The 54,681-nt window shown below is 65.7% G+C and carries 58 protein-coding genes (2 of these 58 running past the window's edge); 34 read left to right on the top strand and 24 right to left on the bottom strand.

Going from position 1 to position 54,681, the window contains the following annotated elements; translation table 11 throughout:
* Positions 1 to 645 carry the 3' portion of a hypothetical protein gene (locus tag GL300_RS03125; protein ID WP_155038100.1) on the top strand. It extends 114 nt beyond the left edge of the window, so the window shows 645 of its 759 coding nt (coding positions 115–759); its start codon lies off the left edge, out of view; it ends in the stop codon at positions 643 to 645.
* Complete coding sequence (locus tag GL300_RS03120) at positions 642 to 1,610, top strand: hypothetical protein (protein ID WP_155038099.1); 969 nt, start codon at positions 642 to 644, stop codon at positions 1,608 to 1,610. The genes GL300_RS03125 and GL300_RS03120 overlap by 4 nt, the downstream gene beginning before the upstream one ends.
* On the opposite strand, the gene GL300_RS03115 is transcribed toward GL300_RS03120, so the two are convergent.
* Positions 1,607 to 2,104, bottom strand: coding sequence for an Lrp/AsnC family transcriptional regulator (locus GL300_RS03115; protein WP_155038098.1), 498 nt, complete (start codon positions 2,102 to 2,104; stop codon positions 1,607 to 1,609). The two genes, GL300_RS03120 and GL300_RS03115, sit on opposite strands and share 4 nt — an antisense overlap.
* Before the next feature lie 165 nt (positions 2,105 to 2,269).
* On the opposite strand from GL300_RS03115, the gene trxB reads away from it, so the two are divergent.
* The 4 genes from trxB (at position 2,270) to GL300_RS03095 (ending at position 6,768) form a co-directional block, all read left to right on the top strand.
* Positions 2,270 to 3,283, top strand: a complete 1,014-nt coding sequence (trxB, locus tag GL300_RS03110) for a thioredoxin-disulfide reductase (RefSeq protein ID WP_155038097.1) — start codon at positions 2,270 to 2,272, stop codon at positions 3,281 to 3,283.
* Positions 3,284 to 3,408: 125 nt separating this feature from the next.
* Positions 3,409 to 5,118, top strand: coding sequence for a bifunctional sulfate adenylyltransferase/adenylylsulfate kinase (locus GL300_RS03105; RefSeq protein WP_155038548.1), 1,710 nt, complete (start codon positions 3,409 to 3,411; stop codon positions 5,116 to 5,118).
* Between the two features lie 64 nt (positions 5,119 to 5,182).
* Positions 5,183 to 5,962, top strand: a complete 780-nt coding sequence (locus GL300_RS03100) for a hypothetical protein (RefSeq protein ID WP_155038096.1) — start codon at positions 5,183 to 5,185, stop codon at positions 5,960 to 5,962.
* On the top strand, positions 5,959 to 6,768 hold the full coding sequence (locus tag GL300_RS03095) for a glycosyltransferase family 2 protein (protein WP_155038095.1): 810 nt from the start codon (positions 5,959 to 5,961) through the stop codon (positions 6,766 to 6,768). Before GL300_RS03100 ends, GL300_RS03095 begins: the two co-directional genes overlap by 4 nt.
* A 2-nt stretch (positions 6,769 to 6,770) precedes the next feature.
* Here GL300_RS03095 and GL300_RS03090 read toward each other — a convergent pair whose 3' ends face one another.
* Positions 6,771 to 6,977, bottom strand: a complete 207-nt coding sequence (locus GL300_RS03090) for a TOBE domain-containing protein (RefSeq protein ID WP_155038094.1) — start codon at positions 6,975 to 6,977, stop codon at positions 6,771 to 6,773.
* A 156-nt stretch (positions 6,978 to 7,133) separates the two neighbouring features.
* Between GL300_RS03090 and GL300_RS03085 the strand changes: the two genes are divergently transcribed.
* Positions 7,134 to 7,616 carry a hypothetical protein gene (locus GL300_RS03085; RefSeq protein ID WP_155038093.1) on the top strand — a complete coding sequence of 161 codons (483 nt, stop codon included), beginning with the start codon at positions 7,134 to 7,136 and terminating at the stop codon, positions 7,614 to 7,616.
* A 57-nt stretch (positions 7,617 to 7,673) separates the two neighbouring features.
* On the opposite strand, the gene GL300_RS03080 is transcribed toward GL300_RS03085, so the two are convergent.
* Both GL300_RS03080 and GL300_RS03075 read right to left on the bottom strand, forming a co-directional pair.
* A complete protein-coding gene (locus tag GL300_RS03080) occupies positions 7,674 to 7,901 on the bottom strand; it encodes a DUF1150 family protein (protein WP_155038092.1) in 228 nt (75 codons plus the stop codon).
* Between the two features lie 13 nt (positions 7,902 to 7,914).
* Positions 7,915 to 8,325, bottom strand: a complete 411-nt coding sequence (locus GL300_RS03075; protein ID WP_155038091.1) for an Hsp20 family protein — start codon at positions 8,323 to 8,325, stop codon at positions 7,915 to 7,917.
* Positions 8,326 to 8,493: 168 nt separating this feature from the next.
* Here GL300_RS03075 and GL300_RS03070 point away from each other — a divergent pair, with 168 nt between their 5' ends.
* The 8 genes from GL300_RS03070 (at position 8,494) to GL300_RS03035 (ending at position 14,429) form a co-directional block, all read left to right on the top strand.
* Positions 8,494 to 8,712, top strand: a complete 219-nt coding sequence (locus GL300_RS03070) for a YdcH family protein (RefSeq protein WP_155038090.1) — start codon at positions 8,494 to 8,496, stop codon at positions 8,710 to 8,712.
* 73 nt (positions 8,713 to 8,785) lie between these two features.
* A complete protein-coding gene (purE, locus tag GL300_RS03065; RefSeq protein ID WP_155038089.1) occupies positions 8,786 to 9,271 on the top strand; it encodes a 5-(carboxyamino)imidazole ribonucleotide mutase in 486 nt (161 codons plus the stop codon).
* On the top strand, positions 9,264 to 10,307 hold the full coding sequence (locus GL300_RS03060; protein WP_155038088.1) for a 5-(carboxyamino)imidazole ribonucleotide synthase: 1,044 nt from the start codon (positions 9,264 to 9,266) through the stop codon (positions 10,305 to 10,307). Before purE ends, GL300_RS03060 begins: the two co-directional genes overlap by 8 nt.
* Before the next feature lie 242 nt (positions 10,308 to 10,549).
* Positions 10,550 to 11,050: a type III secretion system chaperone family protein gene (locus GL300_RS03055; RefSeq protein ID WP_155038087.1), complete on the top strand. Its 501-nt coding sequence runs from the start codon at positions 10,550 to 10,552 to the stop codon at positions 11,048 to 11,050.
* 46 nt (positions 11,051 to 11,096) lie between these two features.
* Positions 11,097 to 11,903, top strand: coding sequence for a pyrroline-5-carboxylate reductase (proC, locus tag GL300_RS03050; protein WP_155038086.1), 807 nt, complete (start codon positions 11,097 to 11,099; stop codon positions 11,901 to 11,903).
* Positions 11,900 to 12,253, top strand: a complete 354-nt coding sequence (locus tag GL300_RS03045) for a tRNA-binding protein (protein WP_155038085.1) — start codon at positions 11,900 to 11,902, stop codon at positions 12,251 to 12,253. Before proC ends, GL300_RS03045 begins: the two co-directional genes overlap by 4 nt.
* Positions 12,253 to 13,203, top strand: a complete 951-nt coding sequence (locus GL300_RS03040) for a 2-hydroxyacid dehydrogenase (protein ID WP_155038084.1) — start codon at positions 12,253 to 12,255, stop codon at positions 13,201 to 13,203. Before GL300_RS03045 ends, GL300_RS03040 begins: the two co-directional genes overlap by 1 nt.
* A gap of 20 nt (positions 13,204 to 13,223) precedes the next feature.
* Complete coding sequence (locus GL300_RS03035; protein ID WP_343042887.1) at positions 13,224 to 14,429, top strand: glycerate kinase type-2 family protein; 1,206 nt, start codon at positions 13,224 to 13,226, stop codon at positions 14,427 to 14,429.
* Positions 14,430 to 14,432: 3 nt separating this feature from the next.
* On the opposite strand, the gene GL300_RS03030 is transcribed toward GL300_RS03035, so the two are convergent.
* Positions 14,433 to 15,545, bottom strand: coding sequence for an amidohydrolase family protein (locus GL300_RS03030; protein ID WP_155038082.1), 1,113 nt, complete (start codon positions 15,543 to 15,545; stop codon positions 14,433 to 14,435).
* Between the two features lie 66 nt (positions 15,546 to 15,611).
* Positions 15,612 to 16,292 (bottom strand): DUF1045 domain-containing protein, encoded by a 681-nt coding sequence (locus GL300_RS03025; protein ID WP_155038081.1) that lies wholly within the window; start codon positions 16,290 to 16,292, stop codon positions 15,612 to 15,614.
* A gap of 99 nt (positions 16,293 to 16,391) precedes the next feature.
* Here GL300_RS03025 and GL300_RS03020 point away from each other — a divergent pair, with 99 nt between their 5' ends.
* Positions 16,392 to 17,471, top strand: coding sequence for a DUF475 domain-containing protein (locus GL300_RS03020; RefSeq protein WP_155038080.1), 1,080 nt, complete (start codon positions 16,392 to 16,394; stop codon positions 17,469 to 17,471).
* Positions 17,472 to 17,569: 98 nt separating this feature from the next.
* Here the strand turns inward: GL300_RS03020 and GL300_RS03015 are convergent, their stop codons facing one another.
* The 4 genes from GL300_RS03015 to cobS all read right to left on the bottom strand — a co-directional run bounded on the left by GL300_RS03015 (position 17,570) and on the right by cobS (position 23,679).
* A complete protein-coding gene (locus GL300_RS03015) occupies positions 17,570 to 19,384 on the bottom strand; it encodes an aminopeptidase P family protein (RefSeq protein ID WP_155038079.1) in 1,815 nt (604 codons plus the stop codon).
* A 21-nt stretch (positions 19,385 to 19,405) separates the two neighbouring features.
* Positions 19,406 to 20,674: an exopolysaccharide biosynthesis GT4 family glycosyltransferase EpsE gene (epsE, locus tag GL300_RS03010; RefSeq protein WP_155038078.1), complete on the bottom strand. Its 1,269-nt coding sequence runs from the start codon at positions 20,672 to 20,674 to the stop codon at positions 19,406 to 19,408.
* Between the two features lie 88 nt (positions 20,675 to 20,762).
* Entirely contained in the window at positions 20,763 to 22,631 is a 1,869-nt protein-coding gene (gene cobT / locus GL300_RS03005) for a cobaltochelatase subunit CobT (RefSeq protein WP_155038077.1), read from the bottom strand.
* A 73-nt stretch (positions 22,632 to 22,704) separates the two neighbouring features.
* Positions 22,705 to 23,679 (bottom strand): cobaltochelatase subunit CobS, encoded by a 975-nt coding sequence (gene cobS, locus GL300_RS03000; RefSeq protein ID WP_155038076.1) that lies wholly within the window; start codon positions 23,677 to 23,679, stop codon positions 22,705 to 22,707.
* Between the two features lie 149 nt (positions 23,680 to 23,828).
* Here cobS and GL300_RS02995 point away from each other — a divergent pair, with 149 nt between their 5' ends.
* The 3 genes from GL300_RS02995 to GL300_RS02985 all read left to right on the top strand — a co-directional run bounded on the left by GL300_RS02995 (position 23,829) and on the right by GL300_RS02985 (position 25,800).
* A complete protein-coding gene (locus tag GL300_RS02995) occupies positions 23,829 to 24,359 on the top strand; it encodes a sigma-70 family RNA polymerase sigma factor (RefSeq protein ID WP_155038075.1) in 531 nt (176 codons plus the stop codon).
* Positions 24,356 to 24,718, top strand: a complete 363-nt coding sequence (locus tag GL300_RS02990) for a hypothetical protein (RefSeq protein ID WP_155038074.1) — start codon at positions 24,356 to 24,358, stop codon at positions 24,716 to 24,718. Before GL300_RS02995 ends, GL300_RS02990 begins: the two co-directional genes overlap by 4 nt.
* A 116-nt stretch (positions 24,719 to 24,834) precedes the next feature.
* Positions 24,835 to 25,800 (top strand): DUF808 domain-containing protein, encoded by a 966-nt coding sequence (locus GL300_RS02985; RefSeq protein ID WP_155038073.1) that lies wholly within the window; start codon positions 24,835 to 24,837, stop codon positions 25,798 to 25,800.
* Here the strand turns inward: GL300_RS02985 and GL300_RS02980 are convergent.
* Entirely contained in the window at positions 25,797 to 27,488 is a 1,692-nt protein-coding gene (locus GL300_RS02980) for a chloride channel protein (RefSeq protein ID WP_155038547.1), read from the bottom strand. The genes GL300_RS02985 and GL300_RS02980 overlap by 4 nt on opposite strands.
* Positions 27,489 to 27,623: 135 nt before the next feature.
* On the opposite strand from GL300_RS02980, the gene GL300_RS02975 reads away from it, so the two are divergent.
* From GL300_RS02975 to GL300_RS02945, 7 genes are all read left to right on the top strand, one after another.
* Positions 27,624 to 29,003, top strand: coding sequence for an FAD-binding oxidoreductase (locus tag GL300_RS02975; RefSeq protein ID WP_155038072.1), 1,380 nt, complete (start codon positions 27,624 to 27,626; stop codon positions 29,001 to 29,003).
* 112 nt (positions 29,004 to 29,115) lie between these two features.
* Positions 29,116 to 29,904, top strand: coding sequence for a glycoside hydrolase family 25 protein (locus GL300_RS02970; protein ID WP_155038071.1), 789 nt, complete (start codon positions 29,116 to 29,118; stop codon positions 29,902 to 29,904).
* Complete coding sequence (locus GL300_RS02965) at positions 29,871 to 30,536, top strand: CPBP family intramembrane glutamic endopeptidase (protein WP_155038070.1); 666 nt, start codon at positions 29,871 to 29,873, stop codon at positions 30,534 to 30,536. The genes GL300_RS02970 and GL300_RS02965 overlap by 34 nt, the downstream gene beginning before the upstream one ends.
* A 60-nt stretch (positions 30,537 to 30,596) precedes the next feature.
* Positions 30,597 to 32,372, top strand: a complete 1,776-nt coding sequence (gene aspS / locus GL300_RS02960; protein WP_155038069.1) for an aspartate--tRNA ligase — start codon at positions 30,597 to 30,599, stop codon at positions 32,370 to 32,372.
* 158 nt (positions 32,373 to 32,530) lie between these two features.
* Entirely contained in the window at positions 32,531 to 33,898 is a 1,368-nt protein-coding gene (locus GL300_RS02955) for a DUF1800 domain-containing protein (protein WP_155038068.1), read from the top strand.
* An 8-nt stretch (positions 33,899 to 33,906) separates the two neighbouring features.
* Positions 33,907 to 35,088, top strand: coding sequence for a DUF1501 domain-containing protein (locus tag GL300_RS02950; RefSeq protein ID WP_155038067.1), 1,182 nt, complete (start codon positions 33,907 to 33,909; stop codon positions 35,086 to 35,088).
* A 22-nt stretch (positions 35,089 to 35,110) separates the two neighbouring features.
* A complete protein-coding gene (locus GL300_RS02945) occupies positions 35,111 to 35,806 on the top strand; it encodes a GNAT family N-acetyltransferase (RefSeq protein ID WP_155038066.1) in 696 nt (231 codons plus the stop codon).
* Here the strand turns inward: GL300_RS02945 and GL300_RS02940 are convergent.
* The gene (locus GL300_RS02940; RefSeq protein WP_155038065.1) at positions 35,794 to 36,525 is read right to left on the bottom strand and encodes a response regulator; all 732 of its coding nucleotides are present in this window, start codon (positions 36,523 to 36,525) and stop codon (positions 35,794 to 35,796) included. The two genes, GL300_RS02945 and GL300_RS02940, sit on opposite strands and share 13 nt — an antisense overlap.
* Before the next feature lie 196 nt (positions 36,526 to 36,721).
* On the opposite strand from GL300_RS02940, the gene GL300_RS02935 reads away from it, so the two are divergent.
* Positions 36,722 to 36,982 (top strand): DUF1467 family protein, encoded by a 261-nt coding sequence (locus GL300_RS02935; protein ID WP_155038064.1) that lies wholly within the window; start codon positions 36,722 to 36,724, stop codon positions 36,980 to 36,982.
* Here the strand turns inward: GL300_RS02935 and GL300_RS02930 are convergent.
* Positions 36,979 to 37,662 (bottom strand): EI24 domain-containing protein, encoded by a 684-nt coding sequence (locus GL300_RS02930; protein WP_155038063.1) that lies wholly within the window; start codon positions 37,660 to 37,662, stop codon positions 36,979 to 36,981. The genes GL300_RS02935 and GL300_RS02930 overlap by 4 nt on opposite strands.
* A complete protein-coding gene (locus GL300_RS02925) occupies positions 37,662 to 38,228 on the bottom strand; it encodes a nitroreductase family protein (RefSeq protein WP_155038062.1) in 567 nt (188 codons plus the stop codon). The genes GL300_RS02930 and GL300_RS02925 overlap by 1 nt, the downstream gene beginning before the upstream one ends.
* Before the next feature lie 122 nt (positions 38,229 to 38,350).
* On the opposite strand from GL300_RS02925, the gene GL300_RS02920 reads away from it, so the two are divergent.
* Positions 38,351 to 38,599, top strand: a complete 249-nt coding sequence (locus GL300_RS02920) for a DUF167 domain-containing protein (protein WP_155038546.1) — start codon at positions 38,351 to 38,353, stop codon at positions 38,597 to 38,599.
* Here the strand turns inward: GL300_RS02920 and GL300_RS02915 are convergent.
* Positions 38,596 to 38,850, bottom strand: a complete 255-nt coding sequence (locus tag GL300_RS02915) for a hypothetical protein (protein WP_155038061.1) — start codon at positions 38,848 to 38,850, stop codon at positions 38,596 to 38,598. The two genes, GL300_RS02920 and GL300_RS02915, sit on opposite strands and share 4 nt — an antisense overlap.
* Before the next feature lie 145 nt (positions 38,851 to 38,995).
* Between GL300_RS02915 and GL300_RS02910 the strand changes: the two genes are divergently transcribed.
* Both GL300_RS02910 and GL300_RS02905 read left to right on the top strand, forming a co-directional pair.
* Positions 38,996 to 39,736 carry a M48 family metalloprotease gene (locus tag GL300_RS02910; protein WP_425495921.1) on the top strand — a complete coding sequence of 247 codons (741 nt, stop codon included), beginning with the start codon at positions 38,996 to 38,998 and terminating at the stop codon, positions 39,734 to 39,736.
* A gap of 253 nt (positions 39,737 to 39,989) precedes the next feature.
* Entirely contained in the window at positions 39,990 to 40,319 is a 330-nt protein-coding gene (locus GL300_RS02905; RefSeq protein ID WP_155038059.1) for a hypothetical protein, read from the top strand.
* A 3-nt stretch (positions 40,320 to 40,322) separates the two neighbouring features.
* Here the strand turns inward: GL300_RS02905 and ilvN are convergent, their stop codons facing one another.
* The 3 genes from ilvN to GL300_RS02890 form a co-directional block, all read right to left on the bottom strand.
* Complete coding sequence (ilvN, locus tag GL300_RS02900) at positions 40,323 to 40,883, bottom strand: acetolactate synthase small subunit (protein WP_155038058.1); 561 nt, start codon at positions 40,881 to 40,883, stop codon at positions 40,323 to 40,325.
* 25 nt (positions 40,884 to 40,908) lie between these two features.
* Positions 40,909 to 42,666: an acetolactate synthase 3 large subunit gene (locus GL300_RS02895; protein ID WP_155038057.1), complete on the bottom strand. Its 1,758-nt coding sequence runs from the start codon at positions 42,664 to 42,666 to the stop codon at positions 40,909 to 40,911.
* A 160-nt stretch (positions 42,667 to 42,826) separates the two neighbouring features.
* On the bottom strand, positions 42,827 to 43,660 hold the full coding sequence (locus tag GL300_RS02890) for an arginyltransferase (protein WP_155038056.1): 834 nt from the start codon (positions 43,658 to 43,660) through the stop codon (positions 42,827 to 42,829).
* A 273-nt stretch (positions 43,661 to 43,933) separates the two neighbouring features.
* Between GL300_RS02890 and GL300_RS02885 the strand changes: the two genes are divergently transcribed.
* The gene (locus tag GL300_RS02885) at positions 43,934 to 46,747 is read left to right on the top strand and encodes a bifunctional [glutamate--ammonia ligase]-adenylyl-L-tyrosine phosphorylase/[glutamate--ammonia-ligase] adenylyltransferase (protein ID WP_155038055.1); all 2,814 of its coding nucleotides are present in this window, start codon (positions 43,934 to 43,936) and stop codon (positions 46,745 to 46,747) included.
* On the opposite strand, the gene GL300_RS02880 is transcribed toward GL300_RS02885, so the two are convergent.
* Together GL300_RS02880 and carA are read right to left on the bottom strand one after the other, a co-directional pair.
* Positions 46,744 to 48,780, bottom strand: coding sequence for a glycosyltransferase (locus GL300_RS02880; protein WP_155038054.1), 2,037 nt, complete (start codon positions 48,778 to 48,780; stop codon positions 46,744 to 46,746). The two genes, GL300_RS02885 and GL300_RS02880, sit on opposite strands and share 4 nt — an antisense overlap.
* A 78-nt stretch (positions 48,781 to 48,858) precedes the next feature.
* Positions 48,859 to 50,004, bottom strand: coding sequence for a glutamine-hydrolyzing carbamoyl-phosphate synthase small subunit (gene carA, locus GL300_RS02875; protein WP_155038053.1), 1,146 nt, complete (start codon positions 50,002 to 50,004; stop codon positions 48,859 to 48,861).
* A gap of 162 nt (positions 50,005 to 50,166) precedes the next feature.
* Between carA and GL300_RS02870 the strand changes: the two genes are divergently transcribed.
* Complete coding sequence (locus GL300_RS02870; RefSeq protein ID WP_155038052.1) at positions 50,167 to 50,631, top strand: GatB/YqeY domain-containing protein; 465 nt, start codon at positions 50,167 to 50,169, stop codon at positions 50,629 to 50,631.
* 184 nt (positions 50,632 to 50,815) lie between these two features.
* Here the strand turns inward: GL300_RS02870 and GL300_RS02865 are convergent, their stop codons facing one another.
* From GL300_RS02865 to GL300_RS02850, 4 genes are all read right to left on the bottom strand, one after another.
* Positions 50,816 to 51,958 carry an alpha-D-ribose 1-methylphosphonate 5-triphosphate diphosphatase gene (locus GL300_RS02865; RefSeq protein ID WP_155038051.1) on the bottom strand — a complete coding sequence of 381 codons (1,143 nt, stop codon included), beginning with the start codon at positions 51,956 to 51,958 and terminating at the stop codon, positions 50,816 to 50,818.
* A gap of 80 nt (positions 51,959 to 52,038) precedes the next feature.
* The gene (locus tag GL300_RS02860; RefSeq protein WP_155038050.1) at positions 52,039 to 52,719 is read right to left on the bottom strand and encodes an NAD-dependent deacylase; all 681 of its coding nucleotides are present in this window, start codon (positions 52,717 to 52,719) and stop codon (positions 52,039 to 52,041) included.
* 7 nt (positions 52,720 to 52,726) lie between these two features.
* Positions 52,727 to 53,032 (bottom strand): hypothetical protein, encoded by a 306-nt coding sequence (locus tag GL300_RS02855; protein WP_155038049.1) that lies wholly within the window; start codon positions 53,030 to 53,032, stop codon positions 52,727 to 52,729.
* Positions 53,033 to 53,188: 156 nt separating this feature from the next.
* The gene (locus tag GL300_RS02850) at positions 53,189 to 53,422 is read right to left on the bottom strand and encodes a heavy-metal-associated domain-containing protein (protein ID WP_225612023.1); all 234 of its coding nucleotides are present in this window, start codon (positions 53,420 to 53,422) and stop codon (positions 53,189 to 53,191) included.
* Between the two features lie 33 nt (positions 53,423 to 53,455).
* Between GL300_RS02850 and GL300_RS02845 the strand changes: the two genes are divergently transcribed.
* Together GL300_RS02845 and lepA are read left to right on the top strand one after the other, a co-directional pair.
* Complete coding sequence (locus GL300_RS02845) at positions 53,456 to 54,364, top strand: DMT family transporter (RefSeq protein ID WP_155038048.1); 909 nt, start codon at positions 53,456 to 53,458, stop codon at positions 54,362 to 54,364.
* Between the two features lie 51 nt (positions 54,365 to 54,415).
* On the top strand, positions 54,416 to 54,681 hold the start of the coding sequence (lepA, locus tag GL300_RS02840) for a translation elongation factor 4 (protein ID WP_155038047.1). 1,534 nt of this gene lie beyond the right edge of the window; the window shows 266 of its 1,800 coding nt (coding positions 1–266); it begins with the start codon at positions 54,416 to 54,418; the stop codon falls past the right edge of the window.

Raw genomic sequence — 54,681 nt, 5'->3', positions numbered from 1 at the left:
TTGGGCGCGGCGATCTGGCTGGGGTTTTATCGCCCGCTTTTGGGCCGCAGACGGGCCGAACTTGCAGTGGCGATCCGGCCGGAATCGCGGCTGGGTTTCTGGCTGACCGGGCGGCTGGGGGCTGCGCTTGGCGCGACGGCCGGGGTGGTGATCGGGCTGCCGGTGCTGGCCTGGGCGGGGTTGCGCAGCCAAGGCCTGGTGCTGGGGCTGCTGCTGGCGCTATGCGTGTTGTCCGGGTTGCTGGCAATCATGGCCGAGCGGGGACTGGGCCGATCACTGACCGCGCCTTATGCGCGGGTGATGGGTCAGCGCATCGGCAGCGGCGCGGCGGCGATGATCGGGCTGATTCCTCTGGTCTGGCTGAACTGGGCGGTGATCCCGGTCCCGCATGGCATTACCGGCATGGGCCTGCCCGAGGCGGTCTCTGCCGTCATCGCGCAATTGCCGGCGCGGGGCACATGGCTGGATGAGGCGCTGGGCGGTTTCGCCGCGCTGGACACGGCGAAGCTTTGGCTGGCGGCGCAGTATCGCGGCGCGGCATGGGTCGGGCTGGTCTTCAGCCTTGATGCGGCGCTGGTCGCCTTTGTCACGGCGCGGTCCTTCGTCGCGGTGCTGGACTTCACCCGGCAGGACGGCGCGACATGAAGCGGGGCGGGCTGTTCATCCGCAGCTTCTGGGTGGCGATTTTGCTGATGGCGGCGCTGGTCATCGGGCTGTCGGTGATGGCCATGATGCGCGACCATCCGATTGTTGCCCGCATCCTGCCTCCGCCCGCGCCGGTGACGCATGAGATCCCGGAGACCCGGCTGGGCCAGATGATCCACGACGCCGGAGAGGCCGCCTATGCCGCGCAGACCTCGCGGCTGGACGGGCTGCTGGAGGCTGCCTTTGCGCCGGTCTATGCGGGCATCCCGGCCTATGCCGATTTCCATTACAGCGTGCTGGGCGAATACAGCGAACTGGGCGCCGCAGCCCTTGGCCAGATGGGCGAGGGGATGGAGACGCGGCTGTTTCCCCAGCTTGGCGCCGGGCTGGAGCGTGTCGCCGCCGATCTGGATCAGGGCTTTGTCGCGACCTTCCGCGACCATCTGGAGGGGCAGATCAGCGACGAACTGGCCGCATCAGGCGCGAAGGTCACCTTGGGCGAGATGACGCAGCATATCCAGCAGGACGCGGTGTCCCGCATCGCGGTGACCGCCCCGGTCGCGGTGGCGATCACCCTGACGGCGCAGCCTGCGGTCAAGGCGGCTGCCGCGCTGATGGCCAAGAAGATGGCCACGAAAATTGCCGGTAAAGCTGCCGCCAAGGGCGCGGTCAAGGCGACCGGCGTGGGCGGCGGCGCGGCCAGTGGTGCCGCGATCTGTTCGCCCGGCGGGCCGATTGCCAGCGTGCTGTGCGGTGCGGGGGCTGCGGCGGTGATCTGGTTCGGAACCGATGCGGCCATCGTCAATATCGACGAGTATTTCAACCGCGATGAATTCGAGGCCGACCTGCGCATGATGATCGACGAGAACCGGGCCGAGGTGAAGCAGGGCCTGCTGGCGGCGCTGAATGCGCGCCGCGAAGCGACCGAGGATTTCACCTTTCGCGAGGCGGCAGGCGCGGATTAGCCCGCGGCGGCGCGCAGTTCGACGATCTCGAAGGGGACGCCGGGTTCGTCCTTGGCGCAGCGGATCACAAGGCTGGTCTTGACCGAGGCGACATTGGGGGCCGAGGTCAGGCTTTCGGTCAGGAAGCGCTGGAAGGTCGGCAGATCCGGCGAGACGCATTTCAGGATGAAGTCGATCTCGCCGTTCAGCATGTGGCATTCGCGGACCAGCGGCAATTCGCGGGCCAGCGCTTCAAAGGCGGCAAGGTCGCGCTCGGACTGGCTGACAAGGCGGACCAGCGCAAAGACATGCACGTCGAAGCCCAGTTCCGACGGGTTGATGTCGGCGTGATAGCCACGGATGAAGCCGGCCTCCTCAAGCGCGCGGACCCGGCGCAGGCAGGGCGGCGCAGAGATGCCGACGCGCCGGGCCAGTTCCACATTGGTCATGCGGCCATCGGCTTGAAGCTCGGCAAGGATTTTCCGGTCGATCTCGTCCAGTCGGGCGGCGCTCATTCTTTTCCTCTTGGGCCTTTCATCGCCCGAAAATCTTGCCGGAAGCTATCTTGCCGGGCTGGGCTGCGCAATATTCTTTCCGCCCGCGGGCGGGCCCCTGCGGCGGATTGCATCGCGCGGCGGGGGTGACTACCTAGGGCGGGAAAAGCGAAAGGTCCAGTTGCCATGTCCCATGACGCCGCAGTTTCTGCCCCCGAAACCCTGCCCAAGCACACCCGTATCCTGATCGTCGGCTCGGGCCCGGCCGGCTATACCGCCGCCGTCTATGCCTCGCGCGCGATGCTCAATCCGGTGCTGATCCAGGGCATGCAGCCGGGCGGCCAGCTGACCATCACCACCGAAGTCGAGAACTGGCCGGGCGCGACCGAGATTCAGGGCCCCGAGCTGATGCTGAACATGGAAGCCCATGCCCGCGCCATGGGGGCGGCGATCTTCATCGACACCGTGACCAAGCTGGACCTGCAGGTGCGGCCTTTCGTCGCCCATCTGGATTCGGGGGCGCAGATCACCGCCGATGCCGTGATTCTGGCGACCGGCGCACAGGCCCGCTGGCTGGGGCTGGAATCGGAAGAGAAGTTCAAGGGCTTTGGCGTTTCCGCCTGCGCGACCTGTGACGGGTTCTTCTATCGCAACCGCGAGGTCGTGGTGCTGGGTGGCGGCAATACCGCCGTCGAGGAGGCCCTGTTCCTGACCAATTTCGCCAGCAAGGTGACCTTGGTTCACCGTCGCGACAGCCTGCGCGCCGAAAAGATCCTGCAGGACCGCCTGTTCAAGCATCCCAAGGTCGAAGTGCTGTGGGATCACGAACTGGCCGAGGTGCAGGGCACCGAAGCGCCGCTGGGCGTGACCGGCGTGCGCGTCCGCAACGTCAAGACCGGGGCCGAGCAGGTCATCGGCGCGGATGGCGTCTTTGTGGCGATCGGGCATGCCCCGGCCTCGGAACTGGTCAAGGATCAGTTGGAACTGCATCACGGCGGCTATGTGAAGGTCGAGCCGGGCACCACCCGCACCTCGATCCCCGGCGTCTTTGCGGCGGGCGACCTGACCGACCATGTCTACCGTCAGGCGGTGACCAGCGCGGGCATGGGCTGCATGGCGGCACTGGATGCCGAGAAATATCTGGCCGAGCATCACATGGCCGGCGCGCCGAACCCGGACGTGGCCGAAATCCCGGCCTGACCTGATGAGGGGCTGTCCGCAGGGGCAGCCCTTTTTCGCAAGCTGGCGCGATTTCCGACCTTCCGGCGATTGCGGGACGGCGGCGGATGGCCAAGATTGCGCCGGTGACCCAGCCGAGAGTGCCGATGACCCAGCCCAACCACGCCCCGATCCGCGAGCTTTACGTCAGCCCGGAAGCCGCCGAGACGCTGAAAGCCGATGCGGGCCGGATGCCCTCATGGGACCTGACGCCCCGGCAGGCCTGCGATCTGGAGCTGCTGATGAACGGCGGCTTCTTTCCGCTGCGGGGCTTCATGACGCAGGCCGATTACGACGGCGTGCTGGACGATATGCGGCTGTCGGCTGGCTATCTGTGGCCGATGCCGATCACGCTGGATGTCAGCCACGACTTTGCCGATGGTGTCGAGCCGGGGCAGGATATCGCGCTGCGCGATGCCGAGGGTGTCGTCCTTGCCATCATGTCGGTCACCGACAAGTTCAGCCCCGACAAATCGCGCGAGGCGGTGCAGGTCTATGGCGCGGATGATCAGGCGCATCCTTCGGTCCATTACCTGCATCATGTCGCGGGGCCGGTCTATCTGGGCGGCCCGATCAAGGGCATCCAGCCGCCGATGCATTACGATTTCCGCGGCAGGCGCGATTCCCCCAACGAATTGCGCGCGCATTTCCGCAAGATGGGCTGGCGGCGCGTCGTCGCCTTTCAGACCCGCAACCCGCTGCACCGCGCCCATCAGGAACTGACCTTCCGCGCCGCGCGAGAGGCGCAGGCGAACCTGCTGATCCATCCGGTGGTCGGCATGACCAAGCCCGGCGATGTCGACCATTTCACCCGCGTCCGCTGCTATGAGGCGGTCTTGGACAAATACCCCCATGCCACCACGCATCTGTCCTTGCTGAACCTTGCCATGCGCATGGCCGGCCCGCGCGAGGCGGTCTGGCATGGCATCATCCGCCGTAATCACGGGCTGACCCATATGATCGTCGGGCGCGACCATGCCGGGCCGGGCAAGAACAGCAAGGGGCAGGATTTCTACGGCCCCTACGAGGCGCAGGACCTGTTCCGCCAGCATCAGGATGAGATCGGCGTCGAGATGGTCGATTTCCAGCACATGGTCTATGTGCAGGAACGCGCCCAGTATCATCCCGAATCCGAGGTCTCGGCGGATGAGACGGTGCTGACCATTTCCGGCACCGAGTTGCGCCGCCGCCTGCGCGAGGGGTTGGACATTCCCGAATGGTTCAGCTTTCCCGAGGTGGTCGAACAGCTGCGCCGCACCTCTCCGGCCCGCTCGCGGCAGGGCTTTACGGTGTTCTTCACCGGGCTGTCGGGGTCGGGCAAGTCGACCATCGCCAATGCGCTGCTGGTCAAGCTGATGGAACTGGGCGGGCGGCCGGTCACGCTGCTGGACGGTGATGTGGTGCGCAAGCACCTGTCGAGCGAGCTGGGCTTTTCCAAGGAACATCGCGACATCAACATCAAGCGCATCGGCTATGTCGCGTCCGAGATCACCAAGAATGGTGGCATCGCCATCTGCGCCCCGATCGCGCCCTATGCCGCCACGCGCCGCGCCGTGCGCGACATGATCGAGGATCACGGAGCCTTTATCGAGGTGCATGTGGCGACCTCGGTCGAGGAATGCGAAAGGCGGGACCGCAAGGGGCTGTATGCCTTGGCGCGGGCGGGCAAGATCGCGGAATTCACCGGGATCTCGGACCCTTACGAAGTACCCGAAGCCCCGGAATTGCGCATCCAGACCGAAGGCTATGATGTCGATTACGCCGCCCAGCAGGTGCTGCTGAAGCTGGAACAGATGGGGCTGATCGGGGCTGATTAGGGTGCCGACGTTGACCGGGGCACGGGCTTCGCCTATCGCGGGGGAAAGAGCCAAAGGTGTGCAGATGACCGAACCCGTCCTGATCCTGACCATGAAATGGGGCACGATCTATGGCGCCGAGGATGTGAACCGCCTGTACCGGCAGGTGAAGCGTCATCTGGCCCGGCCGCATCGCTTCATCTGCTTCACCGACGACGCCAAAGGCATCGATCCGGGGGTCGAGGCGCTGGCCTTGCCCGAACTGGGCCTGCCGCCGGGGCATGGCGATACCCGCTGGAGGAAGCTCGCGCTGTTCCGCCATGATCTGGGCGGCTTCACCGGGATGACGGCGCTGTTTCTGGATCTGGATCTGGTGGTTGTCGATGACCTGCAGCCCTTCTTCGACCTGCCGGGCGAGTTCTTCATCATCCGCGACGACGACCTGTTCCGCTCGAAGCCGCTGCGCAAGATCAACCCGGAACGCGACCGCTTCCTGAATTCGGTCGGCAATTCCTCGGTCTTTCGCTACGAGATCGGCGCGCATTCCTACATTCTGGACGCCTATCTGGACGATCCCAAGGCCGCGACCGGCAATTATGAGATCAGCCAGCAGTTCCAATCCGCGCAGCTGGCCGAGCAGGAAAACCTGCATTACTGGCCCCGTGGCTGGTGCGTCAGCTTCAAGAACGATTGCGTGCCGTGGAACGTGCTAAGCTATTTCAGCGATCCGACCCTGCCCGAAGGGGCCAAGATCGTGCTGTTCGCGGGCGCGCCCAAGATGGAGGACGTCTTTGCCGGGCGCGGCCATAAATGGTACCGCCGCATCGGCAAGATCGACTGGCTGCGCAAGGCCTGGCAGGGATGATCGCCGACGCGTTCCGGCGCTGGAAGCAATCCCGCCGCATTCGTGCCGCCGAGGCCGAGATCGCCGCCCGCCAGATCACGCCACGCCCGCATGGGCTGGGGGCGGAACTGGTGGTCAGCCTGACCAGCTATCACGCGCGTTTCGCCAGCCTGCATCTGGTGCTGCAATCGCTGATGCGCCAGACGGTGCGCCCCGACCGGGTGATCCTGTGGCTGGATGAGGGCGATCAGCACCGCCTGACCCCGGAAATCCGTGCCTCGAGCGTCGAATGGCAGATTTGCCCGAACTGGCGCAGCTACAAGAAGATCGTGCCTGCGCTGCTGGAGGCACCGGGGGCCTATATCGTCACCGCCGATGACGATGTCTATTATCCCGCCGACTGGCTGGAAAAGCTGGTCGCTCATGCGGATGCGGGCGTCGTCTGCCACCGCGCGCATCGGGTGACGCTGGGGGCGGACGGCATGCCGCGCAGCTATGGCGACTGGCAAAGGAATATCGCAGCACCGGATGCATCCGCGCTGATCTTTCCGACCGGTGTCGGGGGCGTGCTCTATGCGCCGGGTGTGTTTCATCCAGATGTGACGAATGCGGCGCTGTTTCAGCAGCTTGCCCCCTCGGCCGATGATGTCTGGCTGTATTTCATGCACCGTCTGGCGGGATCGCAGCCCGCCAAGATCGGCGGGCGCTTCCGCATCACCGAATGGCCGGGCACGCAGGCGCAAAACCTGCGTGGCGGCAATCTGGTGGGCGACGGCAATGACCGGGCCGTGCAGGCGATGGTCGCCCGCTACGGTTTTCCCGGCTAGGTTTACTTCACCCCGATCATCACGTCCGAGGCCTTGATCACCGCCGAGGCCTTGCCGCCAACCTCCAGCCCCAGTTCGGCTGCGGATTCGTTGGTGATCGAGGCGGTGACGGTCTTGCCGCCGATATCCAGCTTGATGTGGCTGGTGACGGCGCCCTTGGTGATTTCGACGATGGTGCCGTCAAGGATATTGCGCGCGCTGATTTTCATGGGGTCCTCCGGGTACAACTTTGCGCAGTCTGGACGGGCCAATTGGTCGAAGCAAACGGATTTCCTCTGTTTTGATCACGCAATTGTCAACGTCACGGGAACCGCTTCCCCCTGCTGTCGTTGTCACGCAGCAACGTCATCGTCTGGGGGATGAAAATGCCGACCAAGATCTTCGATGGAATTGTTTCTTACCGCAGAATTTCGGCGCTGGGCGGGATTGTCGCCATCGCGCTGCTGGCGGGCTGCGCCTCGACCGAGGAAAAGACCGTCGCCAACCCTGACCACCTGACCGTGAACATCGCCGATGGCAACCTGACCGGCGTCTACAACCCGGCCAGCTTCAACGCCGAGACCGTCAAGCAGTCGCTGGGTCTGAATTGCAACGGGGGCAAGGTCGCGACATATAGCGAGGCACCGGGCGATGACGGGCTGATGGCCTTTACCGCGACCTGCGACGGCGGGACCAAGCAGGCGACCGGGACCGTCACCTATCAGCGCAAGGCGACCACGCCTGCGACGCCGACCGAGGCGGCCTCGGCCGAAGTCGCAGCGGCTGCGGCCGCGACGGACCGGGCCGGGACCACGCCGATGACGCTGCTGGAAATGCGCCGCCCGGAAGGCGGTCGCTCGCTGCCATAAAGCGAAACGCGCCGCCCTTCGGTCGGAAGGACGGCGCGCTATTGCAGGGGCTGAGGGTCAGTGGACGCTGACCGGCTCCAACTCATTCTGGCGGGCCAGCATGAAGGCCATGCTGCGATCCTTGACCAGTGCCAGACGTTCCCCGTCGACGCCATGGACGGCATAAAGCGCCTCGACGCCCTCAACCTGTTCGCGCACCTCGTCGGGCAGGGAGGCCAGCTCGACACGGCGGATGTAGACGGTGTTGCCCGAACTATCCGGGCCGAAATCGAATTTCTCGTTCATTGGCGATCCCCTTTCATTTGCGGCTGATCGGAATGCTTTGCACGATGCTGTCGGGAACCGAGCGGCGCAGGTCGATGTTCAGAAGGCCGTTTTCCAGACCCGCAGACATCACCTCGACCCCGTCGGCCAGCACGAAACTGCGCTGGAAGGCACGGGCGGCGATGCCGCGATGCAGGAAGACGCGGCCCTCGTCGGGTTCCGCCTGTCGTCCGCGAATCACCAGCTGGCGGTCCTCAAGCGTGATGGCCAGATCGTCGTCCGAAAACCCAGCCACGGCCAGAGTGATACGAAAGCCGTTCGGGCCCTGATGTTCGATATTATAGGGCGGATAGCCTTCGGCACCCTTGGCGGCACGCTCGGCCAGACGTTCAAGCTGATCGAATCCCAGCAGGAACGGATGAGCGGCCAGACTGATCTTGGTCATGTTCCCAAGCCCTTTGCATCAAAGCGACTGTCGGCCGGACCCCAGGATGGCGATCCGGCAAGCCTCAATATGTGGGTCGGGTTGCGGCTGTGCAAGGGCGGCCCGCTTGCCCATTAACACTGCGGTTGCGCTGGGTTATAACGGGCGCAGTCCAGCCCGAGGCCCGAAATGAACGCCCAGCACGAGATGTCCCACGAAGAAATCGCCCGCACGCGGCTGGCCGTGCTGAAGCGCGAGCATAGGGACCTGGACGAGGCGATTGCGGCGCTGTCGGATCAGGTGCTGACCCATTCGCTGACGCTCCAGCGGCTGAAAAAGCAGAAGCTGTCGCTGAAGGATCGGATCGCCCGGCTGGAAGATGAGCTGCTGCCCGACATCATCGCCTGACATCATCGTCTGATTGCATCCGGGCCGCGCCCGCATTAGGGCGTGGGAAACGCGCGCGAAAGGGGGCAAGCCTATGGAAAAACCCGTCGGAATCATCATGGGCAGCCAGTCCGACTGGCCCACCATGCGCGAGGCCGCGACCATTCTGGATGAGCTGGGGATTGGCTACGAGACCAAGATCGTCAGCGCCCATCGCACGCCGGACCGGCTGTGGGATTATGGCAAGACCGCCGTGTCGCGGGGCCTTCAGGTCATCATCGCGGGGGCGGGGGGCGCGGCCCATCTGCCCGGCATGATGGCGTCAAAGACCCGCGTGCCGGTGATCGGCGTGCCGGTCCAGACCAAGGCGCTGTCGGGCGTCGATTCGCTGTATTCCATCCTGCAGATGCCCAAGGGCTATCCGGTCGCCACCATGGCCATCGGTGCTGCCGGTGCGGCCAATGCCGGGCTGATGGCCGCGGGCATTCTGGCCATCAACGATCCCGAACTGGCCGCGCGTCTGGATGCGTGGCGTGAGGCGCTGTCGGCCTCGATCCCCGAGGAGCCGAAGGATGACTGAGCTGAAACCGGGTTCCACCATCGGCATTCTTGGCGGTGGGCAGTTGGGCCGGATGCTGTCCGTGGCCGCCAGCCGTCTGGGCTATCGCTGCCATGTCTATGAGCCGGGTGCCGCACCTGCCGCCGATGTCGCCCATGCCGTGACCAATGCCCCTTACGAGGATGAGGCCGCCCTGCGCGCCTTTGCCGAGTCGGTCGATGTCATCACCTATGAGTTTGAAAACGTGCCGACGGCGGCCTTGGACCTGCTGGAATCGATCCGGCCGATCCGTCCGAACCGCCGGGCGCTGGCCGTGTCGCAGGACCGGCTGACGGAAAAGGATTTCCTGTCGGGAATCGGGCTGCGCACCGCGCCCTATCGCAATGTGGAAACCGAAGCCGACCTGCCCGCCGCGCTGCAGGATCTGGGTGCGCCCGCGATCCTGAAGACCCGGCGCATGGGCTATGACGGCAAGGGCCAGATCCGCTTCAAGGATCAGGACCAGCGGGAATGGACCGGCGCGCCTTCGGTTCTGGAAGGGTTTGTCGAGTTTTCCGCCGAGATCAGCGTCATCGTCGCACGCGGCGCGGATGGTCAGGTCTCGGCCTTTGACCCCGGCCTGAATGTCCATCGCGAAGGCATCCTGCGCACTACGACCGTGCCTTGCGGTCTGTCGCAATCGCTGCTGACCGATGCGGTGCTGATCGCGGCGCGTATCGTCAATGCGCTGGATTATATCGGCGTCATGGGGGTCGAACTGTTCGTCACCCGCGAAGGGCTGTTCGTCAACGAAATCGCGCCTCGGGTCCATAATTCGGGCCATTGGACGCAGGCGGGCTGCGCCGTCGACCAGTTCGAGCAGCATATCCGCGCCGTGGTCGGCCTGCCGCTGGGCGACGGTCAGCGCTATGCCGATGTCGAGATGGAGAACCTGATCGGCGACGACATGGACCGTCTGCCCGCGCTGCTGTCGCAGGCCCGCACGCAGGTGCATCTGTACGGCAAGGGTGAGGCCCGGCCCGGCCGCAAGATGGGGCATGTGAACCGCGTCCTGTAACCAGGGGCGGGCATCCGGATTTTCTGGACGGCGCGGGGGAAACCTTGCGCCGTTTTTGCATCTGCACGGTGATTTTGCGCGACGATGCAGATGCAGCAAAACCGGGGCGGTAACCGAATTTTCGCTTTACACCCTCGTGGATTGGTAACACGATATCTGGTAGGCAGACCTTAGGGAAACGCCGGGTGTAGTTGCGGTCTCCAAAGGCTGGGGATTGGCCACTCTGGAAAGGCAGGGGGAAGATGGCGCAGGTAGACTTCATCCATAGTGACGAGATCCACCCGATCGACATCGTCGAATGTGTCGCCGCCCATCACGAATGGGATTTCGACCGGCTCGCCGAAGATCAGATCGCGATGTCCGTCGAAGGGTTGTGGCGCAATTATTCGGTGACCTTGGCATGGTCGCCCCGCGAAGAGGTGCTGCGCCTGATCTGCACCTTCGACATGGACCCTCCGGTGGACAAGCTGCCCTCGCTTTATGAGGTGCTGAACCTGACCAATGATCAGGTCTGGGATGGCGGCTTCACTTTCTGGGGGCCGCAGAAGCTGATGGTCTGGCGCTACGGTCTGGTGCTGTCGGGCGATGCCATCGCGGCACCCGAGCAGATCGACCAGATGATCCGCAACGCCATCGAATCCTGCGAGCGTTTCTATCCCTGCTTCCAGCTGGCCTGCTGGGGCGATGCCACGCCCGAAGCGGCTCTGGACATCGCCATGTCCGAGGCCTACGGACGGGCCTGAGAGCCGCCCCTGAAACCGGTTCGGGCGGCGAAGCAGGGGGAATGCAATGGATATCTCGGCGTTGAACGCCCGCGGGCTGGTGCTGATCGGTTGTGGCCGCATGGGCGGTGCGCTTCTGGACGGCTGGCTGAAGAACGGGCTGCTGGCCAGTGCGGTGCATGTGGTCGATCCCAATCCGCGTGCGGAACTGTCGGATCTGGGTATTTCAGTAAACGGTGAATTGCCGAAGTCGCCTGCGGTGCTGGTCATTGCCGTGAAGCCTCAGATGATGGCGGGGGTGCTGCCGCAGCTGGCGGGTTTCGGGGCGGATACGCTGGTGTTGTCGGTGGCCGCGGGCGTGACCATTGCCGCCTATGAGGCCGCTTTCCCGCAATCGCCGATCGTGCGGTCCATGCCCAATACGCCAGCCGCGATCGGGCAGGGGATTTCCGCGATCATCGGCAACTCCCGCGCAGGTGAGGCCGAGATGGGTCTGGCCGAGGCACTGCTGTCTGCCGTCGGTCGCGTCGTGCGACTGGACTCCGAGGATCAGATGGATGCGGTGACGGCGCTGTCCGGCTCGGGCCCGGCCTATGTGTTCCACATGATCGAAGCGATGACGGCGGCGGGTGTGGCCGAAGGGCTGGCGCCGGAACTGTCGCTGGCCTTGGCGCGGGCGACTGTCGCGGGGGCCGGAGCCTTGGCCGTGCATGAGGATGCCGATCCGGCGGTATTGCGCGAGAATGTCACCTCTCCCGGCGGGACGACGGCGGCGGGTCTGCGCGAGTTGATGGACGGGGAAACCGGGCTGCCGCCTTTGATGCGGCGCACGATTGCGGCGGCGGCGGCGCGGGGACGGGAGTTGGGCAAATGAGCAAGGCAGCAAGCACCGAGATTGCATGGGATGATTTCGCCGCCGTGGACATCCGCACCGGGCGGATCATCCGCGCCGAGCCTTTCCCCGAGGCGAAGAAGCCCGCGATCAAGCTGTGGCTGGATTTCGGCCCCGAGATCGGCGAGCGCAAATCCTCGGCCCAGATCACCCGGCATTACGACCCCGAGACTTTGATCGGCAAGCAGGTGCTGGCGGTGGTGAACTTCCCGCCGCGCCAGATCGGGCCGTTCCGGTCCGAGGTGCTGGTGCTGGGCCTGCCCGACGAGACCGGCGAGGTCGTCCTGATCACGCCGGACAAGCCGGTGCCGATCGGGGGAAGGATGTATTGATGCGGCTTCTGGTGACGCGCCGCATGACCGATGCGGCGGAACGCGCGCTGAGCGAGCGTTTCGAGGTGGTGTTCCTTGACCGCGAACAGGGGCTGACCCCGGATGAGGCCGGGCAAGCCATGCGCGATTTCGATGCGGTGATGCCGACCCTGGGCGACCGCTTTGCGGCCTCGGCCTTTGGTGCGGACCTGCGCTGCAAGCTGATCGCGAATTTCGGCGCGGGCTACAATCATATCGACGTGGCCGCGGCGGCGGATGCAGGGATCGCGGTGTCGAACACCCCCGATGCGGTGACCGAGGCCACGGCCGATATTGCCCTGACCCTGATCCTGATGACCGCGCGGCGTGCGGGCGAGGGGGAACGCCTGCTGCGCCGGGGCGAATGGCGCGGCTGGCAGCCGACGCAATTGCTGGGCCGCCATGTCACCGGCGCGACGGTCGGCATCATCGGCATGGGCCGGATCGGCAAGGCCATCGCCCGGCGCTGCCATTTCGGCTTTGGCATGGAGGTGCTGTTCCACAACCGCTCGCTGGTCTCGGCGCTGGATTTTCCGGCCCGGCAGGTCGAGGGGCTGGACGAGCTGCTGCGCGGCAGCGATTTCGTGGTGATCGCCGTGCCGGGCGGGGCGGGCACCCGCCACCTGATCGGGGCGCGGGAACTGGCGCTGATGGGGCCGGGCGCGACCCTGATCAATATCGCGCGCGGCGATGTCGTCGATGAGGCGGCACTGGTTGCTGCGCTTCAGCGCGGCACCATCGCGGGCGCGGGTCTGGACGTCTATGAGCGCGAACCGCAGGTCTCGCCCGAGCTTTGCGCGATGGAGAACGTGACCCTGCTGCCGCATCTGGGCACTGCCGCCGAGGAAGTGCGCACCGCCATGGCCATGCGGGCGCTGAACAATCTGGTCGCCCATGCCGAGGGGCGGCCCTTGCCCGACCGGGTCGGCTGATGCGACCCGCTGACCGGGCCATGGCACTGATCCAAGCGGGGATCAACGCCGCCGATCCCGCCGAGGCCGTGCGCCGCGGCATGGCCGAGGTGCTGGCCAATCCGCCGGAGCAGGGCGGGCGCTGGCAGATCATCGCCTTGGGCAAGGCTGCGCGCGCAATGGCCAAGGCGGCCTTGCAGGCGCTGCCGGGGGGCGATGCGCTGGTCGTCACCAATGCGGGCAATGACGCCGCCCTGCCGGGCGCACGGGTCATGCGGGCAGGCCATCCCCAGCCCGATGCCCAAGGCGCTGCCGCCGCCGATGAGGTCGAGCGGTTGTTGCAGTCAGTGGGTCCGAACGATCGGGTTCTGGCGCTGATCTCGGGTGGTGGCTCGGCCATGCTGCCCGCGCCCGCTGAGGGGATGACCTTGGCTGACAAGCAGGCGGTCAATGCGCTGCTGCTGGCCTCGGGCGCGGATATTGCGCAGGTGAACCTGATCCGTCAGGGCCTGTCACGGCTGAAGGGCGGCGGCTGGCTGCGGCTGTCGGCGGCACCAGTGGTGGCGCTGATCCTGTCGGATGTGCCGGGGGATGACCTGCGGGTGATCGCCTCGGGTCCGACGGTCGCGCCGGTCGGCACGCGGGCCGATGCGGTGGCGCTGGCCAAGCGGCTGGGCATCTGGGACCGGATGCCCGAGCCCGCCCGTGCCGCCTTGTCGCGCCCGGACGATCCGCGCCCGTTGCCGCAGGCGCGCAATATCCTCGTCGGGTCGAATGCGATTTCCGTGGCGGCGATGGTGACGGCGGGGGCCGATACGGCAGCGTTTCCGCTTGAAGGCGACGTGCAGGATTGCGCGCAAGCCATCTGGGCACTGGCCCGCGACCTTGCCCCCGGTCAGGCGCTGGCCTTCGGTGGTGAAACCACGGTGCGGCTGGTCGGTGATGGCATGGGCGGGCGCAATCAGGAACTGGCCCTGCGCCTTGCCCTGCTGGCCGAGGGCGATCCCGTGCCCTTCGACTGGGCCTTTGCCTCGGTTGGCAGCGACGGGCGCGACGGGCCGGGTGAGGCAGCGGGCGGGCTGGTTGGACCGGATACGGTGGCAAAGGTCCGCACGGCGGATGTCGATCCGGTCGCAGCGCTTTCCCGCAACGATTCGACCCCCGCATTGCTGGCGGGTGATGCGCTGGTGGTCACCGGGGCGACCGGCACCAATGTCGCCGATCTGGCGGTGCTGGTCCGGGCCTAGCGCCTATTCGGCGGCGATGGCCGGGCCTTCGCTGCCCGGCACGATCCCGGCATCGGCAAAGCGTTGCCTTGCCTCGCCCGAGAGATAGGCAAGGCGACCGGCGCAGATCGTCGCCTCGACCCGGCATGATCGGCGCGAGACCACGGTGACATCCGCGCGGCAACCGTGATCCAGCCGCCCACGGTCGGCCAGCCGCATGATCTCGGCGGGACGCGAGGAGAGCATGGCCCAGATGCGCGGCAACTCGGCCAGATCCGGCCCGGCCAGCGACAGGGCCAGGGGCACCAGACGGTCGGGTGCGCCGTCCGAGACGATCACATCGCCCAACCCCCCGCGCAGCAGGTCGCGCAACCGATCCTCATCGGCGGCGGAAAGCAGCACCGGATCGCCCATGGCGCGGGCGGCGGCGGCGGCGGAATGGGCGGCGGGGCAGGCGGCCAGCCCAGCCCCGATCATGGAATGGGTCTCTCGCATGGCGCCGCCGGTATCGCCGACGCTGCCATAGCGCAGGGCCATGTCGTCAAAGGCCTCGGCCAACCGGCACAGGTGGCGCGGCACCTCGCGCCGCCGCCCGGCGGCATCGTCCAGCATCCGCGACAGATCGGCATGGTCCATGCCCAGCCGCAGTGCCTCATGCGCATAGGCGGGGGTGTCGTGCTGGCGCAGGTCCTGCAACCGGGCAAAGCTGCTTTCGAACCAGGCCAGCTCCACCTTCAGGGTCCGGCACAGCTCGATCAGTTCCGCGGTGCTGTCGGTGCGGTGGCTTTCGATGCTGATCGCCGGATGCAGGTCGGGCAGTCCCGGCCCGATGGCGTCGCGCAGTGTCGCCTGATCCCGCCACGGCGCGTCATGCCCGGCCTGCCAGGACCAGCCGGGGGTTAGCCATGCGGTGGTGATGCCCGCGCTGACGGCGCGGCGGGCTGTCTCGGCCCGGACGGGCTGCGGGCGCAAAAGCAGGTCGATGATCCCCGGCAGGATCAGGTAGCCATCCAGATCGACCGCCGGCAACGGACCTTTGCTGATCCTGCCCCGCGCGATCGCGACCGAGCGCTGCCGCAACTCGCCATCGCGCAGGATGGTCGCACCGACAAGGCGTAGAGAAGGCAGAAGCGGCATGGCATGTCCCGGCCAGTTGGTCCTGCAAATCATGCCCTTTGGTTGTGAAATCCGCGTGACATGCGGCTAGCCGCGCAGCGGAAACTCGCGGATCATGCGCATCCGGCCGTCGCCTTCCTCGGCCAGCAGCGCCACCGAATGCACCTGCATCGGCTGTGCGATCAGCGGCGCAAAGGTCGGGGCCAGCGCGTCCCGCAGCGCCTCGGCCTCGGGTTTGGGCAGGCCGTTCGACAGGGTCAGGTGGTAGTTGAACTGGTCCAGAACAAAGGGATATCCCCAATGGTCCAGATGCGCGCGGGCGCGTTCCGGCAGCAGTTCGGGCTGCCTGCGGGCATATTCCGCCGGGGTAAGGGGCGCGCGCAGATCGTCCAGGCGGGTGACCAGCGCCTGCTCCAGCGCCTGCAGGGCGGGGGTCTGGACGCACGGGCGCAGCATCACGAAGCCCCAGTCGCAGCGCAGCTCCAGTTCCAGCGCAAAGGGCGCAAGCTGATCGCAGACCAGCGCGGTGCGCCGGGCCAGATCTTGCACGTCATGGCCTTCGCGCAGGCGGAACGGAGCCTTCAGCGTCGCGTGAAATCCATAGCGCATTGGAACCGAGGTCAGCGCCCCGGCATCACCCGCCACTTCGGCGACATCGGGCCGCGGCGGTGCCATCCCCTGACGCGCGTCCCAGCCCAGCCAGGCGCTTCCCATGTCGGCCAGGGGGCCGTCGGGCAGGTGATAGATCGCAAATCGGGCATGGCTCATCGGGGTTTTTCCTGCGCGGGCTCAGATACGGGACGGGGTTGATCGCTTTCGCGGGCAAGCTTATGGCTGCAAGGGCATGTCCACAATCGAGGACGCCGTATGAAATCCACGATCCGCTACATGACCTGGCCCTTCGTCGTGACGGCCATCGGACTGGCGCTTGCTGCATTGATCGGCTGGCAATATTCGGGCACCGGGACGGGAACGCTGTCCTTCTTCCTGATCGCGGCGGTGCTGGCGGTGCTGGAAATCTCGCTCAGCTTCGACAATGCGATCGTCAACGCCAACAAGCTCAAGCAGATGACGCCGAAATGGCAGCGCCGGTTCCTGACCTGGGGCATCATCATCGCGGTCTTCGGGATGCGGGTGATCTTTCCGCTGCTGGTCGTGGTCATCGCCGCCCGGCTGAACCCGTTCGAGGCGGTGCGCCTTGCCGCCACCCAGCCCGCCGAATATGCCCGCATCATCCACGAGGCGCATCTGCCCATCGCGGGCTTCGGCGGTGCCTTCCTGATGCTGGTGGCGCTGAACTACTTCTTTGACCAAAGCAAGGATGTGGACTGGATCGCCGGGGTGGAAGCCGGCCTGCGCAAGATCGGTGAGATCCGCGGCATGGAAGTCGGCCTCGTCCTCGTCTCGATGATGGTGGTCTTGCATTTCCTGCCGGCGGAGAAGGAACATACCTTCGTCATCGCGGCCATCTGGGGCGTCATCACCTATCTGCTGGTCGATGCGCTGGGGCATATCCTTGACCGATGGGGCGGCGGCTCGATCGGCACGGGCGACATGGCGCGCGGCGGCTTCGGCGCCTTCCTCTATCTTGAAGTGCTCGATGCCTCATTCAGCTTCGACGGGGTGATAGGGGCCTTTGCCCTGACCCAGAACCTGTTCCTGATCGCCATCGGTCTGGGGATCGGGGCGATGTATGTGCGCTCGATGACGGTGATGCTGGTCGAAAAGGGCACGCTGGCCCAGTTCCGCTACCTTGAACACGGGGCCTTCTGGTCGATCTTTGTGCTGTCGATCATCATGTTCGTCCAGACCCTGCGCCAGATCCCGGAACTGATCACCGGGCTGCTGGGGGCCTGCTTCATCGCGGTGGCCTTCGTGAACTCGCTGTCCTGGCGCCGCCGCCATCCCGACCGCTTCGAGGCCGAAGGCGAAGCCCGGACCGAATGACCAAGGCGCGGCCCTTTCGCGCCGCGCCTTCTCGGTTTCTTCGTTTCTCAAATACCCAGACAGCAAGGGCCGCCACCGTCGCGACGGCCCCGATCCGGTCAGGCCCGTGCCAGGGGCTGGGTGGCCGCTTCCAGCCAACCCAGCACCTCGGGTGCGACCAGCGGCCCGATCAGCTTGCGCACCTGCGCGTGATAGGCGTCCAGCCAGTCGATCTCGGCAGGTGACATCAGCGCCACATCGATCATCCGCCGGTCGATCGGACAGAAGGTCAGCGTCTCGAAGCCCAGCATGTCGCGCCCGTCCGGGCTCTCGGCCGGTTCGACCACGATCAGGTTCTCGATGCGGATGCCGTATTCGCCCTCGCGGTAATAGCCGGGCTCGTTCGACAGGATCATGCCGGGCCGCAGCGGAATGTCCGACACGCGAGAGATCCTGACCGGTCCCTCATGCACGGACAGACCCGCGCCGACGCCGTGGCCGGTGCCGTGGTCGTAATCCATGCCCTCGGCCCAAAGCGGCGCGCGTGCCAGCGCGTCGATATGCGCCCCCGCCAGCCCACGCGGGAAGCGCGCGCGGGAAATCGCGATCATGCCTTGCAGCACGCGGGTATAGGGACGGCGGATCGCCGGGTCGAAATCGCCCATCGGCAGGGTGCGGGTGATATCGGTCGTGCCGTCATTATACTGCCCGCCCGAATCGATCAGCACGACCTCTCCGGGAAGGATGCGGCGGTTGCTGTCCTCGCTCACATGGTAGTGGTTGATCGCGCCATTCGGCCCCGAGCCAAGGATGGTGTCGAAGCTGATATCGATGATGCCGCGCGGCATCCGCAATTCCTCAAGCTTGCGGCAGACGTCGATTTCGGTCAGCGGGTCGCTGTCCAGCGTCGCAGCGCGCCCGTCCAGCCAGCACAGCAACTCGGCCACGGCGGCGCCGTCGCGCAGATGGGCCGCACGCATGCCCGCGATCTCGGCGTCGTTCTTGCAAGCCTTGGGCAGGATCACCGGATCGGCGGCCTCAAGGATGTCGGTCCCCATGCTCTCGATCAGGCGGAAGACCTGATCGGGCGCGGTGCCCGGATCGACGATGACCGGCCCGCCGATATTGGTCAGCGCCGGCGTCAGCGAGACCAGCGGCAGCACCGTCACCTCATTGCCAAGCGCGGCACGGATTTCCGAGGGGAACTTGGCCGGATCGGTAAAGACCGCGACATGCCCGTCATCCTCGATGATGGCAAAGGACAGCACCACCGGGTTCTTGGGCACATCCGCGCCACGGACGTTCAGCAACCACGAGATCGAGTCGGGCAGGGTCAGCACCGCGGCCTGCGCCTTGACCTCGCGCAGATGGGCGCTGATCCGTTCGCGCTTCGCCGCAGCCGTTTCGCCGGCAATGTCGTCGGGCCACAGCCGCACCACACCGACCGGAGGCGCAGGCTGATCCTTCCAGATCGCGTCAAGCGGGTTCGTCTCCAGCGGATGCAGCGCGATGCCCGAGCCAGCCAGCCCCTTCTCGATCTCGCGGATCTCGCGGCGGCTTTGCAGCCAGGGGTCATAGCCGATGCGGCCACCCTCGGGCAGGGCCTCGCGCAGCCATTGCGCCGCCTTGATCTCGGGCCAGTGGACGGGGGTGAAATGCGCCAGATCGATCTCGGACTTGACCTGCACGCGGTAGCGCCCGTCGATGAAGACGCCCGCCTTTTCGGGCGTGACGATGGCGAAACCGGCACTGCCGGTAAAGCCGGTCAGCCAGCCAAGACGTGCGTCATGCGCGCTGACATATTCGCTTTGATGCGCGTCCGTGCGCGGAACAATGAAACCATCAAGCCCGCGCGCGGCCAGCTCGGCCCGCAGGGCGGCCAGTCGCGGCACATGCTGTGGGGGATTGGAATGGCTTTCGAAACTCTGGAACATGGGCACCTCTTGTTCTTGTTCTCAGGTGGTTTTCACCGGCAGCCGCAGTTTCGATGCGGCACCGGGAAGGGTATCGGCAAGGCCAAGCGCCACGGCCTCGGCGCTGCGGCGATGGTGGAAATCGGCGGCGACCCTTGCGCGCGAGGCATGGGCCAGTTCCAGCGCATGGGCGGGATCGCCCAACAGGTCCGCAATCGCGTCGGCCATCAGGTCGGGGCGTTCGGGCGGGACCAGCACAGCATCGCGCCCCGAGGTGATCAATTCGTGATTGCCGCCGACATCGGTGACGACGACCGGCATTTCCATCGCCATCGCCTCCATGATCGCGACGGAAATTCCCTCGTTCAGGCTGGCCAAGGCAAAAACATGGGCATTTTCCAGCCCCTCGCGCACCCGGTCCTCGCTGACCGCGCCCAGCAGGGTGACGGATTCGGCCAGCCCCTTGGCGTCGATCAGGGCCTGCAACTCACGGCGATAGCCGCTGCCGCCCTGTTCGTCCTCGCCCGCGATTTCCAGCTTTGCGTCGATGCCACGGGCATGCAGCAGGGCCACTGTCTCGATCAGTCGGTCATGGCCCTTGACCGCATTCAGGCGACCGCAGCTGAAGATGCGCAGCGCCTGACCCGGGGCCGGGGGCTGCCAGGGCGCGCTGCGGCGGATCTGCGACAGATCCACGCCCATCGGCGCGACCCGGATCACCGGCGGAAGGTCGTCCCCGATCTCGCGCCGGGCGACGCCTTCCAGAAGTCTTGAGATGATGGTGGCGAAGCGTGCATGCCGCCATTTCTGGCGCTGGTTCGGGCCATAGCCGTCCAGCGTCGGGCCATGCAGGGTCAGGCTGTAGCTGGGGCCGCCCAGACGTTCGGCCAGCATGGCGACATTGGCGCTGTCGGCGCAGGAATGGACGTGAATATGGTCCCAGCCCTGATCGCGCGCCATGCGTTTCAACCGCGCGCCCATCGCCAGCAGGCCCAGCATCCGCAAGCGCTGCTTCGCGCCGCCCTTGGTCTCGGCGCTCAGCGCCGCGCCGATCCCGCGGGCCAGCCCGGCGGGATTGCGCAGTGCCTCGAGTCCCGCGCCCAGCATGTCGCGCGGCGGCAGCGGCGTCAGGTAAAGCGTCTCGCGCTGTGCGCCCGCCGCCCAGGAATGCGAGGCGATGGCGCGCGGCGGCGGCCGGGTCGAAATCAGCCCGGCCTGAACGCCAAGCTCGGCCAGCGCCTGCCGCTCTCGCCACAGGAAGATATGGGTCTGGCCCGGAAATTCGGGAATGAAGAAACCAATTCGCAGCAAATCATGCCTCCACCGGCCCGGAATGCCCCGCCCGCCAGCCTTGGTCGCATGAGGCGCGCGCGCAAATCAAGCCGGTCGCGGCACGCCCTCAGGCGCGACGCGCGGCGCTCATGCCAAGGACGCGGGCGCGCTTGCGCGGATCGGCCTCGAACAAAGCGGCCAGTTGTTCGGTGATCGCGCCCGCCAGTTGCTCGGCATCGGTGATGGTGACGGCGCGCTGGTAATAGCGGGTCACGTCATGGCCGATGCCGATGGCCAGCAGTTCGACCTGCCGGCGCTTCTCGATCATGGCGATCACGTCGCGCAGGTGCTTTTCCAGATAGTTGGCCGGGTTCACCGAAAGGGTCGAATCATCGACCGGTGCGCCATCCGAGATCACCATCAGGATGCGCCGGGCCTCGGGGCGGCGGGCCAGACGCCGATGCGCCCATTCCAGCGCCTCGCCGTCGATGTTTTCCTTGAGCAGACCTTCCTTCATCATCAGCCCAAGGTTCGGGCGCACCCGCCGCCACGGCGCGTCGGCGGATTTGTAGATGATGTGGCGCAGATCGTTCAGCCGCCCCGGATGGGCCGGACGGCCATTGCTCAGCCATTGCTCGCGGCTTTGGCCGCCCTTCCACGCGCGGGTGGTGAAGCCAAGGATTTCCACCTTGACCTGCGACCGCTCTAGCGTGCGGGCCAGCACATCGGCACAGATCGCGGCAATGCTGATCGGGCGACCGCGCATCGATCCGGAATTGTCCAGAAGCAGCGTCACCACGGTATCGCGGAATTCGGTGTCCTTCTCGACCTTGAAGGACAGCGGCATGGTCGGGTTGGCGACGACGCGGGCAAGGCGGCCAGCATCCAGCACACCCTCTTCCTTGTCGAACTCCCAACTGCGGCTTTGCTGGGCCTGAAGCCGACGCTGCAGCTTGTTGGCAAGGCGGCTGACAGCCCCGCGCAGGGGCTCCAGCTGCTTGTCCAGATAGGCGCGCAGCCGTTCCAGTTCCTGCGGGTCGGCCAGATCCTCGGCGCGGATTTCCTCATCGAATTCCTGCGCATAGACGCGGTATTCGGGATTGGCGTCGCTGACCGGAGGCGGCAGGTCGGGCGGGCTGTCGGCCTCGGTCATCTCGGCCTCGTCGGCCATTTCCTCGTCCGACTGGTCGTCCATGCTGACCTGAGCCTGACGTTCGTCCTGCTGCTGTTCCTGACTGCGTTCGGGGCTGGCCTCGGCCTCATCATCCTCGGACTGGTCGCGCGACTGGTTGTCGCCCGATTCCTCGTCCTGCTCGGCATTGTCCTCGGCTTCGTCCTCTTGCGGCTCGTCGGGGTCCTCGCCCAACTGGTCGCCATAGCCCAGATCGGCGATGACCTTGCGCGCCAGCCGCGCGAAACCGGCCTGATCGGCAAGGGCGGCGGACAGGTCCTGCAAGTCGCCACCGGCCTGTTGTTCGACAAAGGGCCGCCACAAGTCGGCGACATGCTGGGCCGAGGCGGGCAGGGGACGTCCGGTCGCCAACTGGCGCAGAATATAGCCCGCCGCGACCGACAATGGCGCATCGGCGGGGGATTTGATCTGGCCATAGCCCTTGCGATCGGCTTCCTGACCCAGCTTGGCGTCGATATTCGACAGCGCGCCGGGCATGTCACGGGCACCAAGCGCCTCGCAGCGGGCGGTTTCCATGGCCTCATACAGATCGCGGGCCATGGGACCAGCGGGAACGTATTTCGCGTGGGTCGCCGGGTTGTGGTGGCGCAGCTTCATCGCCAGAGCATCCGCCGTGCCCCGCGCCAGCAGCACCTCGTCGCGGGTCAGGCGGCGGCTGACCTGCGGCAGGCGCATCGTGTCGCCCGACACGCCCGAAGGATCGGCGCTGAAGGTGACGTTCAGCTCATGCTCTTCGGCCAGGGCGCGGGTCGCCTCGGTCAGAGCTTTCTTGAACGGATCGGCGGGGTTGTCGGATTTTTTCATGTCGTCCCACCAAAAGTGCGCAGACTGTTCGTGAAGAGGCGGGCGGACCCGCCTCTGATCTCGCGTAAGGGGATCACCCCGCCTTGACCGCCGCGCTTTCCGGCAGTTCCTCGTCGAACAGGCGCTGATAGAACTCGGCCACGGTCTGGCGTTCCAGCTCGTCGCATTTGTTCAGGAAGGTCAGGCGGAAGGCATAGCCGACATTGTCGCCAAAGATGCGGGCGTTCTGGGCCCATGAGATCACCGTGCGCGGCGACATCACCGTGGACAGATCGCCCTGCATGAAGGCGGTACGGGTCAGGTCGGCCAGCGTCACCATCTGGCTGACGACCTTGCGGCCCTTGTCGGTGTTATAGGCCGGGTTCTTGGCCAGCACGATCGCGGCTTCGGCGTCATGCGACAGGTAGTTCAGCGTCGAGACAAGCGACCAGCGGTCCATCTGGCCTTGGTTGATCTGCTGGGTGCCGTGGTACAGACCGGTCGTGTCGCCCAGACCCACGGTGTTCGCGGTGGCGAACAGGCGGAAATAGGGGTTCGGCGTGATGACCTCGTTCTGGTCCAGCAGGGTCAGCTTGCCGTCGGCCTCCAGCACGCGCTGGATCACGAACATCACGTCGGCGCGGCCGGCATCGTATTCGTCGAAGACGATGGCGGTCGGGTTGCGCAGCGCCCAAGGCAGGATGCCTTCATGGAACACGGTTACCTGCTTGCCATCGACCAGCTTGATCGCGTCCTTGCCGATCAGGTCGATCCGGCTGACATGGCTGTCAAGGTTGACGCGGACGCAGGGCCAGTTCAGGCGCGCGGCGACTTGTTCGATATGCGTCGATTTCCCGGTGCCGTGATAGCCTTGGATCATGACGCGGCGGTTATAGGCAAAGCCCGCCAGAATCGCCATGGTGGTGTCGGGATCGAACTTGTAGGTCGGGTCGATCTCGGGGACGCGGCCTGTTCGTTCGGCAAAGCCCTTGACCTTCATGTCGCTGTCGAGGCCGAACACCTCGCGCAGGTCGATTTCTTCGGTGGGTTTCGCGTTCACGTCCAGCATCGGTCAGGCCCTTTTGTCGCAACGGTGACTTGATCGCGCATTCGGCGGAGACGTGCAAGCTCTCGCGCATGGGCGGATCTTCGCCCAGTGGCTTCGTTGACGCAGGCCGGGCAGGTTCCTAAGTTCGCCGCAGCCGGCAATGAAAGGACGTGACCGCCTTGACGGAGCAGCAACGATCCGCACTTCAGGACCTTCTCGGGCGCGTGGCGCAGGGCGACAAGACCGCCTTCGGTGCGCTGTACGATTCCACTTCGGCGCGGCTGCATGCGCTGTGCCTGTCGCTGCTGAAGGACCGCCCCGAGGCCGAAGATGTGTTGCAGCGCGTCTATGTCTCGGTCTGGCGTGAAGCCGGGCAGGGCGCGGCCAAGGGTCCGGTCATGGAATGGCTGGTGACGATGACGCGGGACATGGCGCTGGAGCGGCTGCGGAACCGCGCAGCCCGTGGCCAGATGCGGGCCAATCATCGCCCCGAGATTGCTGCCGTCCACGTCCCGGAACGCAAGGCCACCGCGCCCTGTCTGGCAAAACTGGACGCCGAGCAGGCCGATGCCCTGCGGATGATCTATTTCGAGGGGCTGAGCTATGCCGATCTGGCCTCGGCCATGTCGGTCAGCGTCGAGGAATTGCGGGACTGGTTGCGGCCGGGACTGCTGAACCTGCGCGGGGAGACCGCCGCATGAGCGACGAAAAACCTCCGCTATCGCCCGAGGAACAGGACGAGCTACTGGCCGCGGAACTGGCCCTTGGCCTGATCGAGGGCGATGAGGCGCAAGAGCTGATGGCCCGGCTGGCCACGGATGCGGGTTTTGCCGAGCGTCTGCGCGACTGGCAGAGCCGCACCGCCGGCATTGCCGAGGAGCTGACCCCGGTCATGCCTCCGGCCCGCGCCCGTCAGCGCATCCGCGAGGAACTGGGCCTTGCCACGGCACCGCTTAGCGAAACCCTCGACAGCCGCATCCATTGGTGGCAGCGGCCCGGCGCGCTGCTGGCGGTTCTGGTTGCAGTCATCGCCATTCTGGCCGCGATCTGGCTGCTGTAGCGGCTTTCTGCGGCGGGGCGGGTGAACCCGACTTGCGGCAGCGGCGTTCGTGACCCAGAACTGCGCGTCAAAAGGGATCACGGACCCGTGACCCGATCAGGAAGAATGAGGGACATATGACCGGATTGCTGGCGCTGCTGGATGACGTGGCGGGGATTGCCAAGATCGCGGCCGCCTCGGTCGATGATGTGGCGGGGCAGGCGGTCAAGGCCGGGGCCAAGGCTGCGGGTGCGGTGATCGACGATGCGGCGGTGACGCCGAAATATGTCCACGGTTTCGATGCCAGACGCGAACTGCCGATCGTTTTGAAGATCGCGCGAGGGTCACTGTTCAACAAGCTGGTGATCCTCTTGCCGGTGGCGCTGCTGCTGTCGGCCTTTGCGCCATGGCTGATTTCGCCATTGCTGATGCTGGGCGGGGCCTATCTGTGCTTCGAGGGCGCCGAAAAGGTCCTGCATGCGCTGTCCCATCATCAGGTCAATGAGCCGCATCTGAAGGCCACGCCCGATGGCGCAGGCCTTGAGGAGGAGCGCGTCAAGGGCGCGATCAAGACCGATTTCATCCTGTCGGCGGAAATCATGACCATCGCGCTGGCCGCGATCCCCGATGGCGACCCGATCTGGAAAGAGGCGCTGATTCTGGCCATCGTCGCCGTCGGCATCACCGTCGCCGTTTACGGCTTTGTCGCGCTGATCGTGAAGGCCGACGATTTCGGCCTGCATCTGCATGAACGCGGCGGGGTGCTGGCGCCCTTGGGGCGTGGCATCGTGCGTGTCATGCCGGGCTTCATGAAGGTCCTGACCGTCGTCGGTACTGCCGCGATGATCTGGGTTGGCGGTCAGATCGTCGTCCACGGCCTGCACGAACTGGGCCAGCATCAGCCCTATGAATGGGTCCATCACATGTCCGAGGCCGCGGCCCATGCTTTGCCTGCCGCGCCGGGTCTGGCCGCTTGGGCGACCACGGCATTTTTCGACGGCATCTTTGGGCTGGTTCTGGGCTTCATCGTGATTCCGGTGGCGAGTTACCTGATCTCTCCGGCAATCGGGGCGGTGAAGGGGCTGTTCGGGGCCAACGCCTAACCGTGCTGCTCGGCGGCGACCGCGCCAAGCGCCGCATTCAGCGCCCGCAGGGCATCGACGTGATAGACCGCGCCAAGGATCTCGGGGTCGGGGCCTTCGCCGCGGACCACCGGGCAGAAGGCCGCGCCCGAGGCGTCGAACTGGCGCAGGGCCTGTCCCAGCGTCATCTGATCCGACATCGCCTGCCCAGCCGCCGCCATGTTGCGCAGCAGGTCGGGCGAGGGGGTCTCTTTGCCGCCCAAGGACCGCATCACCGCCGTCACCCGCATCTTGCGCGGCAACCAGACCTGCGGCCCCTCGGCGATATGTACCCCGCGCCGCTTCAGCTGGGTCAGGAAGAACGACCGGTCCACCATGCGCGAGGCCAGCGCCGAGGACAGCGACACCGAGGTCATCACCGCGATTCCGGTCTGCCAGTCCCCGGTCATCTCGAAGACGATCATCGCGGTCGAGATCGGCGCGCCCAGCACCGCCGCGCCGACCGCGCCCATGCCCGCCAGCGCATATAGCGTCTCATTCCCCGAATAATGCGGAAAGATCCCGGTGGCGAGGATGCCAAAGGCCAGTCCCGTCAGTGCCCCCATCACCAGCGCCGGTGAAAACACCCCGCCGCCCATGCGCCCGCCCAAGGTGATCGCCACGGCCAGCGCCTTGACCACGGCAAAGATGATGGCGGTCCAGACATCCAACCTGCCGGTCAGCGCGGCGGATGTCGCCTCGTAGCCGACGCCGATGATATGGGGATAGGGGATGGCGATCAGGCCCAAAAGCAGCCCGGCGATGGTGGGGCGCAGCCAGCGCGGCCAGCCGGTGTGGGCCATGACGCGATTTGCGATGATCTCGGCGCGAAAGATCGCAGCCATCAGCCCCGCCGCGACCAAGGCGCAGATCAGGCCAAGGATCATGAAGGCGGGCAGTTCGACATAGAATCCAAGGCCCCCGGCCTCGGGCAGATGGAATTCGGTCACGCCGCCATAGCGCAGGCGGTTGATGACCGTCCCGGCCACGGCGGAAATCGCGATCGAGGCAAAGGCGCGGATGGCGAAATTGCGCAGCACCACCTCATGCGCGAACAGCGCCCCGGCGATGGGCGCGTTGAAGCTGGCCGCGACCGCACCGGCGACGGCGCAGCCCAGCAGCTCGCGCCCGGTGACCGGGCTGGCCTTGATCCGGTCGGCCACGAGTGTCGAGATGACGCCCGCCAGATGCACCACCGGCCCCTCGCGCCCCGATGACCCGCCGGTGCCCAGCGTGATGACCGAGGCCGCGGCCGAGGCCAGCCCCTCGCGGATCTCGACCCTTCCGCCTTGCAGCGCCGCGCCCTCGATCACGTCGGCCACGGTGCGGACCCGCCCGTCCGGGGTGTAGCGGTCAAGGATCAGGCCGACCACCAGCCCGCCCACGACCGGCACGACCATCACCCACCACCACGGCAGATGCCCCGCGACCGAGGCCATGGTCAGGTCATCGGTGCCATAGACCAGCCGCTGCAGCGCCCCGATCGCCAACCGGAAGGTCAGCGCCGCCAGCCCGGCGCAGATGCCGATCAGCAGCGCGATCACCCAGAATTCGACCTGACCCGGCCCGCGCGTGACCAGCACCTGCCAGCCACGCGTCAGATGTTGGCGCAGATGGCGCAGGCCTTGCCGACCCCAGCCCTTCGGTTGATCCTTGGCGTCGCGCTTCATCATCCCCGACCCTGATCTTGCCGAATGGAAACATGGGCCGCGGGCCGCGGTCCATTGTCGCGGCGACATTTTCCGGCCTCGCTTGCCCTTTGCGCAACAGCGCGATTAATTCGGCCCGACCGTAGGAGGACACCCATGCAGATCGATATTCAGGCCGCCGAGTCGCTGAGCCAGCTTCTGGGCGCGCGCTTTTCCCAATCGCAAGCCGACCGCGAGTTGCATGGCGCATCCGAGACGTTTCACCGCGCGCCGCCGCCCGATGCGGTGGTCTGGCCGGTCTCGACCGAGGAAGTCTCGGCGATCATGCGCATCTGCCACGAACACCGCATCCCGGTGATCGGCTGGGGCACGGGCACCTCGCTTGAGGGGCATGCTTTGGCGACCCAAGGCGGCATCGTCATGGACCTGATGAAGATGGACCGCGTGCTGGAGGTAAGGGCGGGCGATCTGCAGGCCTCCGTTCAGCCCGGCGTCACCCGCGAGGCGCTGAATACCGAATTGCGCGCGACCGGCCTGTTCTTCCCGGTCGATCCGGGCGCGAACGCGAGCCTTGGCGGCATGGCCGCGACCCGGGCCAGCGGCACCGCCGCCGTGCGCTACGGCACCATGCGCGACAATGTTCTGGCGCTGGAAGTGGTCCTGGCCGATGGCACGGTGATCCGCACCGGCACGCGGGCGGCGAAATCCAGCGCGGGCTATGACCTGACCGCGCTGTTCGTCGGCAGCGAGGGCACGCTTGGCATCATCACCGAACTGACTCTGCGCTTGCACGGCCAACCCGAGGAGGTCGCAAGCGCTGTCTGCGCCTTTGCCACGCTGGAGGAAGCCGTCGAATGCGTGACCGCGACGATCCAGTCGGGCATCCCGATGGCGCGGATCGAGTTCGTCGATGGCGATGCGGCGCAGGCCTTCAACCAGTTTTCCGGCGGTCATCTGCGCGATCAGCCGCATCTGATGGTGGAATTCCACGGCTCGCCCGCCTCGGTTCAGGACGATGCCCGGAAGTTTGGTGAGCTTGCCGCCGATTTCGGCGGGCAGGGTTTCGACTGGGCGACGACGCCCGAGGACCGCGCCGCCCTGTGGAAGATGCGCCACGGTGCCTATCGCGCCTGTCTTGCGCTGCGCCCCGGTGCGACGGCAGTGGTGACTGATGTCTGCGTGCCGATGTCTTATCTGGCCGAGGCCGTGGCCGCCGCCGCTGCCGACATCAAGGCCGAAGGTCTGATCGGCCCGATGGTCGGCCATGTCGGTGACGGCAATTTCCATTCGCAATTGCTGGTGATGCCGGGGGATGAGGCGGAATTGGCCGCCGCCAAGCGTGTCGCTACCCGCATGGCCGAACGTGCCATTGCGGTCGGCGGCACCATCACCGGCGAGCATGGCGTGGGCATCGGCAAGCGCCCCCTGATGCGCGCCCAGCATGGCGAGGCGATCGGGGCCATGGCCGCGATCAAGGCGGCGCTTGATCCGCTGAATATCATGAACCCCGGTAAGCTGATCCCTGATGCAAATTGACCTAAATTCAACCCTGACGTTTTCGTGACTGTCACGCCATCGTGACAGAAACCTGCACCTTTGCGATAAAGGCCCGAAGCGCCGGACACACGGGCATGGGCAAGGGGCAGTCATGAAACTTCTGGGCAGAATACTGGGCATCTTATTGGTCGTCTCATTGGCGGCCTGTGGCGGCGGTGGGCGGCGGGCGCCGCATGCCGTCGTCTCGGGCGCGGGGGCGGGGCCGCAATTTGGGGATTCCGCGCCGCATGCATGGGTCGGGGGCCATCCCTATGACCACATGGTGCATGGCATCGACATCTCGCGCTATCAGGGCGACATCAACTGGGCGGCGGTGCGCGGCTCGGGGATCAGCTTTGCCTTTATCAAGGCGACCGAGGGCGGCGACCACGCCGACCCGAATTTCCGCCGCTACTGGTATGAGGCCGGACAGGCCCGCATTCCGCGCGGCGCGTATCACTATTTCTACTTCTGCCGCTCGGGCGCGCAGCAGGCGGCGTGGTTCATCGCCAATGTCCCGCGCGAACGTGGCGCGATGCCGCCGGTCATCGATCTGGAATGGACGGCTTCCAAAACCTGTCCGCGCCGTCCGCCCAGCGGCGAAGTGCTGCGCGAGGCCAAGATCTTCAAGGACATCCTGCATCGCCATTACGGGCAGCGGCCGATCATCTACACCACGGTCGATTTCTACCGTGACAACAACCTTGGCAGCTGGCCCGAGGAATTCTGGCTGCGCTCGGTCGCGGGCCATCCGCGCATCGTCTATCCGGGCCAGCGCTACAGCTTCTGGCAATATACCGGGACGGGCCGGGTGCCGGGCATCGGCGGCAATGTCGATTTGAACGTCTTTGACGGCAGCCCGGCGCAATGGCGCGTCTGGCTGGGCCGGAGGCTGCAATAAACCGCCGCCTGCTATGGCTTGAATTCGTGGCGCTCTATATCGGGGCGCCACTTGTCATTGCGCTGTTCATGCCCGGTCACATGCTGTTCGAGGCGCTGGGCGTCTTCTGCCTTGCCGGGCTGGCGCTGCTGTGGCGGACCGGGGGCTTTGACTGGCGCGGCCTGATCCGCGGCTGGTCGCGCCTGCCATGGGCCGAGATCGCCGGCATGGCGGTCGTGACCTTTGGCCTTGGCGTCGCCATCCTGTGGTTCTCGCGCCCCGGCGCGCTGTTCAACATGCTGCTGAACCGGCCCGGTTTCCTGCCGGTGGTCTGGGTCTTTTACCCGTTCCTGTCGGCACTGCCGCAAGAGCTGATCTTTCGCCCGCTGTTCTTTCACCGCTACGGCGCGCTGCTGCCGCATGGCCGGGGGGCGCTGGCGCTGAACGCGGCGATCTTTTCATTCGCCCATCTGATGTACTGGTCGTGGATCGTCGCCATCCTGACCTTTGTCGGCGGCTGGTTCTTTGCTCGCGCCTATCTGCGCCACGGCTTTCCGGCGGCATGGTTGCTGCACGCGGTGGCCGGAAACGTGCTGTTCACGGTGGGAATGGGGGCCTATTTCTACTCGGGCAATGTCGTGCGACCCTTCTAGAACTTGACTTCCCCGGCCTGTCGCGCTTGATGCGTGCGCTGAAACCAAGGGGAAAACAAGATGAGCGTCTATCGCAGCCATACCTGCGGCGAGCTGACCGCCGCGAATGCCGGGTCCGAAATCCGTCTGTCCGGCTGGGTCCACAGGGTCCGGGATCACGGCGGCGTGCTGTTCATCGACCTGCGCGATCATTACGGCATCACTCAGGTCATCGCCGACAGCGACAGCCCGGCCTTTGCCGCGCTGGAAAAGCTGCGCGCCGAGACCGTGATCCGCATCGACGGCCGCGTGAAGCTGCGTGACGCCTCGCTGATCAACCCGAAGCTTCCCACCGGCGAGATCGAGGTCTATGCGACCGCGACCGAGGTGCTGGGGCCGTCGGACGACCTGCCGCTGCCGGTCTTTGGCGATCAGGACTACCCCGAGGAAACCCGTCTGGCGTACCGCTTCCTCGATCTGCGCCGCGACAGCCTGCACAACAACATCATGCTGCGTTCGAAGGTCATCCGCTCGATCCGCAACCGCATGTGGGATCAGGACTTCACCGAGTTCCAGACCCCGATCATCACCGCGTCCAGCCCCGAAGGCGCGCGCGACTTCCTCGTGCCGTCGCGCCTGCATCCGGGCAAGTTCTACGCGCTGCCGCAGGCCCCTCAGCAGTTCAAGCAGCTGATCATGGTCGCGGGCTTCGACAAGTATTTCCAGATCGCGCCCTGCTTCCGTGACGAAGACCCGCGCGCCGACCGCTCGCCGACGGATTTCTACCAGCTTGACCTTGAGATGTCCTTCATCGAGCAAGAGGACGTCTTCAACACCGTCCAGCCGGTCATTCAGGGCCTGTTCGAGGAATTCGGCAAGGGCCGCCCGGTCGATGCCGAATGGCCGCGCATCCCTTACGCGGAATCGCTGCTGAAATACGGCAGCGACAAGCCCGACCTGCGCAACCCGATCGAGATGCAGATTGTCTCGGACCATTTCCGCGATTCCGGCTTTGCGATCTTTGCGAAACTGCTGGAGCAGGACGGGACCGAGGTTCGCGCCATTCCCGCGCCGACCGGTGGCTCGCGCAAATTCGCCGACCGCATGAACGCCTTCGCCCAGCAACAGGGCCTGCCGGGCATGGGTTACATCTTCTGGCGCAAGGCCGAGGATGGCTCGACCGAGGCTGCCGGTCCCATCGCCAAGGCGCTGGGTGCAGAAAAGACCGAAGCGATCCGCGTCCAGCTGGGCCTGGGCGAGGGCGACGCCGCCTTCTTCCTTGGCGGCAAGCCCGAGAACTTCGAGGCGGTCGCCGGTCGCGCCCGCAACGAGATCGGTCGCGAGCTGGGCCTGACGCAGGAAAACCAGTTCAAATTCGCCTGGATCGTCGATTTCCCGATGTATGAGAAATCCGACGACGGCAAGATCGACTTCAGCCACAACCCCTTCTCGATGCCGCAAGGCGGGATGGAGGCGCTGAATGGCGATCCGCTGCAGGTGCTGGGCTACCAGTATGACCTGGCCTGCAACGGCTATGAGCTGATCTCGGGCGCGATCCGCAACCACAAGCCGGAAATCATGTTCAAAGCCTTTGAGCTGGCCGGCTATGGCCATGACGAGGTCGAGAAGCGTTTCGGCGGCATGGTCAAGGCTTTCCGCTATGGCGCGCCGCCCCACGGTGGCTGCGCGGCTGGCATCGACCGGATCGTGATGCTGCTGGCGGATGAACAGAACATCCGCGAGGTCATCATGTTCCCGATGAACCAGCGCGCCGAAGACCTGATGATGGGCGCGCCGTCCGAGCCCACCAACGAACAAATGCGCGAATTGCGCCTGCGCAGTCTGCCGAAAGAGTAAATTCCGGCAACTGCCTGAAAACCTGCCGAAAGCCTTCGGGCTTTCGGCGATTTCCCGCGCCATTGCGCGGGCCTGCCAAAAGCGTGAACTGACCTTTCCGCCCCACCGTGGCATAAGCTTGAGGGAATTGAGCTTATCTTGAAGTGACGGTCGCCCGCATGAATGTCGATTTTCCCCAGCTTGCAGCCATCCGGCTGGGCTTCGGCCTGTCACCGCTGATGCCGCCGCCACAGGATCCGGCCGAACTTTTGGCGGGTCTTGGTCTGGCCGCGCCTGAACCGGGTTCGATGACCAGCGAGCAGGCGCGCGAAATGACCAAGCTTCGCACTCGTCTGCGCAGGGCGAGGTACGATAGCGAAGCTGCTGAAAAGGAATACAGCGTCCAGAATAAGCTGATGGGCCGCCAACTGGCGCGCGACCTGCAGGGCCGTATCGCACGGGCCGTCGATGACCCTTTCGGCTTCGGTGAGCGATTGGTGCAGTTCTGGTCAGATCACTTCACTGCAGTGCCGACCGGTCTGGCCAATAACCCGCTTGGCTCTGCTTATGTCAACGAGGCGATCCGCCCGCATATCGGTGGCCGCTTCGAGGATATGTTCTTTGCCGCTGACACGCATCCGATGATGCTGGTCTACCTGAACCAAAATACCAGCCGCGGGCCGAATTCCATGGCGGCGCGGCGCCAGCCCGACAAGGCGCTTGGCCTGAACGAGAACCTTGCCCGCGAGGCGATGGAGCTGCACTCGCTGGGCGTTGGTGCGCCCTATACGCAGGCCGATGTACGCCAGCTGGCCGAGTTGCTGACCGGCCTCAGCTACAACCTGCAGAAGGGCTTCGAATACCTGCCCCAGATCGCCGAACCGGGGGCCGAGACGGTGTTGGGCGTCAGCTATGGCGGCGAGAATAAGGCGACCCTGCGCGACATTCGTCTGGCCTTGCGCGACATCGCGCGCCGCGCCGAAACGGCGCAGCATGTCTCGCGCAAGCTGGCGATACATTTCGTTTCGGACAGCCCCTCGGCCGATCTGGTCGATCAGATGGCCGCGAAATGGCGCGAGACCGACGGCCATCTGCCGCAGGTTTACCGCGTCATGATGACCCATCCTGAACTGGAGGCCACCTTCCGCCAGAAGGTGCGACAGCCCTTCGACTATATGGTCGCCGCGCTGCGCGCGCTTGGCGTCACCGGCAAGCAGGTGATGGCGCTGGATTTTCCTCAGCTTCCAGCGATACTGTTCCAGCCGCTGGCCGGGATGGGGCAGCGCTGGATGCGTCCTGTCGGTCCCGATGGCTGGCCCGAGGCCCCCGAGGCCTGGATCGCGCCACAGTTGCTGGCGGCAAGGATCTCTTGGGCGCTGCAGACCCCGCGCAAATTCGTCAAGCCATTGCCCGATCCGCGCGACATGCTGCAAACCGCACTTGGCGGCACCCAGTCGCCCGAGCTGGACTGGGCCGTGCCCAAAGCCGAGAACCGCGCCGAGGGCGTGGCACTGATCCTCGCCTCCAGTGATTTCAACCGCCGATAGGAGCAACCATGATCCTTCTGAACCGGCGCCTGTTCCTGAAATCCGCGGCCCTGATCGGCTGCTCGGCGGCGGCGCATCCGCTGACGAGCACCATCACCTTTGCGGCGCTGCCAGCCGACAGCCGGCTGGTCGTCATCATCCTGCGCGGCGCCATGGACGGGCTGGACGCGATCCAGCCTTACGGCGACCCGATGCTGGCCAAGCTGCGCAGCAAGATCTCGACCGGGCCGGACAATGGCGCGATGGATCTGGACGGGTTCTATGCGCTGCACTCGCGACTGGCCCCGCTGATGCCCTTGTGGCAAAAGGGCGAGCTGGCCTTTGCCCATGCCGTCTCGACGCCCTACCGCGACAAGCGCAGCCATTTCGACGGGCAGGACCTGCTTGAGGCCGGGTCGGGCAATGACCTGCCGATCGACTGGCGCGCGGGTGGCTGGCTGAACCGGCTGCTGCAGGCTATGCCGCAGGCCAAGGCCGAGACCGCCTATTCCGTCGGGGTCGAGCCGATGCGCATCCTCAGTGGCGAGGCCGCGCATCTGGGCTGGGCGCCGCGCGCCGCGCTGACCATGTCGCCGCAAGCGCAATCGCTGCTGGACCATGTCTATCACGAGGACGCGCTGTTTCGCGAATCGGCGCGGGATGCCTTCCGCATCGCGTCCGAGACCTCGCAATCCGAGATGGGCAAGGGACCGACGGCGGATGCGGCGGCGCTGGGGGCCTTTGCCGCCTCGCGGCTGAATGCAGAATCGCGGATCGCGGCGTTTTCGCTGGCAGGCTGGGACAGCCATGCCAACCAGACCGCAGTGCTGGGCCGGGCACTGGACAATCTGGCGGCTGCCATCCTTGCGCTGCGCGATGGTCTGGGCGCGAACTGGGGCAGTACCACCGTGCTGGCCATGACCGAGTTTGGCCGCACCGTGCGCGAGAATGGCTCGGCCGGGACCGATCACGGCACTGGCGGCGCGCTGATCATGGCGGGCGGCGCGATCAAGGGACGGCGCGCCTATGGCGATTGGCCGGGACTGGGCGAGGGACAGCTTTACGCCGATCGCGACCTGATGCCGACGCGCGACATCCGCGCTTATGCCGCTTGGGCGCTGCGCGGCCAGTTCGGTATCGAACAGGACATGCTGGAGCGGATCATCTTTCCGGGCCTTGATCTTGGCCGCGATCCGGGGATTCTGGCCTGACCTCAATCTGTCAGGAACTGGAATGACCGAGCGACCGACCGGCCCAATTGTTCAGGGTTTCACCACGCCACCCGCGCCGGGCCAGGCCCTGCCGGGGCGCTATGTCACGCTGGAGCCGCTGGACCCCGCGCTTCATGCCGATGACCTGTTCCTGGCCAATCAGGGGCAGGACTGGGTTTGGGATTACCTGCCCTACGGCCCCTTCGCGGATCTGACCACCTATCGCGACTGGCAGGCCGAGGTTGCGGGCAAGCCTGATCCCTATTTCTTTGCCCTGCGCGATAGCGCGACCGGCAAGATCGGCGGCGTCGCCTCGTACCTGCGCATCGACCGTGGCAATGGCGTGATCGAGATCGGGCATATCCAGATTGCCCCCGTCCTGCAGCGCAGCGCCGCCGCCAGCGAGGCGATCCTGCTGATGATCCGCTGGGCGTTCGAGGCGGGCTATCGCCGGGTCGAATGGAAATGCAATGCGCTGAACGCCCCGTCGATGGTCGCGGCAAGGCGCTACGGTTTCACCTATGAGGGCACGTTCCGCCAGCACCTGATCGTCAAGGGGCAGAACCGCGACAGCGCGTGGTTCTCGATCCTCGACGGGGAATGGCCGGCGCTGCGGGATGCCTATGATCAATGGCTGGCGCCCGAGAATTTCGCGCCGGATGGCGGCCAGATCACGCGGCTGTCGGAATTGACCGAGGCGGCGCTTCAGCAGCGCTGAACGGCGGTCAGGCGGTCCTGCACCATGCTGCTGATCCGGGCCATGTCCATTGCCAGTGCCGTGCCGCCGTCGCGATTGCGCGCCAGGGCCGTCGCCGCATCCTCAAGCGGCCGGTCATGGGCCGAGCGCGCCACCCCGGCCAGAAACCGGGCGATATATTCGATGGCGGCGATGTCATCGGCCAGATCCAGCACCTCGGCGACATGGGCCAGATCGTCGCGCAGCGCGGCCTGATCAGGGACGATCACGTCATCGGGGACGGCGCGCAGCCCGGTGGGACGTGCCTCGGGTGGCAGGGCGGCAAGGATCGCGTGTTGGAACTGGCCAAGGCTTTCGATCGGCTTGGCCAGAAAGCCGTCCGCCCCGGCAGCCAGCGCCGCATCACGATTTTCGGGATTTCCGGAAATCCCAAGGATCACCGGCGCGCGTGGCCGGGTCCGAGAAATGGTGCGGATCACCTCGGCCCCGTCGCCATCGGGTAGGCCCATGTCGATGATGATCGCGCCGGGGCGATAGGTCTGCAGATGGCGCAGCGCTGCGCGGATGGTATCGGCGCGGCGGATGCGCGCCCCGGATCGCAGACACAACAGCCGCACCGCTTCGGACGCAAAACGGGAATCTTCGACCACCAGCACGGTCAGTCCGGCCAAGGGGCGCTGGGGCAGGGTGGCGCGCCACGCGGGGTATTCGTCAAGATTCCTCGTCAGATCGTCTGTCATCATCAGAATCCTTCAAATGAATGGCTTCGTTGAATCAAATTCGCCCGATTCCCCTAAGAACCGGTTAACGGCGATATGTCTGAGGCCGATTCCGCTTTTCCGTGTGCGGTCCGCAGCCTAAAACTGCGGCAGCAGGACGGGAGGGGAAGATGCAGGCAGTCATTCACGGAACAGAACGCGAGCGGGGGCAGGCTCAATGAACCTGACCGGAGGCATCGTCCTTTATGCCGTGCTGTGGTTTCTGGTGCTGTTCGTGCTGCTGCCGATCGGCCAGCAAAGTCAGGCCGATGTCGGTCGGGTGACCCCCGGCACGCCCGCAGGCGCCCCGCATGAGCCGAAGCTGAAAAAGAAGATGATCTGGGCCACGTTGATCGCGGCCCTGATCTGGGCGGGGATTGCCTGGGTCATCCTTGGCGGCGTCATCACCCGTTCGGATATCGAGGGCTGGACCAGCTAGCGCCGCGTGCTGAGGTGATAAAGGTGGGTGAAGCCCGCCGCCGCCAGCACCGGGACCAGCACGTTCACGAAGGGGATCGTGACCAGCAGCGTCAGCAACACGCCCAGCGTGGTTGACTGACGTAGCATCCGCTGGCGCAGCGCATTGGCTTGCGGGGCGTGAAGGTGACGACGCGCCGCCATCTGAAAGAACTCGCGCCCCAGCAGCCAACCGTTCGCCAGATAGAACAGGATGCTGGCAAAGGGACCGATAAAGGGCGTCAGCACCAGCGTCAGCAAGGTGACCCCGATTACCGCGCCCATCACCGCCAGCGATTCCCACAGCCCGTCCATGAAATTGACGGGCAGGCCCTTGATGCCGGGGTAATGGGTTTCCTCGACCGCGTCGGCGACGCGCTCGGCGAACAGCCCGGCAAAGCCTGCGGTCACCGGGGCCATCAGAAAGATCGACATGATCGGGAACAGCAGCAGCGTGCCCCATGAAAGCGCCGGGCCAAGCGTGACTTCCCCGATCCAGGGCAGGCTGAGGGTCTCGGGGGCAAAGAGGCGGACCGCCCAGAAGGCGGCGGCCTGCAGCGCCACGAACAGGACCAGCGTCAGCGCAACGCCCAGCACCACGACGCCAAAGATGCGCGGGCGCAGCAGATCACCCCACGCGCGGGTCAGGGCCGTCAGGACCATCACAGAAACACCGTCTTGGACGCGATGTCGGGGCGGGGACGATCCGGGGGCGGATTGCCGCGCTGACCGATATGGATCAGGCCGACGATACGCTCACCGGGGGCAATGCCCAGATGTGTCTGCGCAAATTCCGGCTGGGTCGCCGGGCCGGTCAGCCAGGCCGCGCCGTAGCCTGCCGCCAGTGCCGCGTTCAGCAGCTCAAGACAGACCGCGCCCGCAGACAGGAACTGCTCCCATTCGGGGATCTTGGGGCTGTCCACCGGGGTCGAGATCACAGCGATGATCACCGGCGAGGCAAAGGCCGAACGCGCCTTTTCCACCGCCGTCTCATCGCCGCCGTTTGCGGCCACGAAATCGGCCAGAACCGGGGCCAGTCGGTCCAGCGTCGCCCGCTCCAGCACGGCAAAACGCCACGGCTCCAGCTTGCCATGATCGGGGACGCGCGCGGCCAGCTCCAGCAGGTCCATCAGCTCGGCGCGGGCGGGCGGCGGGCCGCTGAGCAGTTTCGGGGGATGCGAGCGGCGGTGGCGCAGGAAAGACAGCGTCGCGGGATCGGTATGTTGCAAGGCGGGCCTCGAAGGTCGTGGCACCTGACAGGCAGGCGCGGGTTTCCGGCGTGGTGACGCGCGGTGGCGGGATGGGCGCAGATGGCCATATAAGGCAGAAAATGACCAGAGCAACGGACGCCATGACCGACCTCAGCCACCTTGCCCTCCCCGGTACCGAGATCGCGGTGCGGGTGACGCCCAAAGCGTCGCGCAACGCTGTGACCGTGGACGGCGCCACCATCCGCGTCCATGTCACCACCGTCCCCGAGGACGGCAAGGCCAATGCCGCCGTGGTCAAGCTGTTGGCCAAGGCACTGGGCGTAGCCAAGTCGCGGCTGGTCCTGACGCGCGGGGCGACCTCGCGCGACAAGGTGTTCCGGATCGATTAGCGCCGTTCCAGCCGGTAGTTGCCCTCGGGCAGGTTCAGGGCGGCGCGCAGCTCTTCGAGCTGCTCGATGGTGAAGACGATCTGGGCCAGCTCGCCGGTGTCGGGATCGTATTGCTCGACGATGATGCGGTCGTCGAAGCTTTGGATCACGACATCCTCGTTCAAGGGCCGTGCCCCCAGAGGCGAACCTTCGGGCAGCTCGTCGACAAGCGTGATGACCGTGGCGTCGAATTCATGTTCGATGGTGAACATTGCGGGCCTTTCTGGGCGGTTACACTGCAACATTCGCGTGAGTTTCGCGTCTCGGCAAGGGCGGGGGTTGGCGCGGATGCGCAAGGCCGGATAAGGTGGCGCGACGTGCGGACGGCTCCGCCGGAATAGAAGGCGGGAGACAGCGATCATGAAGGCTTGGCAGGCAGCGGTGGTGTCGGCATTGGCATTGGCGGGTTGCGCCATCCAGCCGGTGTCGCAGCCCCAGGTCCAACCAGCGCCGCAGATCGCACCCTCGCCTGATCTGGCGATGGGCGCGCGCGCCTCGGCCCGGTCCTTTATCAGCGTGATCAACCGGATGGAGCCGGCGGTTGAACGCGAATGCGTGCAGCGCCGCACCCAGCCGATCAATTGCGATTTCCAGTTCGTCGTCGATGACCGCTCGGGGCTGGAGCCGAATGCCTTCCAGACCATCGACGACAAGGGCCGCCCGGTGATCGGCTTCACCCTGTCCCTGATCGGAGAGGCGCGCAATGCCGATGAGCTGGCCTTCGTCGTCGGCCATGAGGCCAGCCACCATATCCTTGGGCATATCGACCGCAAATCCACCGCCGCCAGCATGGGCGCGGTGATCCTGGGCGGGCTGGCCAGCGCCTATGGCGGCACCGATGAGGCGATCCAGAACGCCCAGCAGATGGGGGCGCAGTTCGGCGCGCGCTACTATTCCAAGGACTGGGAACTGGAGGCCGACTATCTGGGCGCGATCATCACCTTGAACGCGGGATTTGACCCGGAACATGGCGCCCAGTTCTTTGCCCGCATCCCCGATCCGGGTGATCGAATTCTGGGCACCCATCCGTCGAACGCTGCGCGGATGCAGCAGGTCAGCAGGGCTGTCGCAGATTATCGTGCTGGAAGGGTGCGATAATTTCTGACCCTGTGGCACAGATGCAGCAGATTCGAATCCGCTGATTGGCCTGTTAACCCATTTATATCCAATAATTTTAGCAGATCCTTAACAATGGTTGAGGAAGCGCTGTGCAAGGGGTTCCACTTGCCTGAAAGCATAGGCAAGCCCTTGCCGATGTTTCTTCTTCCATAGGCGATAGTTCGCCAATACGTTCGCCTACAGATTGAGTCCGGGTCCCGCCATATGTCGGGGAATGCTTGGGGGGATTTTGATGATCGGTGTCGTTCTGTGGAGCGATCCGCCCAGAGAAAAGGCGATCATCTGGTGCGAGGATCACGCCGCGTTGGCCTATTTGCAGGGCCGCGACAACCTGCTGGCCGAGAAATGGCCCGAAGCAGGCGATCTTGTCGAACTTGACTGCGAGGATGTGGGCCAGCATCGCTTGGCGCGGCGGGTCAGTCTGCTGTCAGCGCCGGGAAAGTCGCAACTGCCGGGCATCCTGCGCAAGATGGCCGACACACCTCCGCCACCGCTGCGCGTGATCTCGAATGACGATTACGATGCCGCGCCGCGATCCTGCCGGATCGCGGCGGCGGGCTAGGCTTCAGGCGCCGCGCGCCAGCGCAGCGACCCCGGTGCGGGCCAGATCCGACAGGCCCAGGGGGCGCATCAGTTCGGCAAAGGCGTCCAGTTTTTCGGGCGTGCCGGTCATCTCGAAGACAAAGCTTTCCAGCGTCGAGTCGACCACGTTGGCGCGGAAGATTTCCGCGATGCGCAGCGCCTCGACGCGCTTGTCGCCCTTGCCCGAAACCTTGAACAGGCCCAGTTCGCGTTCCACGCTGGGTCCCTCGACGGTCAGGTCATGAACCTCGTGGACCGGGATGATGCGGCCCAACTGCGCCTTGATCTGCTCGATCACCGCGGGCGTGCCGCGGGTCACGATGGTGATGCGCGAGCGGTGGCCCAGATGGTCCACCTCGGCCACGGTCAGGCTGTCGATGTTGAAACCACGCCCCGAGAACAGGCCGATGACGCGGGCAAGGACGCCCGCCTCGTTATCGACCAGCACCGCAAGGGTGTGGCTTTCGATGGTCTGGGCGTTGGGGTCGCGCAGGTCATAAGCCGAATGGCTCGACGCGCCCTTTTCGATCTTCAGTGCCGCCATGTTCTTGTCTTCCCTGTAATGATGATCAGACCAGTGCCCCGCCGACGCCGGTAATGGCGTCTTCGGTCGAGGCTTCGCCCAGAATCATCTCATTATGCGGCTTGCCCGAGGGGATCATCGGGAAGCAGTTCTCGTGCTTCTCGACCATCACGTCGAGGATGAAGGGCCCGTCGTAATCCAGCATTTCCTGAATCGCGTCGTCCAATTCCGCCGGGTCGCTGACCAACCGGCCCTTGCAACCAAAGGCTTCGGCCAGTTTCACGAAATCGGGCAGGCTTTCCGACCAGCTTTGGCTGTAACGCTCGCCATGCAGCAATTGCTGCCACTGGCGAACCATGCCCAGCCGTTCATTGTTCAGGATGAACTGCTTGACCGGGGCGCGGAACTGCACGGCCGTGCCCATTTCCTGCATGTTCATCAGCCAGCTGGCCTCACCCGCGACGTTGACGACCAGCGCCTCGGGATGGGCGACTTGCACGCCGATGGACGCGGGCAGGCCGTAGCCCATCGTCCCCAGCCCGCCGCTGGTCATCCAGCGGTTCGGGTCCTCGAAATGCAGGAACTGCGCGGCCCACATCTGGTGCTGGCCGACCTCGGTGGTGATGTAGCGATCCTTGCGATGCGCGGTCAGGGCCTGCAAACGCTCCAGCGCGTGCTGAGGTTTGATGACCTTGTCCGAGTTGCGATAGGTCAGGCATTTCACCGCCTTCCACTGCTCGATCTGGGTCCACCATTTGCGGACGCCTTCGGCATTGGTCTTGCGGCCGCGGGCCTTCCAGATCTTCAGCATATCTTCCAGCACATGGCCGACATCGCCGACGATCGGCAGGTCGACATGGATGACCTTGTTGATCGAGCTGGAATCGATGTCGATCTGCACCTTGACCGAGCCGGGGCTGAAATCCTTGACCCGACCGGTGATGCGGTCGTCGAAACGTGCGCCGACCGCGATCATCAGGTCGCAATCATGCATGGCCATGTTGGCTTCATACAGCCCGTGCATGCCCAGCATACCGATCCAGTTCTTGCCCGAGGCCGGATAGGCGCCCAGACCCATCAGGGTCGAGGTCAGCGGGAAACCGGTCGCATCGGCCAGTTCGCGCAGCAATTGCGCCGCAGCAGGCCCCGAGTTGATGACGCCGCCGCCGGTGTAAAGGATCGGGCGCTCGGCCTTTTCCATCAGCTCGACCAGACGGGTGATCGCCTCCAGATCGCCCTTTTTCGCGGGCTGGTAGCTGGGCGTGTCGATCTGTTTGGGGCCGACATATTCGCCGGTGGCGAATTGCACGTCCTTGGGGATATCGACCAGAACCGGGCCCGGACGGCCCGAGGTGGCCACGTGGAACGCCTTGTGGATGGTCGCGGACAGGTCGTCCGTTTCCTTGACCAGCCAGTTATGCTTGGTGCAGGGGCGGGTGATGCCGACGGTATCGGCCTCTTGGAAGCCATCCGTGCCGATCAGGAAGGTCGGGACCTGACCCGACAGCACGACCAGCGGAATCGAATCCAGCAGCGCATCGGTCAGGCCGGTGACCGCATTGGTCGCGCCCGGACCCGAGGTCACCAGAACGACGCCCGGCTTGCCGGTGGAACGCGCATAGCCCTCGGCCATGTGGACCGCACCCTGCTCGTGGCGAACCAGGATGTGCTTGATATCATTCTGCTGAAAGATCTCGTCGTAGATGGGTAGTACCGCACCACCCGGATAGCCGAATACGGTGTCGACGCCCTGATCGCGCAGAGCTTCGATAACCATCCTTGCACCCGTCATGGTTCGGGACATGCCCATTCTCCTTATGTGTTCCTCGCGGGCGGCTCATTCGTGGTCCTCCGCCGTCGCGCCGCCGGAACCTATGGGGGCGGCACGGCAGGGTCAATGGGCCAAATCCAAGAAAATGACCGCAAATGGCTGCTAATTGTAATTTTATTGCCGAAATCAGCGCCTAGCGGGCGCGTTGCGGCAGATCGATCCGTGCGACTTGCTCGACAATCGGATCGACGGACAGGGGATGGATGTCGGAACTGTGCTGCGCCGGATCGCCGATCGGCTGCCAGACTCCGCCCTTGTAGATCTCCAGCGCGGCGAAGCGGGCCTTGTAATCCATCTTGCGGCTGCCGGGGACCCAGTAGCCCAGATAGATGAAGGGCAGGCCCGCGCTGCGCGCCAGTTCTATATGATCGAGGATCACATAGGTGCCAAGGCTCGCCGCCTCATAGCGCGGGTCGTAGAAGCTGTAGACAAGGCTCAGCCCGTCATCCAGCACATCCGTCAGGCAGACCGCGATCAGCGGATCGTCCTGCGAGGGGGCACAGCCCGGCTGGGTCAGGCGGTATTCGATGACGCGCGTGCGGACCGGGGTTTCCTCGATCATCGCGGCGAATTCAAAGATATCCATATCGGCCATGCCGCCATCGGCATGGCGCTGGTCCAGATAGCGGCGGAACAGTTCATACTGTTCCTCGGTGGCCCAGGCGCTGGTGGCCATGCGGCGCAGGGATTCGTTGCGCTTCTGCACCCGGCGCTGGGTGCGCGAGGGCGAGAACTCGGAAATGCGGATGCGCGCCGACATGCAGGCCACGCAGCTTTCGCAGCTGGGGCGATAAAGCACGTTCTGCGACCGCCGGAAGCCCTGCCGCGACAGCGCATTGTTCAGCTCATTGGCGGAATCCCCGGCCAGTGCCGTGAACAGCTTCCGCTCGGCCCGGCCATGCAGATAGGGGCAAGGTTGCGGAGCGGTGACATAGAACTGGGGGGCATGGGGCAGGGTGTGCCGCATCAGCCGTGCCCTGCCTTAGCCGGGCCGGGGCCGCGTGCGCGCCGGGGCAATTGCAACCTGATCAGATCTGCGCATCTCGACAAGGGACGGCCAACCAGCTTTTTCGGGTCAAGGAATGGCGGAAGCGTAGCAACAGATCCGCCCGAGTCCAAGCGCCGAAAAGGCCATCTGCGCCGATCCGCCGCGGCGGCCGTGACATTTTCGTGTCGAGGATCGGGCAACTGCCTGCGCCGGTGACATTGACCTTGGCTTGGCCCCGGATAGGGTCGGGCCATGACATTCCATGACCGCATCTCCCGCCTTCCGATTCCCCATGACCCCGCGCGGGGGCAGGTCGCTGTCGACCTGCTGGGGCCGCTTGATGACCGCCTTGCCGAGCTGATCCGCGGCGCGGCCGGGTGCAGCCCCTATCTGTCGGGGTTGATCCAGCTTGAGGCGGGGTGGCTGACGGCCATGCTGACCCAGCCGGATGCCGAGGGCCTGGATATTGTCCAACGCGAAACCGAAGGCTTCGACGCGCTGTCCGCCGAGGCGCTGGGACCGGCGCTGCGCCGTGCCAAGCGGCGGGTGGCGCTGTGGACGGGGCTGGCCGATCTGGGCGGGGTCTGGACGCTTGAGCAGGTGACCGGCGCGCTGACCCGGCTGGCCGACCGGGCCACCGACCTGGCGCTGCGCGTCCATGTCGCGCATGAGCAGGCGCGCGGCAAACTGCCCGCGACCCAGAGCGATGCGGGCGGCATCACCGCGCTGGCCATGGGCAAGATGGGCGCGGGGGAGCTGAACTATTCCTCGGATATCGACCTGATCGTGCTTTACGACGACAGCGCCTATGCCCGCGACGACCAGTTCGATGCCCGCGCCGCCCTGATCCGCGCCACCCGCAAGGCGGCGGCGACCATCTCGGACAATACCGATCAGGGCTACGTCTTCCGCACCGACCTGCGTCTGCGCCCCGATGCGGCGGTGACGCCGGTCTGCATGTCGGTCTCGGCGGCGCTGGCCTATTACGAGGCCGAGGGCCGCACATGGGAACGCGGGGCCTATATCAAGGCGCGGCCCTGCGGCGGCAATCTTGAGGTGGGCGAACGCTTTTTGCGCGAATTGCGCCCCTTTGTCTGGCGCAGGCATCTGGATTTCGCGACCATTCAGGACACCGACGACATGCGTCGCCGCATCCGCGATCACAAGGGCTTGCATGGCCGCATCGGTGTGCCCGGCCACAATATGAAGCTGGGTCAGGGCGGCATCCGCGAGATCGAGTTCTTCACCCAGACCCGTCAGTTGATCGCCGGGGGCCGTGACCCCGACCTGCGCGTGCGCGGCACCGTTGAAGGGCTGGCGCGGCTGGCCGATAAGGGCTGGATTCCGCCCGAAGTCGCCGCCGAACTGACCGATCATTACCGCGAACACCGCGAGATCGAGCATCGCATCCAGATGGTCAATGACGCCCAGACCCATCTGGTCCCCACCTCGCCCGAGGGCATCGCCACCATCGCGCAGATGATGGGCGAGGGCGACAGCGCGGTCTGGTCAAAGCGTCTGACCGGGCGTCTGGAACGGGTCGAGACCCTGACCGCCAGCTTCTTCACCCCCGCCGAGAAACGCGAACGGCCCCGGCTTTCGCCCGAGGCGCAGGCCATGGTCGATGGCTGGCGCGCCTATCCGGCGCTGCGCACCGAACGTGCCCGGCAGGTCTTTGTGCGGATCGAGCCCGAGCTTCTGGCGCGGCTGACCGGCAGCGATCACGGGCAGGATGCGCTGGCGCGTTTCGACGCCTTTCTGGCCGGGCTGCCCTCGGGCGTGCAGCTTTTCTCGTTGTTCGAGGCCAATCCCCAGCTGATCGACCTGATCGCCGATATCTGCGGCACCGCGCCGGGGTTGGCCGCCTATCTGGCCCGCCACCCCGAGGTGCTGGACGCGGTATTGGGCGGCAGCTTCTTTGCCGAATGGCCCGGCGTTGCGGGTCTGCATCGTCAGATCGAAAGCGTGCTGGAACAGGGGCTTGCGGCGCGGGATGGCGGCTATGAGCGGGCGCTGGACGATGCGCGGCGTTGGGCGCATGAATGGCAGTTCCGCACCGGCGTCCATCACCTGCGCGCCCTGATCGGGGCCGAGGAGGCGGGCGGCCAATATGCCGATATCGCCGATGCGACGGTGGCCGCGCTGTTCCCCGTCGTCACCGCCGAGTTCGCCCGCCGCCATGGCCCGCCGCCCGGACGCGGCGCCGTGGTGCTGGGTATGGGCTCGCTGGGGGCACGGCAGTTGAACGCGGCCTCGGATCTGGACCTGATCGTGATCTATGACGCCGGTGGGCAGGACAGTTCGGACGGCCCGAAGCCGCTGGCGCCGCGCGCCTATTACGCGCGACTGACGCAGGCGATGATTACTGCTTTGTCCGCGCCGACCTCGGCCGGGCGCCTCTATGAGGTGGACATGCGGCTGCGCCCCTCGGGGCGGCAGGGGCCGGTCGCGACCTCGGTGCAAAGTTTCCGCGATTACCAGATGACCGAGGCCTGGACATGGGAGCATCTGGCCCTGACCCGAGCCCGCGTCATCGGGTCCTGCGGCCCGTCTGGCCATGATCTGGGCCATGAGGTCGAGGCGCTGCGGCAGGAAGTCCTGCAGACGCAGGGCCAGAATCCGCGCGTCCTGCCCGATCTGGCCGAGATGCGGGCCCGGATCTTTGCCGCCAAGGCCCCGGATGGCGCATGGGAGGCCAAGATCGGTCGCGGTCGCTTGCAGGATATCGAGTTGCTGGCCCAGTCCTTCGCGCTGCGTGCGGGCATTCCTGCGCGGGCGGTGGCGGCGCAATTGCGGGCCGGTCCGCGCGCCGGTCTGATCGCGCGAGCCGATGCCGAGACGCTGGCCACGGCCCGGCGTTTCCTGTGGGCGCTGCAAGGTTCGGGGCGGCTGCTGACCGATCGACCGCTGGACATGGAGGCCTTGGGCGATGGCGGTCAGGCCTTCCTGCTGCGCGAGACCGGCATGGGAAGCCTTGCCGAGCTTTCGCAACGGCTGGAAGAAACCGTTAACGCCGCAGGCGGGATCATCGACGCGGCGCTGTCCGAACAGCCCGCGACCGCCTAGCCGATCGACCCGATCAGCGGCACCTGCCGGGGGGCAGGTGCCGTCGCGTCTTGCTGCTGCGGCGGCGCGGCAGGTGCTTCATCAGGCACCGTATCGTATAGCCCGTGCTGGGTCTTGTCCCAGTAGAAGGGGCGGCGGACGACCTCGTAGATTGCCTTCCACGCGGCAAGGCAGCCCAGCGGAAAGTAAAGATGCATGGTCGGAACCCATGGCCACAGATGACGGTGGTCCGACCCACGTGTTGCCCAGGCGGCGACAGCCATGTTCAGCAGTTCTGAGGCCACGAACAGCCCGAACAGCGCCGGGACGGCATGCCCACCCAGCCTTCCTTCCAGCAAGTCGCGCATCGGATGCGGCAGGCCAAGGCTGAGCAGCCAGAAGCTCCACAGCACCGGGGCCAGCAGATATTGCGAGACCGAGGCCGCCAGCTGCACCTGCAACCCGATGAAGCGGCGCGGTCCCAGATCGCGCCACAGCGCCTGCGGGTCGCGCATATGCACGCCCCAGGTCATCGCGAAACCCTTGAGCCAGCGCGAGCGCTGCTTGACCCAGGGGATCAGCCGGCAATTGGCCTCTTCGTGGGTGACGGTGTCCAGCATCTCGGTCCGGTAGCCGTGTCGCGCCAGCCGCACGCCCAGATCGGCATCCTCGGTCACGTTCCACGCGTCCCAGCCGCCCGCATTCTCCAGCAACTCGCGTCGGAAAAACAGCGTCGTGCCCCCCAGCGGCACCACCAGTCGCAGCGCCGCAGCACCCGCCAGAGTGCCCCGGAACCATGCCGCATATTCAATGGTAAAGGCGCGGGCGAGCCAGTTGGTGCGGGGGTTGTAGTAATCCAGCACGCCTTGCAGGCAGGCCACGTCAGGGGCGGCGAAATGAAAACCGCGCGCGACCTTGTGCAGTTGGTCGGGCTCGGGGCGGTCCTCGGCGTCCCAGACGCCAACGATCTGGCCGCGGCAGAAATTCAGCGCATAGTTCAGGGCACGGGGCTTGGTCTGCACCGGGCCGTCGGGAACCTTGATGACCCGCATCCAGCGCGGCAGTGCGACGCCCTCAAGCGCCCCGCAGGTGACGCGGTCGGTTTCCTCGACCACGATCAGGATGTCCATCAACTCGCGCGGGTAGTCCAGCCGCGCCAGCCGCCCGATCAGGCGGTCGGCAATGTCGGCCTCGGCGAACAGGGGCACCATGACCGAGATCAGGGGCAGCGGGGCCTTCATTTCCGAAGGAATCGCCCGGCCCGAGGCGATGGCCAGTTCCAGCCCGCGCGCCTCGGCCCGATCGCGCAGGATGGCGTGGAAGGACAGCGCCTTCAGCACCATCGAGGCTAGCAGCGTCAGCACCGCCCAGAAGGTCAGAACCGCGATGACCGCGATCGGCGCCAGCAGCAGGGCAGCGGCGCCGACCGCGCCGATCGCAAGGGCGATGCGGCCCACGCGGCGCTCGTCGCGGGTGCGGCAGCTGAGCTGCGCCGGGACGCGCAGTTCGGCATGGCGGATCAGCGCGATGCGCCGGGTCGACAGTAGCGCCTCGCGCACCGCGTTTTCCGAACACAGCAGCATGCGCAGATCGCCCAGCCCCTGCGGCAGGCGCGCGCGCAGGGCGTCGAACGCATCGGGGCGGGCGGTCGCGACAAAGGTGACGCCGCCGATCTGCCGCCAAGGCACGATCCCTTCGGCAAGGCAAAGCCCGGCCCCCACCATATCGATCAGGCGGGTATCGGGGGGCGTGGCGACAAGATCGATGGTGGTCGTGCGCCATTGTCGGCACAGCGCGCGGATCAGCGCGCGTTCGTCGACCCAGCCATTCGAGAGCAGGATTTCGCCCAGCCGGGCGCTTTGGCGCTGACGCATGACCAGCGCCCTGAGCAGGTTCGCGGGGTCGACCGCGTCATCCTCGATCAGGATCTGGCCCAAGGGGCGCAAGTCACGTGGCGGGACCAGCGACGGGGCGGAATCAAATGCGGCAATCGCGGGTGATTCCGCGATTGCCGAAAACTTCAGGTTGGTCGCAAGCGCAGAGTTGCCGGCCATGGGTGATTCCCGTCCTGTTCACCCCTCTTTGCAGCAAAGATGGTTAAGGACGGGTTAAGCATAAGCCCGGCAGTCGGATCAGCGGCGGGTGCGCATCGCCTCGGCAAAGCGGTCGAACAGATAGGCGCTGTCCTGCGGGCCGGGGCTGGCCTCGGGGTGATACTGCACCGAGAAGACCGGGCGATCAGTCATGCGCAAGCCGCAGTTCGAGCCGTCGAACAGGCTGACATGGGTCTCGATCACGCCTTCCGGCAGGGTCTGCGCGTCAACCGCGAAACCGTGGTTCATCGAGGTGATTTCGACCTTGCCGGTTTCCACGTCGCGCACCGGATGGTTCGCGCCGTGATGGCCGTGGCCCATCTTGACGGTCTTTGCACCCAGCGCCAGAGCCAGCATCTGGTGGCCAAGGCAGATGCCAAAGATCGGCAGGTCCTTTTTCAGCAGTTCCTGAATCATCGGCACGGCATAGGCGCCGGTCGCGGCCGGGTCGCCCGGACCGTTCGACAGGAACACGCCCTCGGGGTCATGGGCCAGAACGTCCTCGGCGGTGGCGGTGGCGGGCAGAACCGTCACTTCGGCACCGCTTTGCGCCAGCGAGCGCAGGATGTTGCGTTTCGCGCCGTAATCCAGTGCGACGACGCGGAAGGGCCTCTGCTCTTCCGACTTGCCGAACTCGCCCGGCCAGGCCCACAGGCCCTCATCCCAGCGATAGCTTTGGGTGCAGCTGACCTCCTTGGCCAGATCCAGACCGACAAGGCCTTTCCAGTCACGCGCCTTGGCGACCATCTTGGCGATGTCGAAGTTGCCCTCGGGGTCGTGGCTCAGCACGACATGCGGCGAGCCCTGCTGGCGGATGGCGCGGGTCAGGCGGCGGGTATCGATGCCGCCGATGCCGATGCGGCCGCGCTTTTCCATCCACTCGACCAGATTGCTGTTCGCGCGCCAGTTCGAGGGCTCAGTCGGGTCCCATTTCACCACGATGCCGGATGCAACCGGTTCAGGCGCTTCGTCGTCCTGTTCGGTCACGCCGGTATTTCCGACATGCGGGAAGGTGAAGGTCACGATCTGGCTTGCATAGGAGGGATCGGTCATGATTTCCTGATAGCCGGTCATCGCGGTGTTGAAGACCAGCTCGGCAACCACTTCTCCGGTCGCGCCGAAGCCCTGTCCGTAGAAAACGGTTCCGTCGGCAAGCGCAAGACATGCAGTCGGTTTATGGGCCATCGTCATCTCTCCGGGTAAATCGGCGGGAACCTAGAGTTAGCGTCCCGTCGCGTCAAGGCAGGAAAGGCTCGTTTTGTCCGGGAACCGCGACAGCGCAGGGCGGGTTGACGCCGGACGCGAAGCCTAGGACAAGCGCCGGTCAATTCATTGAGCGAGGATCACATGGGATTGCGCGAACGTATCTCGGCAGACACCAAAGAGGCGATGAAGGCCAAGGAAACGGCCCGGCTGTCGACCCTGCGGCTGATCTCGGCCGCGATCAAGGACCGCGAAATCGCCGCGCGCGGTGAGGGCGGGGACGAAAACGGCCTGTCTGACGCCGATCTGACCGCCATCCTGTCCAAGATGGTCAAGCAGCGTCAGGAATCGGCGAAGGCCTATGAAGAGGGTGGTCGTCTGGAACTGGCCGAGCGCGAGCAGGACGAGATCAAGGTGATCCAGTCCTACCTGCCGCGCCAACTGACGGATGAAGAGGCCCGCGCCGCCATCGATAAGGTCATCACCGATCTGGGCGCGGCCTCGATCCGCGACATGGGCCGGGTCATGGCCGAGCTGCGCGCCCGCCATGCCGGGCAGATGGATTTCGGTGCCGTCGGCCCGATCATCAAGGACCGGCTGATGGCCTGACCTGCGGGTCGGCTGATTGCTGGGAAAATGCCGGGGGCGGGGTTTGGACCCCGCCCCCCTGTCGTCAGACCCCCTCAGATCTGCGACCGGCCGGGTGAATAATGTTCACCAGTTTGCGGCATGAGGGCTTTTTGCCCGGAAATGCGGGTGATTCCCTTGATTCAGATCAAATCCGGGCCGGTTTTCAGACGCGGCTGCCGCGCACCCATGTTTCACGTATGACAGGCCGGTCGGCGACCATGCGGAAGCGCATCAGGTCGGCGCGCAGGCCCGGCTGCAGCCTTCCGCGATCCGCCAGTCCGGCGGCAGTGGCCGGATTGGCGGTGACGGTGGCGATGGCGCGGGGCAGGTCGTTCCACAGATCGGCCAAGATCATTGCGCCGCCGATCAGCCCGGCGGGCACGTAATCCGACGACAGAATATCCAGATGCCCCGCGCGGGCCAGTTCGGCGGCCGAGACATTGCCCGAATGCGAGCCGCCCCGGATCAGGTTCGGCGCGCCCATCATCACCATGATCCCGTGATCGTGGCAGGCCGAGGCCGCCTCGGGCGTGGTCGGAAACTCGGCCAGTCGCACGCCGTAGCCTGCGGAACGGGCGACGTGTTCCGGGGTGGTATCGTCATGGCTGGCCAGCACGGCGCCCAGACGGTGGGCGACCTCGACCGCCGCCGCCTCATGCGCGTCGCCGTAGCGGTCGCGCAGCGCCTTCATCCGCGAGACATGCTCGTCGAACGCGGCATCGTCCAGCTTGTACTTGCCCTGCACATATTGCGCGAGTTTCGACAGGTCGCGGAACTGCCGCTGGCCGGGGGTGTGGTCCATCAGGCTGATGATGCCGACGCGGTCGTCCGGACCGAACTCGTCCAGCTCTGCGATCAGGGTTTCCGAGCAGACTTCAGCCCGCAAATGCAACAGGTGACTGATCCGCAACGCGCCCTCGTTGCGCAGATCAATCAACTCATGTGCCAGTTCTCGCGCGTATTTTTCGTAGTCCTGATCCGGTCCGTCGCTGACCACGGAACCCACGCGCATGGCGTCGAAAACGGTGGTGATGCCGCAGCCGGCCAGCTCGGCGTCATGGGCGATGATCGCCGCCGCATGGGGCCAGTCCACGCCGGGGCGCGGGCGCATGTGGCGTTCCAGATTGTCGGTATGCAATTCGACCATGCCGGGGGCAAGGAAGTCGCCCGCCATGTCCAGCGCGCCCTGGGGGACATCCGCACCGGCGCGGATATCGGCGATCACCCCGTCCTCGATGACCAGTGATCCGGTCAGGACATTATCGGGCAGGATCAGGCGGGCATTGGCAAGAATGGTCTGGGGCATGGACGGCTTTCCGTTCGGGAAGGCAAGGGGTGGAGGATTGCGGCTGCCTCGTCAAGCACGGGCAGCGCCGCGCCGCAGGGTCAGGGGCAAAGTTCCGCCACCCATTCCGGCACCACCTGCGAGGCCGGGCCGGAGCGCTTTTCGTGGAAATCACGGCCAATGACCGTGTTGGCCATATTCATCTCGATTGTGCGCACGCCGGCGCGGCGCGCATGCCGGGCCAGTCCCGCCGCGGGATAGACCTGACCCGAGGTGCCGATGGCGGCAAAAAGCTGCGCCTGCTCGACGGCGTTGAAGATCCGCTCCAGATGATGGGGCACCTCTCCGAACCAGACGATATCGGGGCGGGTCTGCGGCTTGCCGCAATTCGGGCACAGGTCCAGCGAGCGCATGGCCAGCGGCGCGGGCCAGCGGTGGCCGCATTCCGCGCAAAGCGCGCCCAGCAGGCTGCCATGCATGTGGATGACATCATCCGAGCCGCCGCGCTCATGCAGGTCGTCGACATTCTGGGTGATCAGGGTCAATTCGTGATGCTGGGCCAGCCGCGCCAGCGCCTTATGCGCGGCATTGGGCTGGGCGCGGGCGGCATCGGCGCGGCGCATGTTGTAGAAACGATGGACCAGCACCGGGTCACGCATGAACCCCTCGACCGAGGCCACGTCTTCGATGCAATGATCCTCCCACAGACCATTGCTGGCGCGGAAGGTCCTGATTCCACTTTCCGCCGAGATACCGGCCCCGGTCAGGACAGCGATGCGCATTCTGGTCTTAGCGTGAGCAATAGGCCTCGGCGGTCGAGGCAAAGCGTTCGTAGCGCCGCCAGAAGGCGTTGTCGGCGTCGGTCTTGGACATGCGCACCGATTGCGCCTCGTCCGCATCGCTGAAGAAGCGGGCGGCACGGCGCTGATCGGAACGCGACAAGGTCTGGTCCGCAACCTGCTGGATGCAGCCGCAAAGGCCGCGGTCGGTCGAGCGGCGGGGGGATTTGGCACATGCGGAATCTATGGGGCCGGCTACGGCAAGCGGCGTCGTCAAAGCCACCGCCGCCGCGGCGATGATCAGGCGGTTCAACATCACTGTCTCCTCGGATCGGGCAAGGCGCGGCGGGGCTGAACACCCTCACAAGGCCGCAAATTATCCACAGAGATTAACAGAAACCGCCTCATCGCTCAATCGCACTGGTCCGACCAGTTCTGGAGGACTGGCGGAAAATGGCCGCAAGATATGCGCTCAGGCGGCTTTGGGCGTGTATCCGGCCTGACGAATCACCGCCTCGGCGCGGGTGGCATCCAGCCCCTCGACCTCGACGATATGGGTGGTCAGATCGGTGCGGGCATGGCCGCCCGCATCGGCCACCGCCTTTTCGATGGTGGCGGTGCAATGGCCGCAGCTCATATCTTCGACATGGAAGCGCATCTGGGTCCCTTTCCGGCTGGACCCCCCGATCATCGCGGCATATGCCATGGCCTGCAATTCCTACAATTGAGGTCCTGGGCCATGGGCGGCGAGAATTTTCGTGCGGCGATGCTGATGCTCGTCTCGATGGTGCTGTTCGCCGTCGAGGACATGTTCATCAAGCTTCTGTCCCAGGAGCTGCCCTTTGCCGAGGTTTTGGGCATGATCGGCCTGCTTGGCTGGCTGTGCTTCTGGGGCATGCTCAAGCTGCAGGGCGGGCATATGTGGACGCGCGATCTGGCGCGCCCGCTGGTGGTGCTACGCAACCTGGCCGAGGCGGTGGGCTCGATCGGTATCGTCGTCGCCCTGGCGCTGACCGAACTTTCCTCGACCTCGGCGATCATGCAGGCGTTGCCGCTGGCCATCGTGCTGGGGGCGGCGGTTTTCCTGGGCGAGCCGGTCGGCTGGCGGCGCTGGACGGCCATCGGTGTCGGTTTCCTTGGCGTGCTGCTGGTGCTGCGCCCCGGTCTTGGGGATTTCCAGCCCGCCTCGCTGATGGCGCTGGTCGCGGTGATCGGCCTTGCCGCACGCGACATCGCCACCCGCCGCATTCCCGCGCAGATCCATTCGCTGCAACTGGCGGCCTCGGCCTTTTTCGCGATCCTGCTGGCCTCGATCGCGATGGGCGTGGTGCTGGGGCAGGAATTCGTCATGCCCAGCCTGCGGCAGTGGCTGCTGTTTGCCGGCTGCATGGCGGTCGGCGTCGCCGGCTATTCGCTGCTGGTCACCGCCACCCGTCTGGGCGAGGCCGCGGCGCTTGCCCCCTTCCGCTACGCCCGGCTGGTTTTTGCCCTGACGCTGGCCGTCATCGTCTTTGGCGAGCGCCCCGATGCGCTGACGCTGAGCGGTGCCGGATTGATCGTCGCCTCGGGCTGTTACGCCATGTGGCGCGAGGCGATCCTGCGCCGCCGCCAGCTTCGTGCCGCAGGGTTTGAGCCGCTGCGTGGCTAGGCCATCGCGTTCCCCCTTCCCGCAAACCCATTTCCCCAGTATAGCCGCGCCATGACCGACCTTGACCTCATCCGCAACTTCTCGATCGTGGCGCATATCGACCACGGTAAATCCACTCTGGCCGACCGCCTGATCCAGATGACGGGCACGGTCGCCGAACGGGACATGAAAGCCCAGCTGCTCGACAGCATGGATATCGAACGCGAACGTGGCATCACCATCAAGGCGAACACCGTGCGCATCGAATATCCGGCCAAGGACGGGCGCAGATACGTGTTGAACCTGATCGACACCCCCGGCCACGTCGACTTCGCCTA

This window comes from Paracoccus litorisediminis (assembly GCF_009711205.1).
Taxonomy (GTDB): Bacteria; Pseudomonadota; Alphaproteobacteria; order Rhodobacterales; family Rhodobacteraceae; genus Paracoccus; species Paracoccus litorisediminis.
This window is presented reverse-complemented; position numbering and strand designations above follow the sequence as displayed.

Bases quoted from the DNA above. Each gene is read 5' to 3' on its own strand.
- GL300_RS02905 (WP_155038059.1), top strand. From the start codon at position 39,990: ATGATCGGTGTCGTTCTGTGGAGCGATCCGCCCAGAGAAAAGGCGATC.
- GL300_RS03060 (WP_155038088.1), top strand. From the start codon at position 9,264: ATGACTGAGCTGAAACCGGGTTCCACCATCGGCATTCTTGGCGGTGGG.
- GL300_RS03095 (WP_155038095.1), top strand. From the start codon at position 5,959: ATGATCGCCGACGCGTTCCGGCGCTGGAAGCAATCCCGCCGCATTCGT.
- GL300_RS03015 (WP_155038079.1), bottom strand. From the start codon at position 19,384: ATGTTCCAGAGTTTCGAAAGCCATTCCAATCCCCCACAGCATGTGCCG.
- GL300_RS03020 (WP_155038080.1), top strand. From the start codon at position 16,392: ATGAAATCCACGATCCGCTACATGACCTGGCCCTTCGTCGTGACGGCC.
- GL300_RS02890 (WP_155038056.1), bottom strand. From the start codon at position 43,660: ATGCGGCACACCCTGCCCCATGCCCCCCAGTTCTATGTCACCGCTCCG.
- GL300_RS02920 (WP_155038546.1), top strand. From the start codon at position 38,351: ATGACCGACCTCAGCCACCTTGCCCTCCCCGGTACCGAGATCGCGGTG.
- GL300_RS02980 (WP_155038547.1), bottom strand. From the start codon at position 27,488: ATGAAGCGCGACGCCAAGGATCAACCGAAGGGCTGGGGTCGGCAAGGC.
- GL300_RS02990 (WP_155038074.1), top strand. From the start codon at position 24,356: ATGAGCGACGAAAAACCTCCGCTATCGCCCGAGGAACAGGACGAGCTA.
- GL300_RS03115 (WP_155038098.1), bottom strand. From the start codon at position 2,104: ATGAGCGCCGCCCGACTGGACGAGATCGACCGGAAAATCCTTGCCGAG.
- GL300_RS03075 (WP_155038091.1), bottom strand. From the start codon at position 8,325: ATGACCAAGATCAGTCTGGCCGCTCATCCGTTCCTGCTGGGATTCGAT.
- GL300_RS03025 (WP_155038081.1), bottom strand. From the start codon at position 16,292: ATGAGCCATGCCCGATTTGCGATCTATCACCTGCCCGACGGCCCCCTG.
- GL300_RS02870 (WP_155038052.1), top strand. From the start codon at position 50,167: ATGGGATTGCGCGAACGTATCTCGGCAGACACCAAAGAGGCGATGAAG.
- GL300_RS03070 (WP_155038090.1), top strand. From the start codon at position 8,494: ATGAACGCCCAGCACGAGATGTCCCACGAAGAAATCGCCCGCACGCGG.
- GL300_RS02970 (WP_155038071.1), top strand. From the start codon at position 29,116: ATGAAACTTCTGGGCAGAATACTGGGCATCTTATTGGTCGTCTCATTG.
- GL300_RS02880 (WP_155038054.1), bottom strand. From the start codon at position 48,780: ATGGCCGGCAACTCTGCGCTTGCGACCAACCTGAAGTTTTCGGCAATC.
- GL300_RS02915 (WP_155038061.1), bottom strand. From the start codon at position 38,850: ATGTTCACCATCGAACATGAATTCGACGCCACGGTCATCACGCTTGTC.
- GL300_RS02860 (WP_155038050.1), bottom strand. From the start codon at position 52,719: ATGCGCATCGCTGTCCTGACCGGGGCCGGTATCTCGGCGGAAAGTGGA.
- GL300_RS03030 (WP_155038082.1), bottom strand. From the start codon at position 15,545: ATGCCGCTTCTGCCTTCTCTACGCCTTGTCGGTGCGACCATCCTGCGC.
- trxB (WP_155038097.1), top strand. From the start codon at position 2,270: ATGTCCCATGACGCCGCAGTTTCTGCCCCCGAAACCCTGCCCAAGCAC.
- GL300_RS02940 (WP_155038065.1), bottom strand. From the start codon at position 36,525: ATGACAGACGATCTGACGAGGAATCTTGACGAATACCCCGCGTGGCGC.
- GL300_RS02885 (WP_155038055.1), top strand. From the start codon at position 43,934: ATGACATTCCATGACCGCATCTCCCGCCTTCCGATTCCCCATGACCCC.
- GL300_RS02845 (WP_155038048.1), top strand. From the start codon at position 53,456: ATGGGCGGCGAGAATTTTCGTGCGGCGATGCTGATGCTCGTCTCGATG.
- GL300_RS03080 (WP_155038092.1), bottom strand. From the start codon at position 7,901: ATGAACGAGAAATTCGATTTCGGCCCGGATAGTTCGGGCAACACCGTC.
- GL300_RS02975 (WP_155038072.1), top strand. From the start codon at position 27,624: ATGCAGATCGATATTCAGGCCGCCGAGTCGCTGAGCCAGCTTCTGGGC.
- GL300_RS02855 (WP_155038049.1), bottom strand. From the start codon at position 53,032: ATGTTGAACCGCCTGATCATCGCCGCGGCGGCGGTGGCTTTGACGACG.
- GL300_RS03090 (WP_155038094.1), bottom strand. From the start codon at position 6,977: ATGAAAATCAGCGCGCGCAATATCCTTGACGGCACCATCGTCGAAATC.
- carA (WP_155038053.1), bottom strand. From the start codon at position 50,004: ATGGCCCATAAACCGACTGCATGTCTTGCGCTTGCCGACGGAACCGTT.
- GL300_RS02930 (WP_155038063.1), bottom strand. From the start codon at position 37,662: ATGGTCCTGACGGCCCTGACCCGCGCGTGGGGTGATCTGCTGCGCCCG.
- GL300_RS02965 (WP_155038070.1), top strand. From the start codon at position 29,871: ATGGCGCGTCTGGCTGGGCCGGAGGCTGCAATAAACCGCCGCCTGCTA.
- GL300_RS02895 (WP_155038057.1), bottom strand. From the start codon at position 42,666: ATGTCCCGAACCATGACGGGTGCAAGGATGGTTATCGAAGCTCTGCGC.
- proC (WP_155038086.1), top strand. From the start codon at position 11,097: ATGGATATCTCGGCGTTGAACGCCCGCGGGCTGGTGCTGATCGGTTGT.
- GL300_RS02865 (WP_155038051.1), bottom strand. From the start codon at position 51,958: ATGCCCCAGACCATTCTTGCCAATGCCCGCCTGATCCTGCCCGATAAT.
- GL300_RS03100 (WP_155038096.1), top strand. From the start codon at position 5,183: ATGACCGAACCCGTCCTGATCCTGACCATGAAATGGGGCACGATCTAT.
- GL300_RS02935 (WP_155038064.1), top strand. From the start codon at position 36,722: ATGAACCTGACCGGAGGCATCGTCCTTTATGCCGTGCTGTGGTTTCTG.
- GL300_RS02955 (WP_155038068.1), top strand. From the start codon at position 32,531: ATGAATGTCGATTTTCCCCAGCTTGCAGCCATCCGGCTGGGCTTCGGC.
- cobT (WP_155038077.1), bottom strand. From the start codon at position 22,631: ATGAAAAAATCCGACAACCCCGCCGATCCGTTCAAGAAAGCTCTGACC.
- GL300_RS02850 (WP_225612023.1), bottom strand. From the start codon at position 53,422: ATGGCATATGCCGCGATGATCGGGGGGTCCAGCCGGAAAGGGACCCAG.
- aspS (WP_155038069.1), top strand. From the start codon at position 30,597: ATGAGCGTCTATCGCAGCCATACCTGCGGCGAGCTGACCGCCGCGAAT.
- GL300_RS03045 (WP_155038085.1), top strand. From the start codon at position 11,900: ATGAGCAAGGCAGCAAGCACCGAGATTGCATGGGATGATTTCGCCGCC.
- cobS (WP_155038076.1), bottom strand. From the start codon at position 23,679: ATGCTGGACGTGAACGCGAAACCCACCGAAGAAATCGACCTGCGCGAG.
- purE (WP_155038089.1), top strand. From the start codon at position 8,786: ATGGAAAAACCCGTCGGAATCATCATGGGCAGCCAGTCCGACTGGCCC.
- GL300_RS03055 (WP_155038087.1), top strand. From the start codon at position 10,550: ATGGCGCAGGTAGACTTCATCCATAGTGACGAGATCCACCCGATCGAC.
- GL300_RS03040 (WP_155038084.1), top strand. From the start codon at position 12,253: ATGCGGCTTCTGGTGACGCGCCGCATGACCGATGCGGCGGAACGCGCG.
- GL300_RS03105 (WP_155038548.1), top strand. From the start codon at position 3,409: ATGACCCAGCCCAACCACGCCCCGATCCGCGAGCTTTACGTCAGCCCG.
- ilvN (WP_155038058.1), bottom strand. From the start codon at position 40,883: ATGGCGGCACTGAAGATCGAAAAGGGCGCGTCGAGCCATTCGGCTTAT.
- GL300_RS02985 (WP_155038073.1), top strand. From the start codon at position 24,835: ATGACCGGATTGCTGGCGCTGCTGGATGACGTGGCGGGGATTGCCAAG.
- GL300_RS02945 (WP_155038066.1), top strand. From the start codon at position 35,111: ATGACCGAGCGACCGACCGGCCCAATTGTTCAGGGTTTCACCACGCCA.
- GL300_RS03120 (WP_155038099.1), top strand. From the start codon at position 642: ATGAAGCGGGGCGGGCTGTTCATCCGCAGCTTCTGGGTGGCGATTTTG.
- GL300_RS03085 (WP_155038093.1), top strand. From the start codon at position 7,134: ATGCCGACCAAGATCTTCGATGGAATTGTTTCTTACCGCAGAATTTCG.
- GL300_RS03035 (WP_343042887.1), top strand. From the start codon at position 13,224: ATGGCACTGATCCAAGCGGGGATCAACGCCGCCGATCCCGCCGAGGCC.
- GL300_RS02950 (WP_155038067.1), top strand. From the start codon at position 33,907: ATGATCCTTCTGAACCGGCGCCTGTTCCTGAAATCCGCGGCCCTGATC.